Annotated in this window: 50 protein-coding genes and 1 riboswitch (2 of these 51 only partly in view); of the genes, 17 read left to right on the plus strand and 33 right to left on the minus strand. The window is 61.1% G+C overall.

The genetic code is table 11. From position 1 onward, the window contains the following. The 5 genes in view from miaA to J4D25_RS12260 are tightly spaced (each overlapping or abutting the next) and all read right to left on the minus strand, a layout consistent with a single transcriptional unit that may run on beyond the window. Positions 1 to 840 carry the 5' portion of a tRNA (adenosine(37)-N6)-dimethylallyltransferase MiaA gene (gene miaA / locus J4D25_RS12240; protein WP_057712242.1) on the minus strand. It extends 132 nt beyond the left edge of the window, so 840 of the gene's 972 nt are visible here — the first part of the coding sequence; it begins with the start codon at positions 838 to 840; the stop codon falls past the left edge of the window. Further along, on the minus strand, positions 840 to 2750 hold the full coding sequence (mutL, locus tag J4D25_RS12245) for a DNA mismatch repair endonuclease MutL (RefSeq protein WP_057712243.1): 1911 nt from the start codon (positions 2748 to 2750) through the stop codon (positions 840 to 842). Before mutL ends, miaA begins: the two co-directional genes overlap by 1 nt. Next, the gene (locus tag J4D25_RS12250; RefSeq protein ID WP_057712244.1) at positions 2747 to 4177 is read right to left on the minus strand and encodes an N-acetylmuramoyl-L-alanine amidase; all 1431 of its coding nucleotides are present in this window, start codon (positions 4175 to 4177) and stop codon (positions 2747 to 2749) included. The genes mutL and J4D25_RS12250 overlap by 4 nt, the downstream gene beginning before the upstream one ends. Further along, complete coding sequence (gene tsaE / locus J4D25_RS12255; protein ID WP_007973252.1) at positions 4178 to 4648, minus strand: tRNA (adenosine(37)-N6)-threonylcarbamoyltransferase complex ATPase subunit type 1 TsaE; 471 nt, start codon at positions 4646 to 4648, stop codon at positions 4178 to 4180. After that, a complete protein-coding gene (locus tag J4D25_RS12260) occupies positions 4636 to 6135 on the minus strand; it encodes an NAD(P)H-hydrate dehydratase (protein WP_057712245.1) in 1500 nt (499 codons plus the stop codon). Before J4D25_RS12260 ends, tsaE begins: the two co-directional genes overlap by 13 nt. A 63-nt stretch (positions 6136 to 6198) precedes the next feature. Between J4D25_RS12260 and queG the strand changes: the two genes are divergently transcribed. Next, positions 6199 to 7278: a tRNA epoxyqueuosine(34) reductase QueG gene (gene queG, locus J4D25_RS12265; RefSeq protein WP_057712246.1), complete on the plus strand. Its 1080-nt coding sequence runs from the start codon at positions 6199 to 6201 to the stop codon at positions 7276 to 7278. On the opposite strand, the gene J4D25_RS12270 is transcribed toward queG, so the two are convergent. Together J4D25_RS12270 and orn are read right to left on the minus strand one after the other, a co-directional pair. Then, positions 7260 to 7871, minus strand: a complete 612-nt coding sequence (locus tag J4D25_RS12270; RefSeq protein WP_057712247.1) for a trimeric intracellular cation channel family protein — start codon at positions 7869 to 7871, stop codon at positions 7260 to 7262. The two genes, queG and J4D25_RS12270, sit on opposite strands and share 19 nt — an antisense overlap. 194 nt (positions 7872 to 8065) lie before the next feature. After that, positions 8066 to 8608 (minus strand): oligoribonuclease, encoded by a 543-nt coding sequence (gene orn / locus J4D25_RS12275; protein WP_057712248.1) that lies wholly within the window; start codon positions 8606 to 8608, stop codon positions 8066 to 8068. A gap of 107 nt (positions 8609 to 8715) precedes the next feature. Between orn and rsgA the strand changes: the two genes are divergently transcribed. From rsgA to J4D25_RS12295, 4 genes are all read left to right on the plus strand, one after another. Next, entirely contained in the window at positions 8716 to 9747 is a 1032-nt protein-coding gene (rsgA, locus tag J4D25_RS12280; protein ID WP_007978809.1) for a small ribosomal subunit biogenesis GTPase RsgA, read from the plus strand. Between the two features lie 199 nt (positions 9748 to 9946). After that, positions 9947 to 10354 (plus strand): TIR domain-containing protein, encoded by a 408-nt coding sequence (locus tag J4D25_RS12285; protein WP_057712249.1) that lies wholly within the window; start codon positions 9947 to 9949, stop codon positions 10352 to 10354. 2 nt (positions 10355 to 10356) lie between these two features. Next, positions 10357 to 11316, plus strand: coding sequence for a caspase family protein (locus J4D25_RS12290; protein WP_057712250.1), 960 nt, complete (start codon positions 10357 to 10359; stop codon positions 11314 to 11316). Next, the gene (locus J4D25_RS12295) at positions 11316 to 11807 is read left to right on the plus strand and encodes a toll/interleukin-1 receptor domain-containing protein (protein WP_057712251.1); all 492 of its coding nucleotides are present in this window, start codon (positions 11316 to 11318) and stop codon (positions 11805 to 11807) included. Before J4D25_RS12290 ends, J4D25_RS12295 begins: the two co-directional genes overlap by 1 nt. A gap of 51 nt (positions 11808 to 11858) precedes the next feature. Here J4D25_RS12295 and motB read toward each other — a convergent pair whose 3' ends face one another. Beyond that, positions 11859 to 12905 (minus strand): flagellar motor protein MotB, encoded by a 1047-nt coding sequence (gene motB, locus J4D25_RS12300; RefSeq protein WP_057712252.1) that lies wholly within the window; start codon positions 12903 to 12905, stop codon positions 11859 to 11861. A 3-nt stretch (positions 12906 to 12908) separates the two neighbouring features. Then, a complete protein-coding gene (gene motA / locus J4D25_RS12305; RefSeq protein ID WP_015093220.1) occupies positions 12909 to 13760 on the minus strand; it encodes a flagellar motor stator protein MotA in 852 nt (283 codons plus the stop codon). A gap of 167 nt (positions 13761 to 13927) precedes the next feature. Between motA and J4D25_RS12310 the strand changes: the two genes are divergently transcribed. Genes J4D25_RS12310 through asd form a run of 3 tightly spaced genes read left to right on the plus strand, consistent with a single transcriptional unit; the run spans position 13928 to position 17202 of the window. Beyond that, positions 13928 to 15466 carry an HDOD domain-containing protein gene (locus J4D25_RS12310; RefSeq protein ID WP_057712253.1) on the plus strand — a complete coding sequence of 513 codons (1539 nt, stop codon included), beginning with the start codon at positions 13928 to 13930 and terminating at the stop codon, positions 15464 to 15466. 41 nt (positions 15467 to 15507) lie between these two features. Then, the gene (gene rhdA, locus J4D25_RS12315; RefSeq protein WP_057712254.1) at positions 15508 to 16323 is read left to right on the plus strand and encodes a thiosulfate sulfurtransferase; all 816 of its coding nucleotides are present in this window, start codon (positions 15508 to 15510) and stop codon (positions 16321 to 16323) included. An 18-nt stretch (positions 16324 to 16341) separates the two neighbouring features. Continuing rightward, complete coding sequence (gene asd / locus J4D25_RS12320; RefSeq protein WP_057712255.1) at positions 16342 to 17202, plus strand: archaetidylserine decarboxylase; 861 nt, start codon at positions 16342 to 16344, stop codon at positions 17200 to 17202. Positions 17203 to 17330: 128 nt separating this feature from the next. Here asd and serB read toward each other — a convergent pair whose 3' ends face one another. Beyond that, a complete protein-coding gene (gene serB / locus J4D25_RS12325) occupies positions 17331 to 18545 on the minus strand; it encodes a phosphoserine phosphatase SerB (RefSeq protein WP_057395688.1) in 1215 nt (404 codons plus the stop codon). A 135-nt stretch (positions 18546 to 18680) separates the two neighbouring features. Between serB and J4D25_RS12330 the strand changes: the two genes are divergently transcribed. Further along, positions 18681 to 20198 (plus strand): AhpA/YtjB family protein, encoded by a 1518-nt coding sequence (locus J4D25_RS12330; RefSeq protein ID WP_057712256.1) that lies wholly within the window; start codon positions 18681 to 18683, stop codon positions 20196 to 20198. A gap of 252 nt (positions 20199 to 20450) precedes the next feature. Here the strand turns inward: J4D25_RS12330 and J4D25_RS12335 are convergent, their stop codons facing one another. The 9 genes from J4D25_RS12335 to J4D25_RS12375 form a co-directional block, all read right to left on the minus strand. Beyond that, a complete protein-coding gene (locus J4D25_RS12335; RefSeq protein WP_057712257.1) occupies positions 20451 to 21164 on the minus strand; it encodes a membrane integrity-associated transporter subunit PqiC in 714 nt (237 codons plus the stop codon). A 175-nt stretch (positions 21165 to 21339) separates the two neighbouring features. Further along, on the minus strand, positions 21340 to 23607 hold the full coding sequence (gene parC / locus J4D25_RS12340) for a DNA topoisomerase IV subunit A (RefSeq protein ID WP_057712258.1): 2268 nt from the start codon (positions 23605 to 23607) through the stop codon (positions 21340 to 21342). 7 nt (positions 23608 to 23614) lie between these two features. Next, positions 23615 to 24139, minus strand: coding sequence for a TIGR02281 family clan AA aspartic protease (locus tag J4D25_RS12345; protein WP_057712259.1), 525 nt, complete (start codon positions 24137 to 24139; stop codon positions 23615 to 23617). Continuing rightward, positions 24136 to 25125, minus strand: a complete 990-nt coding sequence (locus tag J4D25_RS12350; RefSeq protein ID WP_057712260.1) for an esterase-like activity of phytase family protein — start codon at positions 25123 to 25125, stop codon at positions 24136 to 24138. The genes J4D25_RS12345 and J4D25_RS12350 overlap by 4 nt, the downstream gene beginning before the upstream one ends. Next, positions 25125 to 27029 (minus strand): DNA topoisomerase IV subunit B, encoded by a 1905-nt coding sequence (parE, locus tag J4D25_RS12355; protein WP_057712261.1) that lies wholly within the window; start codon positions 27027 to 27029, stop codon positions 25125 to 25127. Before parE ends, J4D25_RS12350 begins: the two co-directional genes overlap by 1 nt. A gap of 50 nt (positions 27030 to 27079) precedes the next feature. Further along, complete coding sequence (locus J4D25_RS12360; RefSeq protein WP_057712262.1) at positions 27080 to 27688, minus strand: YqiA/YcfP family alpha/beta fold hydrolase; 609 nt, start codon at positions 27686 to 27688, stop codon at positions 27080 to 27082. A gap of 274 nt (positions 27689 to 27962) precedes the next feature. Continuing rightward, positions 27963 to 28778, minus strand: a complete 816-nt coding sequence (gene cpdA, locus J4D25_RS12365; protein ID WP_057712263.1) for a 3',5'-cyclic-AMP phosphodiesterase — start codon at positions 28776 to 28778, stop codon at positions 27963 to 27965. Between the two features lie 112 nt (positions 28779 to 28890). Then, positions 28891 to 29343 (minus strand): DUF1249 domain-containing protein, encoded by a 453-nt coding sequence (locus J4D25_RS12370; protein WP_007977461.1) that lies wholly within the window; start codon positions 29341 to 29343, stop codon positions 28891 to 28893. Further along, positions 29334 to 29951: an NUDIX domain-containing protein gene (locus J4D25_RS12375; RefSeq protein ID WP_057712264.1), complete on the minus strand. Its 618-nt coding sequence runs from the start codon at positions 29949 to 29951 to the stop codon at positions 29334 to 29336. Before J4D25_RS12375 ends, J4D25_RS12370 begins: the two co-directional genes overlap by 10 nt. A gap of 224 nt (positions 29952 to 30175) precedes the next feature. On the opposite strand from J4D25_RS12375, the gene J4D25_RS12380 reads away from it, so the two are divergent. Next, on the plus strand, positions 30176 to 30922 hold the full coding sequence (locus J4D25_RS12380) for an RsiV family protein (protein WP_057712265.1): 747 nt from the start codon (positions 30176 to 30178) through the stop codon (positions 30920 to 30922). Here J4D25_RS12380 and cytX read toward each other — a convergent pair. Further along, entirely contained in the window at positions 30891 to 32183 is a 1293-nt protein-coding gene (gene cytX / locus J4D25_RS12385; protein WP_057712266.1) for a putative hydroxymethylpyrimidine transporter CytX, read from the minus strand. The two genes, J4D25_RS12380 and cytX, sit on opposite strands and share 32 nt — an antisense overlap. A 152-nt stretch (positions 32184 to 32335) precedes the next feature. After that, complete coding sequence (gene thiC / locus J4D25_RS12390; RefSeq protein ID WP_057712267.1) at positions 32336 to 34225, minus strand: phosphomethylpyrimidine synthase ThiC; 1890 nt, start codon at positions 34223 to 34225, stop codon at positions 32336 to 32338. 165 nt (positions 34226 to 34390) lie between these two features. Continuing rightward, a riboswitch (TPP riboswitch) is annotated at positions 34391 to 34496 on the minus strand. Positions 34497 to 34701: 205 nt separating this feature from the next. On the opposite strand from thiC, the gene J4D25_RS12395 reads away from it, so the two are divergent. Continuing rightward, on the plus strand, positions 34702 to 36141 hold the full coding sequence (locus J4D25_RS12395; protein WP_057712268.1) for a TolC family outer membrane protein: 1440 nt from the start codon (positions 34702 to 34704) through the stop codon (positions 36139 to 36141). Between the two features lie 121 nt (positions 36142 to 36262). Here J4D25_RS12395 and waaA read toward each other — a convergent pair whose 3' ends face one another. Both waaA and J4D25_RS12405 read right to left on the minus strand, forming a co-directional pair. Then, positions 36263 to 37555, minus strand: a complete 1293-nt coding sequence (waaA, locus tag J4D25_RS12400; RefSeq protein ID WP_057712269.1) for a lipid IV(A) 3-deoxy-D-manno-octulosonic acid transferase — start codon at positions 37553 to 37555, stop codon at positions 36263 to 36265. 11 nt (positions 37556 to 37566) lie between these two features. Beyond that, on the minus strand, positions 37567 to 38469 hold the full coding sequence (locus J4D25_RS12405) for a LysR family transcriptional regulator (RefSeq protein WP_198530224.1): 903 nt from the start codon (positions 38467 to 38469) through the stop codon (positions 37567 to 37569). A 103-nt stretch (positions 38470 to 38572) separates the two neighbouring features. On the opposite strand from J4D25_RS12405, the gene J4D25_RS12410 reads away from it, so the two are divergent. The 4 genes from J4D25_RS12410 to J4D25_RS12425 all read left to right on the plus strand — a co-directional run bounded on the left by J4D25_RS12410 (position 38573) and on the right by J4D25_RS12425 (position 42089). After that, positions 38573 to 38905 carry a multidrug efflux SMR transporter gene (locus tag J4D25_RS12410; RefSeq protein ID WP_057712271.1) on the plus strand — a complete coding sequence of 111 codons (333 nt, stop codon included), beginning with the start codon at positions 38573 to 38575 and terminating at the stop codon, positions 38903 to 38905. A 201-nt stretch (positions 38906 to 39106) separates the two neighbouring features. Further along, the gene (locus tag J4D25_RS12415) at positions 39107 to 40282 is read left to right on the plus strand and encodes an FAD-binding oxidoreductase (RefSeq protein ID WP_057712272.1); all 1176 of its coding nucleotides are present in this window, start codon (positions 39107 to 39109) and stop codon (positions 40280 to 40282) included. Further along, complete coding sequence (locus J4D25_RS12420; RefSeq protein WP_057712273.1) at positions 40279 to 41091, plus strand: aldo/keto reductase; 813 nt, start codon at positions 40279 to 40281, stop codon at positions 41089 to 41091. Before J4D25_RS12415 ends, J4D25_RS12420 begins: the two co-directional genes overlap by 4 nt. A gap of 32 nt (positions 41092 to 41123) precedes the next feature. Next, positions 41124 to 42089: a hypothetical protein gene (locus J4D25_RS12425; protein WP_057712274.1), complete on the plus strand. Its 966-nt coding sequence runs from the start codon at positions 41124 to 41126 to the stop codon at positions 42087 to 42089. 181 nt (positions 42090 to 42270) lie between these two features. Here J4D25_RS12425 and hldE read toward each other — a convergent pair whose 3' ends face one another. Together hldE and msbA are read right to left on the minus strand one after the other, a co-directional pair. Continuing rightward, positions 42271 to 43695 carry a bifunctional D-glycero-beta-D-manno-heptose-7-phosphate kinase/D-glycero-beta-D-manno-heptose 1-phosphate adenylyltransferase HldE gene (gene hldE / locus J4D25_RS12430; RefSeq protein ID WP_057712275.1) on the minus strand — a complete coding sequence of 475 codons (1425 nt, stop codon included), beginning with the start codon at positions 43693 to 43695 and terminating at the stop codon, positions 42271 to 42273. 211 nt (positions 43696 to 43906) lie between these two features. Beyond that, positions 43907 to 45709: a lipid A export permease/ATP-binding protein MsbA gene (msbA, locus tag J4D25_RS12435; RefSeq protein ID WP_057712276.1), complete on the minus strand. Its 1803-nt coding sequence runs from the start codon at positions 45707 to 45709 to the stop codon at positions 43907 to 43909. A gap of 154 nt (positions 45710 to 45863) precedes the next feature. On the opposite strand from msbA, the gene J4D25_RS12440 reads away from it, so the two are divergent. Next, on the plus strand, positions 45864 to 47726 hold the full coding sequence (locus J4D25_RS12440) for an O-antigen ligase family protein (protein ID WP_057712277.1): 1863 nt from the start codon (positions 45864 to 45866) through the stop codon (positions 47724 to 47726). Continuing rightward, on the plus strand, positions 47726 to 48949 hold the full coding sequence (locus J4D25_RS12445) for an acyltransferase (RefSeq protein ID WP_057712278.1): 1224 nt from the start codon (positions 47726 to 47728) through the stop codon (positions 48947 to 48949). Before J4D25_RS12440 ends, J4D25_RS12445 begins: the two co-directional genes overlap by 1 nt. Before the next feature lie 66 nt (positions 48950 to 49015). Here J4D25_RS12445 and J4D25_RS12450 read toward each other — a convergent pair whose 3' ends face one another. From J4D25_RS12450 to J4D25_RS12485, 8 genes are all read right to left on the minus strand, one after another. After that, entirely contained in the window at positions 49016 to 49900 is an 885-nt protein-coding gene (locus J4D25_RS12450; RefSeq protein ID WP_057712279.1) for a glycosyltransferase, read from the minus strand. Then, a complete protein-coding gene (locus J4D25_RS12455; RefSeq protein ID WP_057712280.1) occupies positions 49897 to 51051 on the minus strand; it encodes a glycosyltransferase family 4 protein in 1155 nt (384 codons plus the stop codon). Before J4D25_RS12455 ends, J4D25_RS12450 begins: the two co-directional genes overlap by 4 nt. Next, positions 51048 to 52490: a PIG-L deacetylase family protein gene (locus J4D25_RS12460; RefSeq protein ID WP_057716527.1), complete on the minus strand. Its 1443-nt coding sequence runs from the start codon at positions 52488 to 52490 to the stop codon at positions 51048 to 51050. The genes J4D25_RS12455 and J4D25_RS12460 overlap by 4 nt, the downstream gene beginning before the upstream one ends. Positions 52491 to 52498: 8 nt before the next feature. Continuing rightward, positions 52499 to 53395: an antimicrobial resistance protein Mig-14 gene (locus J4D25_RS12465; protein ID WP_057712281.1), complete on the minus strand. Its 897-nt coding sequence runs from the start codon at positions 53393 to 53395 to the stop codon at positions 52499 to 52501. After that, positions 53395 to 54525 (minus strand): glycosyltransferase, encoded by a 1131-nt coding sequence (locus J4D25_RS12470; protein WP_057712282.1) that lies wholly within the window; start codon positions 54523 to 54525, stop codon positions 53395 to 53397. The genes J4D25_RS12465 and J4D25_RS12470 overlap by 1 nt, the downstream gene beginning before the upstream one ends. Beyond that, complete coding sequence (locus tag J4D25_RS12475; RefSeq protein ID WP_057712283.1) at positions 54509 to 56266, minus strand: carbamoyltransferase; 1758 nt, start codon at positions 56264 to 56266, stop codon at positions 54509 to 54511. Before J4D25_RS12475 ends, J4D25_RS12470 begins: the two co-directional genes overlap by 17 nt. 166 nt (positions 56267 to 56432) lie before the next feature. Next, the gene (locus tag J4D25_RS12480; RefSeq protein WP_079246814.1) at positions 56433 to 56768 is read right to left on the minus strand and encodes a YceK/YidQ family lipoprotein; all 336 of its coding nucleotides are present in this window, start codon (positions 56766 to 56768) and stop codon (positions 56433 to 56435) included. 228 nt (positions 56769 to 56996) lie between these two features. Next, positions 56997 to 57671 carry the final stretch of a lipopolysaccharide kinase InaA family protein gene (locus J4D25_RS12485; protein WP_057712285.1) on the minus strand. It continues 777 nt past the right edge of the window, so only the last 675 of its 1452 coding nucleotides appear in the window; the start codon falls outside the window, past its right edge — the gene reads right to left on this strand; it ends in the stop codon at positions 56997 to 56999.

Raw genomic sequence — 57671 nt, forward strand, 5'->3', positions numbered from 1 at the left:
GGCAATGATTCCACGCTCCTGCATCTCGGCTGACGTCAGCTTGCCATCCAGGTAGTCCCAGACTTGGCGATAGCCTACTGCACGTATAGACGGCAACCCGGTATGCAGGTCTCCTCTATTACGCAGGGCTACGACCTCGTCAATGAATCCCTGTTCCAACATTAAAGTGAATCTTTGTTTAATTCGCTCGTGCAGTACCTGGCGATTTGCCGGAGCAATGGCCAAGTTCGCGACAGTATAGGGCAATTGTTGCAGTCCCGAAGCGGCTGCTTCAGTACTTTGCGCAGATTGTTGCAAACGCAGGGCGGTCATGCTTTGACCGCTGACACGATAAACTTCCAGCGCTCGACTCAATCGCTGGGGATCGTTCGGATGTATTCGAGCCGCGGACTCCGGATCGATCACCGCCAATTGTTCGTGCAAGGCTTGCCAGCCAAGGCGCGCAGCCTCTTCTTCGATTTGCGCACGGACCTCGGGATCGGCGGCCGGCATATCTGCCAGACCTTCAACCAAAGCCTTGTAATAGAGCATGGTGCCGCCCACCAGCAGCGGAATTTTTCCCCGTGCGGTGATATCGGCCATGGCTTCCAGGGCGTCACGGCGGAAATCCGCTGCCGAATAGCTCTCGGCCGGATCGAGAATATCGATCAGACGATGCGGAAATTGCGCCAGCAGTTCTTTGGAAGGCTTGGCGGTGCCAATGTCCATGCCACGGTACACTAGCGCCGAATCGACACTGATCAACTCGCAAGGCAGGACCTTGGTGAGCTCTATGGCCAGGTCGGTCTTGCCGGCGGCGGTCGGGCCCATCAGGAAAATCGCAGGTGGGAACTGGCTCATCAACGACCGCGCAAGAACAGTTTGTCCAGATCGTCCAGGCCCAGTTGGGTCCAGGTCGGTCGGCCATGGTTGCATTGACCACTGCGCTCGGTGTTTTCCATGTCACGCAGCAGACCGTTCATTTCCGGCAGGGCCAACCGCCGATTCGCACGAACCGCGCCGTGGCAGGCCATGGTCCCGAGCAATTCGTTCAGGTGCGCCTGAATGCGGTCGCTGGTGCCGAACTCCATCAGGTCAGCCAGGACGTCAGCGACCAGCCGGTTGGCTTCGGCCTGCTTGAGCAGTGCCGGAATCTGCCGTATCGCCAGGGTTTCCGGACCCAGACGCTGCAATTCAAAGCCCAGGCGCTGGAACCAGGCGACATGCTCCTCGGCGCAATCGGCTTCACGCTGGCTGACGGCCAGGGACTCCGGCACCAGCAACGGCTGGCCGCTCAGGCCCTCACTGGCCATCGCCACCTTCAGACGCTCATACATGATCCGCTCGTGGGCGGCGTGCATGTCCACCAGCACCAGGCCCTGAGCGTTTTCCGAAAGAATGTAGATGCCCTTGAGTTGTGCCAGCGCATAACCGAGCGGAGGGATGTCGTCCTGCCCGGCCGGCAGCGCGACGGCATTGGCCTCGGGCAGCGGTGCAAAAAACTCGCGATAGGCGGCCTGCGCTTCGGCGACAGGTGCACCGGACTGCGGTCGCGGCGTGTATTGATATTGATAACCCGCGCCAGCCCCCGAACCCGCCGGCGCATTGAACGACGGCTGAGCCTGAGGCTGTTCCAGCAGCGCATTGGCGGCCAGGCGCATTTCGCCCTGGGGTCCGAATTCACCGGCTTCGAGGCCGGTAGGCCGGACGATGGCCGTGGCAACCGGCGCCGCCAGTTGATCGTCGGGGCGCACATCGCCCAAGGCGCGGTGCAAGGTGCCGTAGAGGAAATCGTGGACCATGCGCCCTTCACGGAAGCGCACTTCGTGCTTGGTCGGGTGCACGTTGACATCGACGCCGGTCGGATCGACTTCGAAAAACAGCACGAAGGTCGGGTGCCGACCATTGAACAGCACGTCGCGATAGGCCTGGCGTACCGCGTGGGCCACCAGTTTGTCGCGCACGGCACGGCCATTGACGAAGAAATACTGCAAATCGGCCTGGCTGCGGTTGAAGGTCGGCAGGCCGACCCAGCCCCATAGATGCAGGCCGTTGCGCTCGATTTCGATCGGCAGCGCCTGCTCCAGGAAACCCGGCCCGCAGATCGCCGCCACGCGCCGGGCACGGGCCGCATCATCATGGGCCTCGTGCAGGCTGAGGATGGTCTTGCCGTTATGGCGCAGATGGAACGCCACATCGAAGCGCGCCAGGGCCAAGCGCCTGATCACTTCTTGCAGGTGATCGAATTCGGTTTTTTCGGTCTTGAGAAACTTGCGCCGCGCCGGCGTGTTGAAGAACAGGTCGCGCACTTCAACCGAAGTGCCCACCGGGTGGGCCGCAGGTTGCACACGGGGCGCCATGTCACGGCCCTCGGTCTCGACCTGCCACGCCTGATCGGCGTCGCGGGTGCGGGAGGTCAAGGTCAGGCGCGCGACGGAGCTGATCGATGCCAGGGCCTCGCCGCGAAACCCCAGGCTCATGACCTGCTCGAGGTCTTCCAGGTTGCGGATCTTGCTGGTGGCGTGACGGGCCAGGGCCAACGGCAGGTCATCGGCGGAAATGCCACTGCCATCGTCGCGCACCCGCAGCAGCTTGACGCCGCCCTGCTCCACATCGACGTCGATGCGTTTGGCGCCGGAGTCGAGGCTGTTTTCCAGCAGTTCCTTGATCACCGAAGCCGGGCGCTCGACCACCTCACCCGCGGCAATCTGGTTCGCCAGCCGCGGGCTGAGCAGCTCGATGCGAGCGCTGTTGTTCACAACCTGATTCATTCTTTGGCCGCCAGTTCAGTGCCCGGAATGGTCAAGTGTTGACCAACCTTGAGTTCATCGCTCGACAGGTTGTTGGCGCTGCGCAGGGTGGCCGGCGTAACCTGATAACGAACGGCGATCATCGCCAGCGTCTCGCCAGGGTTTACCCGATGGTCACGTGGACCTTGGGCGATTTTTCCGGAATCACGCAGCCAGGCAATGTAAGTGCCTGGCGGCGGGTTCTGCTGGAAGAACTGGCGCACGCCGCTGCTGATCGAACGCGCCAGCGCCTGTTGATGGCTTGACGCGGCAAGCTTCGAGGCTTCGTTGGCGTTGGAGATGAACCCGGTTTCCACCAGGATCGACGGAATATCCGGCGACTTCAGTACCATGAACCCGGCCTGCTCAACCCGCTGCTTGTGCAATGGCGTGACCCGACCGATGTTGCTCAAGACTTTCTGGCCAACGTTCAGGCTGGAGGTCAGGGATGCCGTCATCGACAAGTCGAGCAGCACGCCGGCGAGCATGCGGTCTTTGTCATCGAGGCTGACGTTGCCGGCACCACCGATCAGGTCGGAGCGGTTTTCGCTGTCGGCCAGCCAACGGGCGGTCTCGGAAGTTGCGCCGCGATCGGACAGGGCAAATACCGAGGCACCGAAAGCGGCGGCAGAAGGCGCGGCGTCGGCGTGGATCGAGACGAACAGGTCGGCGCCTTTCTTGCGGGCGATTTCGGTACGGCCGCGCAACGGAATGAAGTAGTCACCGGTACGGGTCAGTTCGGCACGGAAGCCTTTCATGCCGTTGACCTGGCGTTGGGTTTCGCGGGCAATCTGCAGCACCACGTCTTTCTCGCGCTGGCCTCGGGAGCCGGAAGCCCCCGGATCTTCGCCACCGTGACCGGCGTCGATCACCACAATGATGTCGCGTTTGCCGGCCGGAGCCGGTGGCAGCTTGATCGCCGGTTCCGCAGGCGTGACCGGCACGGCAGGCACCGTGGCGACCGACGGTGTCGGCGCAGGCGGTGGCGCGGCGTCTGCGGCGTTATCGAACAGGTCGACCACCAATCGGTTACCGTACTGAGCGTTCGGCGCCAGGGAGAAGCTTTTCGGCGTCACGGCCTTTTTCAGGTCGATGACCACCCGCAAGTCCGTCGGCGTGCGCTGGGCCGAGCGCATGGCGGTAATCGGGGTGTTCGAGGTGTTGACGTTGAGTGGCGCACCGAGGGTCGCGCCATTGATGTCGATGACCAGGCGGTCCGGAGCCGTCAGGGTAAAGACGCTGTGTTGCACCGGGCCGGTCAGGTCAAACACCAGTCGCGTGTTGTCCGGTGCCCGCCACAGACGAACACTGTTGACCTTCGAATCGGCCACAGCGTCGACGGTCACCGCCAAGAACAACACCCCTACGGCAGCCACCAACGCGCGAAAGCGCATACCTAACCCCATCATCTATTTGGATTCCAATGCCAAAGCGGCACACCAGGCCTCGCCACGCGAGCCCTGGGATAAAATTTTCAGCGAACGCCCGCTGTCTTGCGGGCTAATGGTAATGGTCAGGTCAGGCTTTGGCAAAAAGCCTGCACCTTTATCGGGCCATTCGATCAGACACAGGGCATCGTCTTCGAAGTAGTCGCGGATACCGAGGAACTCTAGCTCTTCCGGATCGACCAGACGGTACAAATCAAAATGGAAGGCGCGAATGTCGCCGATCTCGTAGGGTTCGACCAGGGTGAAGGTCGGGCTTTTGACTGCCCCGACATGCCCCAGACCGCGAATGATGCCTCGGGACAACGTGGTTTTGCCCATCCCCAGGTTGCCCTCAAGGAAGATCAGGCCATGGCCTTGGGTGATTCGGGCAATGCGTGCGCCAAAGTCGCTCATGGCCTGTTCATCGGCCAGGTACAGGGTTACTTCAGACACGGTGCTTGCTCCTCCAACAACTGACGAATGGCTGGGATCAGATCACTGGCCGCCAGCCCACGGCCCAATTTTCCTTGTTGCTCGCCGGCATTGGCGTGCAGCCAGACCGCCAGGCAGGCCGCGTCGAACGGCTCCATGCCCTGGGCCAGCAATGCGCCGAGCAAACCGGCCAGCACGTCGCCCAAACCGGCGGTGGCCATGGCCGGGTGCCCCTGATGACACAGCGCCAGACGTCCATCGGGATGGGCGATCAGGCTGCCGGCACCTTTCAGAACGACGACAGCTGTATATTTTTTACTCAATGCATGGGCTGCGGCGGGACGGTCAAACTGAACGTCGGCAGTGCTCACCCCAAGCAAACGTGCCGCCTCCCCCGGATGCGGGGTAATCACGCAACCCTTGGGCAGATCGACCTGTCCACCCGCCAACAGATTCAAGGCATCGGCATCCCAGACTTGCGGCAAAGGCGCATTGGCCGCAGCCGACAGCAGGCTGCGCCCCCACCCTGCCTGACCCAGGCCCGGCCCGACCACCAGCACCGATACCTTCTCAAGCAACTCCATCAGTTGATTGGCCGACGACGTGCCCAGCACCATGGCTTCCGGAATTCGAGAAAGCGCTGGCGAAACATGTTCCGGACGGGTGGATAGCGAAACCATGCCCGCACCGCTGCGCAGAGCACTTTGTGCACTCAGCAAAATTGCCCCACCGTAACCGCGATCACCGCCAATGAGCAGCACATGGCCGAACTTGCCTTTGTGGGATGCCGGTGCCCGGGACACCAGACGCGGCAGGTTAGCGATACACAAGCGCCGAGCCGTGAACGCAGTACCGTTCAGCAACTGCGGATCAGCCTGCAGATCGTTGAACACCAACTCACCCGTCACATCCGCGGCATCACCGGTGAACAACCCCACCTTCAAGCCAATGAACGTGACCGTCAGGTCGGCATGCACTGCATGACCAAGGATACGGCCCGTATCCGCGCACAACCCTGACGGAATATCCACCGCCGCAACCGGCAGTCCGCTGGCATTGATCGCGGCGATGGCGCTGACATAGGGGTCACGCACGTCACCGCTCAGACCGGTGCCAAGCAAAGCATCCACTACAATGCCGCGCAATCCGGATTGTGCCGTCCAGGGCTCGATGAGCACCTGTTCAGACACCGCCTCGGCATGGGCCGACGCCGCATCACCCTGTAAGCGCTGCGGATCGCCCACCGCCAGCACCCGCACCGACCAACCGGCACGCTGGGCCAGTACGGCCACCAGGTACCCGTCGCCTGCGTTGTTGCCATGTCCGGCCAGCACGCTCAGCTCGTTTGCTGTCGGCCACTGCCGCACCAGCGCCCGCCATGTCGCCCGCGCCGCGCGCTGCATCAATTCGAAGCCCGCCGTGCCGGCGGCGATCAGGCTCGCGTCGAGTGCTCGCACCTGGGCGGTGCTATACAGCACGTCGGGTAATTCATCTTTAGTGTGCGGCATGCGTCTTCGGGCTCCGATGTCTGGCAGAATTATACGCATCTCAGCCCCGGTTTCTCTCGTCTCATGCCCGCTATTACCACAGATCTGCCCGCCCTCGCCCAATCCATCAAGGACTGGGGCCGCGAGCTGGGCTTTCAGCAAGTCGGCATCAGCGGCCTCGACCTGGCCGAGCATGAGCAGCACCTGGAGCGCTGGCTCGAAGCCGGCTACCACGGCGAAATGGATTACATGGGCGCCCACGGCAGCAAACGCTCGCACCCCGAAGAGCTGGTGCCGGGCACTTTGCGCGTGGTGTCCCTGCGCATGGACTACCTGTCCGGCGACACGCAGATGGCAAAAATGCTCGCCCAACCGGAAAAAGCCTACGTCTCGCGTTATGCCCTGGGCCGCGATTACCACAAGCTGATCCGCAAACGCGTGCAACAACTGGCGGAAAAAATTCAGGCGCAGATCGGCCCGTTTGGCTACCGCGCCTTCGTCGACAGTGCCCCGGTGCTGGAAAAAGCCATCGCCGAACAGGCGGGGCTTGGATGGATCGGCAAAAATACCCTGGTCTTGAACCGCAAGGCCGGCAGTTACTTTTTTCTCGCCGAACTGTTCGTCGACCTGCCGCTGCCGGTCGACCCGCCCCATGCCACCGAACACTGCGGGCGCTGCAGTGCCTGCCTCGACATCTGCCCGACCAACGCCTTCGTCGGCCCCTATGTGCTGGATGCCCGACGCTGCATTTCCTACCTGACCATCGAACTCAAAGGCGCGATCCCTGAAGACCTGCGGCCACTGATCGGCAACCGGGTGTTCGGTTGCGATGACTGCCAGATTGTCTGCCCGTGGAACCGCTTCGCCCGCCCTTCCGGTGAAAGCGACTTCAAGCCGCGGCACAATCTGGACAATGCCGGGCTGGCGGAACTGTTCATGTGGGATGAAGAGAAATTCCTGAGCAGCACCGAAGGCTCGCCGCTGCGCCGGACGGGCTATGAAAACTGGTTGCGCAACCTGGCGGTGGGCTTGGGCAATGCGCCTTCAACGATCCCGGTGCTGGAGGCGCTGAAGGCGCGACGGGAACATCCTTCGGAACTGGTACGTGAACATGTCGCGTGGGCGTTGCGGCAACACGCCGAACGTCAGGCTTCGTCGTTATAGACGAACTTGGGCATTTCCCAATGAAAACGGATCGCCAGCAAGCGCAGCAGAAAACCGCCGAACAAAGTGATCAGAATCGATTGTTCGTCGGGTAATTGCAGATAGATGCAGAGCATGTAGCACCACGCCGCGGCGAACGAAACGCTGGCATAAAGCTCACGCCGGAAGATCAGCGGAATATCGTTGCAGAAAATGTCCCGCAGGATGCCGCCGAAGACGCCGGTGATCACACCGCTAACGGAGGCGACCAACATGCCATGGCCCATTTCCAGGGCGGTGATGCAGCCGATCAGGGTGAACGCCACCAGGCCCATGGCGTCGAGCACCAGGAACAGTGAGCGCAAATGCCGCATCCAGCGGGCCGTAAACACTGTGATCATCGCGGCTGCCGTGGTCAGCACCAGATACTCCGGGTGTTTGACCCACGTCAGAGGGTAATGCCCGAGCAGCACATCGCGCACCGACCCGCCACCCAGCGCCGTGACGCAAGCGATCAGCACCACACCAAACCAGTCCATGCCTCGTCGGCCGGCAGAGAGGGCGCCAGTCATGGCTTCGGTGGTGATGGCGATCAGGTAGAGCATCAGCAGCATAGGGGCGATCCTTGCAGAAAGGCGCGCAGTCTACTCAGTTCACCCAGGCACCAAAAGAGGGCGCCTGAGATTCGCTCCAACCATCTAAGGTGACTGAACTGACGCCATCGCGAGCAAGCTCGCTCCCACAGGGGCGGCGTTGCACCTGTGGGAGCGAGCTTGCTCGCGATGGGGCCGGAACGGACGACCGTGAATCAGAACTTGATGAAATGCTTGCGGTAGTGCTGCAGCTCAGCGATCGATTCGCGGATGTCGTCCAGGGCCAGGTGCGTGCTGCCCTTCTTGAAGCTGTCACGCACATCCGGTGCCCAGCGCGCAGCCAGCTCTTTGAGGGTCGACACGTCGAGGTTGCGGTAGTGGAAGAAGCTTTCCAGGGATTTCATGTGGGTATAAAGGAAGCGACGATCCTGGCAGATGCTGTTGCCGCAGATCGGCGACTTGCCCCTCGGCACCCACTTCTCCAGGAAGGCGATGGTTTCGGCTTCGGCTTCGGCCATGCTGATGCGGCTGTCGCGAACCCGCTGGGTCAGCCCGGAACCGCCATGCTGACGGGTGTTCCACTCGTCCATGCCGGCAAGGATTTCGTCGCTGTGGTGAATGGCGATCACCGGGCCTTCGGCCAGGGTGTTCAGGTCACTGTCGGTGACGATGGTGGCCATTTCGATGATGACGTCGGTGTCCGGGTTCAGACCGGTCATTTCCAGGTCGATCCAGATCAGGTTCTGTGGGTTTTGCATGTGTCGGCTCCTAGGCAATGCTGCGCAGTTTAGCCTAGGCCGGTGGCCGGGCGTGCTAAACTCGCGGCCGTTTTACCTAATCGCTGCATTCTTGATACGGAACACCCATGGCCAAACGCCAACTCAATCGTCGTCAAAACTGGCGCATCGAAAAGATTCAGGGCGAACGCGCTGCCCGCGCCGCCAAACGCGAGTCCTCGGCCGTCGAGGCACTTGAGGGCGGCGATCTGGGCCCGGAACAGCACGGCCTGGTGATCGCGCACTTCGGTGTGCAGGTCGAGGTCGAGGCCCGCGACGGCGAACTGGCCGGCCAGGTATTCCGTTGCCACCTGCGCGCCAACCTGCCGGCGCTGGTGACCGGCGATCAGGTGGTCTGGCGTGCCGGCAACCAGGGTATCGGCGTGATCGTGGCGCAACTGCCGCGCAACACCGAGCTGTGTCGCCCGGACAGCCGTGGTCAGCTCAAGCCGGTTGCGGCCAACGTCGACATGATCGTCATCGTGTTTGCACCGCTGCCCGAGCCCCATGCCAACCTGATCGACCGCTACCTGGTGGCGGCCGAGCATGCAGGCATCAAGCCACTGTTGCTGCTGAACAAATTCGACCTGATCGACGAAAACAACGCTCCTGCACTGAATGCCTTGCTCGCCGTATACCGCACCCTGGGCTATCCGGTGCTGGAAGTGTCGGCGCACCACGGCAACGGCATGGAGCAATTGCAGACACAGCTGGACGGACGCATCAGCGTATTCGTCGGCCAGTCCGGCGTCGGCAAGTCGTCGCTGGTCAACAGCCTGCTGCCGGATGTCGAAACCCGCGTCGGCCCGTTGTCCGAACTGTCCGGCCAGGGCACCCACACCACCACTACCGCGCGGTTGTTCCACTTCCCCGGTGGCGGTGAGTTGATCGACTCCCCGGGTATCCGCGAATTCGGCCTGGGCCACGTCAGCCGTGCCGACGTCGAAGCCGGCTTCATCGAGTTCAACGACCTGCTTGGCACCTGCCGTTTCCGTGATTGCAAGCATGACCGCGAACCCGGTTGCGCCCTGCTCAAGGCCCTTGAAGACGGCCGCGTGCAGCAACAGCGGATGAACAGCTACCGCTCGATCATCGCCAGTCTGCCGGAAAACGGCTACTAAACAGACGTGTCGACCACCCTGCCTTCAGCGGGGTGGCCGGCGGCTGGATCTTCCCCCCGCTTAAACATCAGACCTTTCTGTAAGACCTGTGCACGCTCGCTTGTAGGGCATTTCTCTTTCCGCACCACCCCCTTGTAGCCGCCCTGTATTCGCCTAAGTTCTAGCCCTCTTCGCACTCCAGCGACTCCGAGGGACACCTATGCAAACCTACCACCTGTTCATCAGCCACTCGTGGAACTACTCCGACGCCCACGACAATCTCGTGCGCCTGCTCAACGCCAAGCCTGGTTTCACGTACAAGAATTTTTCGGTTCCACCGGACAACCCGATTGTCGGCGCGAAAACCGACAAACAACTTGAGGAGGCCATCGAAAACAAGATTCGCCCGTGTTCGGCGGTATTGATCATGGCCGGGATGTACTCCACCTACAGCAAGTGGATCAACAAGGAAATCGAAATCGCCAAGCGCATGGGCAAGGTGATCATTGCGATCAAGCCGTTCGGTGCCGAGCGCATTTCCACGGTGGTACGTGACGCGGCACATGCCGAATGTGCGTGGAACACCAACAGCATCATCAGCGCGATTCGCCAGCATACGGCGGTGTAACCATGCGCAAGGGACTGTTTATCGGCATCAACGACTACACCCATGTGTCGCGCCTGAGCGGTTGCAGCAATGACGCCATGGCCATGGCATCCGTGCTGAAAACCGACGCCAATGGCGATCCGAACTTCAAGAACATCGTGCTGACTTCCGCCGAGGACTTCCTGAGCAGGGAAAAACTCGAAGACCAGATCCGCGAGCTGTTTTCCGGTGACTGCAACGTCGCGCTGCTGTATTTCGCCGGCCACGGCAGCTTCGACACCGACACCGACGAAGGCATGTTGATCCCGCAGGATTACAAGAGCGCCAAGGACGGGATTCGCCTCAGCGACATCCTCAACTGGGCGAGCAAGGCCACCAAGATCAAAAACAAAGTGATCATTCTCGATTGTTGCCAGAGCGGCTCGGCCGGCGAACTGCGCGCCTTGCGCAGCGAAGGCAGCGTGGTCGGCGAAGGCATGACCATTCTGACCGCCTGTAAAAAGGAAGAGCCGGCAATGGAGGGCATGCAGCACGGCGTGTTCACCGGATTGCTGCTCCAGGCCCTGCACGGCGGAGCCGCGAACATCCTGGGCAAGATCACCCCCGGCAGCCTCTATTCGTTTGTCGACAATGCCCTTGATGCCTGGGAACAGCGTCCGGTGTTCAAGACCAATGTCTCGCAGTTCATTTCCCTGCGCGAAGTGTCACCACTGATCCCCAAGGAAATCCTGCGCAAACTCCCCGAATGGTTTGCCGAAGCCGAGTCGGTGTACCCCCTCGCCCCCAGCTTTGAGCCCACCGAGCCCGAGTTCAACCCGGAACAGGGCGAGGTCTTCGCCCAGTTGCAAAAGTGCAACCGCCACAGCCTGGTCGAACCGGTGGACGCCGAACACATGTACTACGCCGCCATCCACTCCACCGGCTGCCGCCTCACCGCCCTCGGCGCCTATTACCGCGAACTCGCGATCAAGGGACATTTCTGATGCCAGTGTTTATCAGCTACCGCCACATGGACCGCGCCCACGCGATCAACATCAACACGCGCCTGATGCAGGCCAACATCAAGACCTACCTCGACGTACTGGATGCCGAATCCCAGACCACCGACGACATCACCGGAGTGATCACCCGCAATATCAGCGAATGCACACACCTGCTGGCGGTAGTGTCGGAGAAAACCGCACTGTCCTGGTGGGTGCCGTTCGAAATAGGCGAAGCGACCATCACCAACCGGCGCATCTGCTCGTTCAAGACCGGCCCGACAGAGCTGCCGCTGTACCTCGACAAATGGCCGAAGCTGACCAGCGACCGGGACATCGAGTTCTTCATCGATGCCTATCGCAACGAGTCGATGCTCAAGCGCTCGATGTCACTGGATTCGGTGACCGGTAGCGAGTCGGTGCGCAGAGTTAACAAATCCAATGCGGATCGCTTTCACGCAGACCTCAAGTCCCGAATCATCCGCGGCTTTTAACGTAGGAAACACCCACAAAAAAGCCGACATCGCTGTCGGCTTTTTTGTGGGTCACTGCTTGGGCGGTTCAGCCGGTTTGGCTGGCTCACCCGGCTTCGGTGCCGGATCATCGAACAGGTTCAGACGCTCGCGCAGTTCGTGCGCCGGCAGCGGTTCCTTGTCCGCCGGCAACGCGTTCGGGTCGACCGGTGCAGCCGGTGCGGCTCCCGGCGCAGGCGAACCTTGCGGTGCATCGGGAGCAGGTTCAGCACCTTGCGAACCTTCGATGGCACGCTGGGCTTTCTTGGTCAGCACCACGATGTCGATACGGCGGTTCACCGGGTTGAACGGATGCTCGCGATCGAACAGGGCCGACGAGGCATAACCGACCACGCGCGCCACCTGCGCATCCGGATAGCTGCCCGCCACCAGCGCACGCCGTGCGGCGTTGGCACGGTTGGCCGACAGTTCCCAGTTACCGAAATCACCGGTGCCGGTGTATGGCTTGGCATCGGTGTGGCCGCTGATACTGATCTTGTTCGGCACTGCCTTGATGGTGTCGGCCATGGCCAGCAGGATGTCTTCGAAATACGGCTTCAAGCGCGCTGAACCTGAATCGAACATCGGGCGGTTTTCCGCGTCCATGATCTGGATTCGCAGGCCGTCCGGCGTGATTTCGAACAGGATCTGATCCTTGAACTTCTGCATCTGCGGGTTTTCTTCGACCTTGTTCTGCAGTTCTTGCAGCAACAGCTCGAGGCGCTCTTTTTCGACCTGCTCGGCCATGCCTTCGACCTGATCGGTATCGATGGTGACCTTGTCCGGCTGCGGCTGGGACTTCACCTCGGGGTTGAGAGTGTTTTCCGGCGCCAGGGTCGGCGTGCCACCCAGATCGATGATGTAGGGCGTGCCACTTTCGGAAAAGCCGATCGGGTCCTTGAAGTAACCGGCGATGGCAATTTTCTGCTCCGGCGTGGCGGTGGACAACAGCCACAACACCAGGAAGAACGCCATCATCGCCGTGGCGAAGTCGGCGAAGGCGATTTTCCACGCGCCCCCGTGATGTCCGCCGGCGATGCGCTTGACGCGCTTGATGATTATCGGCTGGTTATTTTCCATGGTTTAACGACCGCGAACCGCTTGTTCCAGCTCGGCGAAGCTTGGACGATGCGCCGGGTACAGGACCTTGCGCCCGAACTCCACGGCCAGCGATGGCGGCATGCCGGAAGCCGAAGCCACCAGCGAGGCCTTGATGGCTTCGTAGACGTTCAGCTCTTCCTTGGCATCATGGGCCAGGGAATGGGCCAGCGGGCCGAAGAAGCCGTAGGCGGCGAGAATACCGAAGAAGGTACCCACCAGTGCCGCACCTACGTGCAGGCCGATGGACTTCTGGTCGCCTTCACCCAGCGAAGCCATGGTCACCACGATACCCAGTACCGCCGCGACGATACCGAAACCGGGCATGGCGTCGGCGATGCCGTTGACCGCGTGGGATGGGTGTTCGAGGTCTTCCTTGAGGCTGAACAGCTCCATGTCGAACAGGCCTTCCAGCTCGTGGGGAGCCATGTTGCCAGAAGACATGATGCGCAGGTAATCGCAGATGAACGCGGTCATGCGCTCGTCCTTGAGTACCGTCGGGTACTTCGCGAAGATCGGACTCGCAGCGGCATCTTCGATGTCGCCTTCGATGGCCATCATGCCTTCGCGGCGGCTCTTGTTGAGGATCTCGTAGATCAGGCCCAGCACTTCAAGGTAGAAGGCGTGGTTGAAACGTGAACTGAACATGCTCAGGGACTTCTTGAGCACGTGCATCGTCATGTAGCCGGGGTTGGCCTGCAAGAATGCGCCGAGGGCAGCACCGCCAATGATCATGACCTCGAAAGGTTGTATCAGGGCGGCAATCTTGCCGTGGGAAAGCACGTATCCGCCGAGCACGCTCGCGAATACGACGATGATGCCGATAATTTTAGCCATAGGTTAGGAGAGCACTTACTGAGTCGGGTTCAAGGTCATATTCGGAAGTTAAAAAATCTCTTCTTCTACTTATCGGCAAAACTGCGCCAGACTATAGCCCGTTCAGGCGAAAAGCTAATTTGACCCCATCCGGGCACAGGTAATGTTGACGATGATCGCCTCCCACCATGGTTAACGAAACGAACGTTCCAACGCCAAAACCAACGACCCTCGAAGGCTGGGTCAAGCTGCTCGATGGCGTACGTCTTCCCGTCCCGCAAGCCAGCCATGACCGTGTCTGCAAGGCCATCCGAGATAATCGCAGCTCGCTGCGCGACATCGCCGACCTCATGCAAGGCAGCCCGGCCCTGGCCTTGAGCGTGATTCGCGAAGCCAACCGGCATACCCATGGCAGCATGACCGAGCCTGCGGAAAACCTTGAAATTGCAATCAACCGCCTCGGTTTGAAGCGCACCGACGAGCTGCTCGCGCGGCTACCCGCCGAACCCGAGCTCGAGATTCCCAAAGCCCTGCGTCAGTTGCAGATGATCAGCCAGCACGCCACGCAACAGGCCAACGGTTTTTTTGCCAGCCGCCTGGCGCGCCTGTGGCAGGACATCCACTGGGGCAGCCTGCTGTTTCTTTCGCCCCTGTGGCCGCTGGCACTGACCCATCCGAAACTGCTCGAAGACTGGGAGCTGCGGGTCATCCATAAAGGCGAGTCGGCACGCAAAGTCGAGCAGCAACTGTTTGGCGTACGCCTGCTGGATATCGGCCAGGCGCTGGTGGAGGTCTGGCGCTTGCCGATCTGGGTGCAGCAAGGCTATCGATTGCTGCTCACCGAGCAGCGGGAACTGGTGAAAGTCCTGCGCATCGCCCGTGACAGCGACCATCCACTGCGCCAGCAGAATCGCCTTGATGACGATCCGACCCTGCGCCGCTGGCTCAATCAACCGGCCAATACAGTGCTGCTGGCCAATGGGCTGGCGCTGTCGGCGCAGCACGCCTGGGACAGCCCCCACAGCGAGCGCTGGCAGTACCTGACCAGCCTTTACCTGCAAATGCCGATGGACGAACTGCAGCAGCAATTGCACCAGCAAGCCGCCAACAGCGCACGCCAACACGCCATGCCCGACCTCTGGCACCCTGCCGAGTCGCTGATCTGGCCGTGGGGCATGAACCGTGTCCACGCAGGCTTGCTGCCGGCAGCGGCACCTACCGCCGAAGACCTGGCGAAGTGGCGCAAGCAATGCGCCGAGTTGCTGGTCGAGCCGAGCCGTTTCACCAACGCCATGCACCTGACCATCGCCGCCCGGGACGCCCTCGTGGCCTGCGGCATGCGCCGGGTGATGATCCTGATGGCCGACCGCACCCACGCCAACCTGCGCGTGCACCAGACGGCCGGCCTGTCGAAGGAAGTGGCCGGGTTGAATTTCGTGGTCAGCCAGAGCAACGTGTTGCAACGCCTGCTCGCGCAGCAGGCCCAGGTGCGCCTGACGCCTGCCAACAACGCGCAATTCTCGGCCATGTTGCCCAACAGCCTGCGCTCGCAGTTCAGCGGTGAACACTTGCTGCTGCGTTCGCTGATCAACAATGGCCGGGTGATCATGATCGTCGTGGCGGATCAAGGCGGCGGGCCGTTTTCGGAAATTTCCGTACAGGCCTTCGGCAAAACCGCACAGTGCATCGAGAAAGCCCTGCACAGCTTTAGCCACCGTGGCCAATAAGCTGCGTTACAATCCTCCCTTTTGTGCTCTGGAGACCTCACATGTCTGACTTCTCTGGCTTGCCGCTGGTGATCGAGCCGAGCGACTTGCTCCCTCGCCTCGACGCCCGCGAACTGATTCTGGTGGACTTGACCAGTGCCGCCCGCTACACCGAAGGGCACATTCCCGGCGCGCGCTTTGTCGATCCAAAGCGTACGCAGCTCGGCCAGGCCCCCGCCCCGGGGCTGATGCCCCCCCAGGCAGCACTCGAAACGCTGTTTGGTGAGCTGGGGCACAACCCCGATGCGGTCTACGTCGTGTATGACGACGAAGGCGGCGGTTGGGCCGGACGCTTCATCTGGCTGCTGGATGTCATCGGCCACAGCAAGTACCACTATATAGATGGCGGCCTGCCGGCCTGGCTGGCGGAAGGTTCGCCCATGTCGATCCAGGTCCCGCCACCGGTGGGCGGCCCGGTTCCACTGACCTTGCACGATGAACCCACCGCCACCCGCGAATACCTGCAAAGCCGTCTCGGCGCCGCCGACCTGGCAATCTGGGATGCGCGCGGGCCGCTGGAGTACTCCGGCGAGAAAGTCCTGGCAGCCAAGGGCGGACACATTCCCGGCGCGATCAATTTCGAATGGACCGCTGGCATGGATCGGGCACGCCAGCTGCGCATCCGCACCGACATGCCGCAGATCCTCGAACAACTCGGGATCAGCAAAGACAAAGAAGTGATTACCCACTGCCAGACACATCATCGTTCTGGTTTCACCTATCTGGTGGCCAAGGCTCTCGGTTATCCGCGGGTCAAAGGCTACGCCGGCTCCTGGGGCGAATGGGGCAATCATCCCGATACCCCGGTAGAAATTTAAGATTTTTAAGGACCGTTAATGAACAAGCGTCTGTTTCTCCTCGGCCAGTACCTGCTGCCCCACAACTTGCTCTCGCGTCTGGCCGGCTGCATCGCCGAATGCCGCGTGCGCTGGTTCAAGAATGCCTTTACCGCCTGGTTCGCCAAGCGTTATCAGGTGGACATGTCCCAGGCGCTGGTCGAAGACCTGACCGCCTACGAGCACTTCAACGCGTTCTTCACCCGCGCACTGAAAGACGGTGCCCGTCCGCTGGACGAAACCCCGGACGCGATCCTCAGCCCCGCCGACGGCGCGATCAGCCAGCTCGGCCCGATCGAGCACGGCCGCGTGTTCCAGGCCAAGGGCCACAGCTTCAGCGTGCTGGAACTGTTGGGGGGCGATGCGGCAAACGCTGCGCCGTTCATGGGTGGCGACTTCGCGACCATCTACCTGTCGCCGAAGGACTACCACCGCGTGCACATGCCACTGGCCGGCACCCTGCGCGAGATGGTCTACATCCCGGGCCGTCTGTTCTCGGTCAACCAGACCACTGCTGAAAACGTTCCGGAATTGTTTGCCCGCAACGAGCGCGTGGCGTGCATTTTCGACACCGAGCGCGGCCCGATGGCCGTGGTGCTGGTGGGCGCGATGATCGTGGCCTCGATCGAAACCGTCTGGGCGGGCCTGGTGACGCCGCCGAAACGCGAGCTGAAAACCTTCCGTTACGACGAAGCCGCACGCGCGCCGGTCCACCTGGAAAAAGGTGCGGAACTGGGTCGGTTCAAACTGGGTTCGACCGCCGTCGTGCTGTTCGGGCCGGATCAGGTGAAGTGGGCTGAAGAAATGACCGCTGGTACAGCGGTGCAGATGGGCCAGGGCATGGGCTCACCAAAAGCCTGATCAACGCACATACCTGTAGGAGCGAGCCTGCTCGCGATGAGCGTTAACGATGACGCGGGCAATCTGAATGCCCGCGTCGCCTCGCCGCTCATCGCGAGCGAGCTCGCTCCTACAGTTGTTTTGCGGTGTTACAGCTGGCCGTCGCGATCGCGGAAACCCAGCAGGTAGAGCACACCATCCAGCCCCAATGTGGAAATCGCCTGCTTGGCCGACTGCTTGACCAGCGGCTTGGCCCGGAACGCCACGCCCAACCCGGCAATCGCCAGCATCGGCAAGTCATTCGCACCATCGCCGACCGCAATGGTCTGCTCCAGGCGCAAGCCTTCCTTGTGTGCCAGTTCCTTCAGCAAATCCGCCTTGCGCTGTGCATCGACAATCGGCTCGACCGCCACGCCGGTGACTTTGCCGTCGACCACTTCAAGTTCGTTGGCGAACACGTAGTCGATACCCAGTTTGGCCTGCAACTGCTTGGCGAAGTAGGTGAAGCCGCCCGACAGGATCGCGGTCTTGTAGCCCAGGCGCTTGAGTTCGGCGAACAGGGTTTCTGCGCCTTCGGTCAGGCGCAGCGAGGCACCGATGGAGTCCAGCACATTGACGTCCAGACCTTTGAGCAAGGCCAGGCGCTCCTTGAAGCTGGCGCGGAAATCCAGCTCACCGGCCATTGCCCGCTCGGTGATTTCCGACACTTTGTCGCCGACGCCGGCCGCCTTGGCCAGCTCATCGATCACTTCGGCTTCGATCAGCGTTGAATCCATGTCGAACACCGCCAGGCGACGGTTGCGACGGAACAGCGAATCTTCCTGGAAGGCGATGTCGACGTTCAGTTCCTGGGCGACGCTGAGGAATTCGGCACGCAGCGCCTGCGGATCAGCCGCCTCGCCACGCACGGAAAACTCGATGCAGCCCTTGCCCTTGTCGGCTGGTGTGTCCAGCGGCATGCGCCCGGACAGGCGATCGATGTGATCGATGTTCAGGCCATATTTGGCGGTGATCGAGCTCACGGCCTGCAACTGCCCGGCTGTCACCTTGCGGGTCAACAGGGTCACAATGTGGCGCTTTTTGCCCTGATTGCCGACCCACTGCTGGTAATCCTGTTCGGACACCGGCGTGAAACGCACTTGTTGATCGAGTTCATAGCCCTTGAACAAGATGTCCTTGAGCACGGACTTGCCTTGCTCGGTGTCGGGAATTTCAACCAGGATGCCGAACGACAAGGTGTCGTGGATCACCGCCTGACCGATGTCGAGAATGTTCACACCACCCTGGGCCAGAACGCCGGTAATGGCTGCAGTCAGACCCGGACGGTCGACTCCCGTGATGTTTATCAGGACGATTTCGCGCAAGGCGCACCCCCGCAAGTGGAAAAAAACCGCATTCTACCCACTTTCAGTGACCATCGGGCACCGTGAGCGCTTTGACGGTCTAGGGCCTGTCGCTATACTGCGCGTCAACTTCACGGACAAAAGAGCCGAGCTCAAGTGAACCGGCCCACGCCAGTAAAAACCGACAACTTCTTCCTGCTGATCTTCCGGGCACTGCGCCACCGCCGTGTACCGATTGCATTGCGCATCGCCAGCCATAACGTGATCCTGGTCGCCCTGGCTCTGGTCATCTATGCCGGTGTGATGGGCCTGCAGTTCAAGCAGGCCATGCACGAGCAGGCGGATGCGCTGGGCGAAAGCCTGACCACGCAGACGGCCACCTCGGCCACCGAGCTGTTGGTGTCCAACGACATCCTCAGCCTCAACGTGCTGCTCAACAACCTGACCAAGAACAAGCTGGTGGCCCACGCCGCCATCTACAGCCCGGACAACCGCATCCTCGCCGAATCCGGCCAACGCCCCAAGCATGGCCTGCTGGGCGAAGCCGAGGGCATGTACCAAAGCAAGATCACCTTCCAGGACGTGACTGCCGGGCAATTGCGCATCAGCCTGGACATGGACCAGTTCCAGCAACCGATGACCATCAGCCTGCAAAGCATGGGCATTCTGAGTGCAATCCTGCTGGCCCTGTCCCTGGCCCTGAGCCTGCGCATGGGGCGTTATCTCTCCACGCCGCTGCTGCAATTGCGGGTGTGGCTGCGCAATATCGATGAATTCACCCCGGCCACTGACCGCCAGGACGAAATCGGCGACCTGGCGCGCCAGCTGCACGCCAACTTCGCCCCGGAACCGGCCCCTGTGCCAGAACCGGAACCGGAGTTCGACGACATGGATGACGAGGCCGACCCGGCCTTCGAAGTCCGTAACCTGCGCGATCCGAGTTTCGACGAGAGCCGCCCGGTAGCGGCGCTCAAACCAGCGCCACGACAGATCGTCAGCACCGTTGAAGACGACGATGACGAAGACCCGTTCGCCGATCTGCGCGACGAGTCGCTGGACAGCCCCCCTCAACCGGTGATTCGCAAAGCCACGCCGAGCGTACCGCAACACAGCGCGGTGCTGGCGGTGCAACTGGGCTCCCAGGAGCAACTGCGACGCCTGCCGCGGGCGCGTCTTGAAGAACTGCTCGAGCGCTATCGCGATTGCCTCGACCAGGCAGCTTCCCTGTATCAGGGCGAAGTAGAGACCTTGAACGATGGCAGCACGCTGATGCTGTTCCACACCGAAGACAGCGGCGACGATTACCTGACCAACGCCATTTGCTGTGGCGAGCTGCTGCGGGCCCTGGGCCACCAATTGCAGATCGAAGTCGCGGACAGTGGCATCACCCTGCAATTGCAGCTGGGGCTGACCCTGGGCGACGAACTGTTTGGCCTGAGCCAGATCGACTTGCTGCTGACCGACCCTGCCCAGGACGCGCTGGCCCTGTCGCAACACAGCCGCAACCTGCTGCTGGTGGAGCGCAAGATCAGTGACGACGCGTTGGTCCGCCAACGTGCACGGATCCGCCCGATCGCCAGCCCTGAAGGCGCGTGCTGCGTAGAGCGGTTGATGGAGCCGTATCCGTCGATGCTGGAACGGCAACTGGCGCGGATGCATGAGCGTCGAGCTTAAGCCTTAACCTCGATATGAAGAAGCCCGCAGATGAGTGATCGTCTGCGGGCTTTTTTGTTGCCTGTTCTGGCCTCATCGCGAGCAAGCTCGCTCCCACACTTGATCCGGGTTAGCCCAAGGGTGTGCTCACTGAAGATCCCCTGTGGGAGCGAGCTTGCTCGCGAAGAGGCCAGAACAGGCGCTAGATATCTCCAACCTGTAAAAACAACAAAGCCCGCATCAATGCGGGCTTTGTATGGATTCAGTCCAGACTTAGAAGCGGAACACTTCCATATCCGTACGAATAGGCGCGGCCATCGGGATCTTCGGCTGCTTTTCCTGTTCTACCGCAGGTGCTGCCGCCTTGGCTGCCGGCTTGCGTGGGGCTTCGGCGATCGGAGGCTGATTGGCCAAGGGCTTGAGCGCCACCGACAGTTGTTCGGCCAGGCGCTGCAACAACACACCCTGTGCCTGGACCTGAGCCGCCGTGGTACCGGCATGCTGTTCCTGCAAATGGATGATGCGGTTGTCGCGGACCTGCCCGCGACGGTCGATCAGGCGCCATTGCGCGTCGAGGATCGCCGGTTGTTTTTCACCCGAATCCAGGCGCGTGATGGTCAGCAGCACCTGAACGTCCGGGGTGAAGCCCACTGTCGCCGGGGCCAGCACTACGCGCTGACTGTCCAGGCGACCTGCGACCTGGCGCAGCAGCAGCTGATCGATATCCGACGAAAGGCTGCCAGCCCAACGACCATCGGTCGAGGCTTGCAGGCTGCCATCGGGCTGACGCTGCAACAGGGTTTCGCGTTGCAGGTAGTCGGCCACGGTGACCGGCCCCAACAATACCGCCATGCCCGCGTTCTGTGCGGGCTGAACCGGACTACCAGCGTCCAGTTGATACAACGACACCGGCTGGTGAACGCTGCAACCCGCCAGGCCAAGAACGCCGGCGAGCAAAAGAATAAAAGGAAGGCGCAGAGCAGTCATCGTCCCATCCAGGTGGTCGCTAAAAGGCTGACCACAGTGAAAATACTCAATAAATATGAAGAACGCGCGGCAATGCCGGCGCTTGAAAGGCCATATCATCCGTGAATATGCGTTCCGACTCCAGCGTAAAGCGCCGAACTACGGGTTAATTCGTAGTTCGGCGCTTCTAAGTCGCCTAATTGAGGTTTTCGACGAGCAGCGCATCGACCCTCTGGAAGCCACGCGGCAACTTGTTGCCACGACGACCACGTTCACCCTTGTAGTGTTCAAGATCGTCCGCTTTCAGTGACAAGGTACGTTTCCCGGCCTGCAACACCAGTGTTGCACCGTCCGGCAATACGGCGATGTCCGTCACATACTCTTCGCGACTGGCCACTCGCTCACCGGGAATCCCGATGATCTTGTTGCCTTTGCCTTTACCTAATTGTGGCAGGTCGCTGATTTTGAAGATCAGCAGGCGACCTTCGGTCGTCACCGACGCCAGCCAGTTCTGTTCACGATCGGCCACAGGGCGCGGCAGCATGACCTTGGCGTTGTTCGGCAGGCTCAACAGGGCCTTGCCCGCCTTGTTCTTGGCCTGCAGGTCTTCACCCTTGACCACGAAGCCGTAGCCGGCGTCGGAGGCGATCACGTACAGCGCATCGTCTTCCGGCATCAGCACGCACTCGAAACTCGCCCCTGGCGGCGGCGTCAGGCGACCCGTCAGCGGCTCGCCCTGGCCACGGGCCGACGGCAAGGTGTGGGCGGCCACCGAATAACTGCGGCCCGTGGAGTCGATAAACACGGCAAACTGGTTGGAGCGCCCGGCTGCCAGTGCCTTGAAGCCGTCCCCGGCCTTGTAGGAAAGCCCGGTGGCGTCGATTTCGTGGCCTTTGGCGGAGCGAATCCAGCCTTTTTCCGACAGCACGACCGTCACTTTCTCGTTCGGCAGCAGATCGTGCTCGGTCAGGGCCTTGGCTTCGGCGCGCTCGACAATAGGCGACCGGCGGTCATCACCGTAGGTTTCAGCGTCCTTGATCAGTTCGCTGCGCACCAGTTTTTTCAACTTGGCTTCGCTGCTCAGCAGGGCTTGCAGCTTGGCTTGTTCCTTGAGCAGTTCATCCTGCTCGGCACGCAGCTTCATCTCTTCCAGTCGCGCCAACTGACGCAGACGGGTGTCGAGGATGTAGTCGGCCTGGATTTCGCTCAGGGCGAAGCGCTCGATCAGCGCGGCTTTCGGCTGCTCCTCGGTGCGGATGATGTGGATCACTTCATCCAGGTTGAGGTAGGCAATCAGCAAACCGTCCAACAGATGCAGGCGACGCTCGACCTTGTCGAGGCGGAATTGCAGGCGACGACGCACGGTCTGCACCCGGAACTCCAGCCATTCGACCAGCAGCGCCCGCAGGTTTTTCAGCTGCGGCTTGCCGTCCAGGCCGATGATGTTGATGTTGACCCGGTAGCTCGACTCCAGCTCGGTGCTGGCGAACAGGTGCTGCATCAGCGCATCGTGGTCGAAGTTTTTCCGTGCGCCCGGAATGATCACGATCCGGCACGGGTTTTCGTGGTCGGATTCGTCACGCAGGTCGGCAATTTGCGGCGCCTTGGACGGCTTGGCCTGCATCATCGCGGCGATCTGCTCCAGCACCTTGGCGCCCGAGACCTGATGCGGCAGCGCGGTGACGATGATGTCGCCGTCTTCGATGTGATACACGGCGCGCATGCGCACAGAACCGCGACCGGTTTCGTAGATTTTCAGCAGGTCGGCGCGCGGGGTGATGATTTCCGCTTCGGTCGGGTAGTCCGGGCCCTGGATGTGTTCACAGAGCTGCTCGACCGTGGCCTTGGGCTCATCGAGCAAACGCACGCACGCCGTGGCGACTTCCCGCAGGTTGTGCGGCGGCACGTCGGTGGCCATGCCCACGGCGATACCGGTGGTGCCGTTGAGCAGGATGTTCGGCAGGCGGGCCGGCAACACCAGCGGCTCGTCCAGCGTACCGTCGAAGTTCGGGCCCCAATCCGCCGTGCCCTGGCCCAGTTCGCTGAGCAGCACTTCGGAATAACGCGACAGCCGCGCTTCGGTGTAACGCATGGCGGCGAAGGACTTGGGATCATCCGGCGCACCCCAGTTGCCCTGGCCGTCGACCAGCGTATAGCGATAGCTGAACGGCTGGGCCATCAGCACCATGGCTTCGTAGCAGGCCGAGTCGCCGTGGGGGTGGAATTTACCGAGCACGTCACCGACGGTACGTGCCGACTTCTTGTGCTTGGAATCAGCGTCCAGCCCCAGCTCGCTCATGGCGTAGACGATACGCCGCTGTACCGGTTTCAGGCCGTCGCCGATATGCGGCAGGGCACGGTCCATGATCACGTACATGGAGTAGTTGAGGTAGGCATTTTCGGTGAAGTCAGCCAGTGACCGGCGTTCTACACCGTCCAGGCTGAGATCAAGGGAGTCGCTCATGCGGGCCTCATCGGTTCGTTGTCTGGCGCAGCAGCATGGTGCCACCGCGCTGGGTAAATTCAAGTTTGTTCAGTGCGCTCATGCCGAGCAACACTTGATCGCCATGCAGCCCCGGGGCCACCAGTGCGCGTACATCCCGCAGCACGATGTCGCCCAGTTGCAGGCGCTCGATACGGGTGCGATAGCCCTGGCTCAGGCCATTGGCCGTGCTCAGGGTCACGCCGAATCCTTCTTCCAGCTTCAAACGCTTGGCCAGGTCCGCCGGAATCGACACATCGGTCGCCCCGGTATCGAGCATGAAGTCCACCGGATGGCCGTTGATCTGACCGCTGGCGACAAAATGCCCCTGCGCATTGCTCACCAGTTTCACCTCAATGAAACCCTCGCCCTGCTCCGAGCTGACCACCACGTTCGGATTTTGCTGACGCGCTTCCCACTGGCCGAAAAAACGCGTGGCCAGAAACAACGCGGCACACCAGGCCAGTACCATAAACACCCGGCCGATGCGCTGCCCCGGGCTTCGTTGTCTCATGACTTGGCACTCCAGCCACCTTCCGGTGCAGCAAAACGCCAGACCACCGGACGGACTTCGCCATCGGCGCGAGCACCGTTGTTGTTGTCGATACCGATCCAGGCACCGTCAGCGTCCACTACCAGCGCTTCCGCGAGGCCATAATCCTGTGGATAACGCCGATTTTCCTGCAATGCCTCTTCGGCAAACGACCAGCAACGCTCGACCTTGGCGGTCAGCGCATCTCGGCGGCAGACCTCGAACGCATTGCGCTCCAGGGTAAACAGCTTGCCGTTGAACAATGACAGATCGGCAAAATCCCGAGGCATCGCTCTGGCGTGGGGAAACTGTGCGGGTTGCATTTCTTTCCCGGCCTCACTCAGCAGCACGCATCCACCATCGCAGTCCCACACCGATTGCTTACGCTTGATCAGCAGCAACCCGCGGCTCTCGCGCTCGGCAGCCAACCACAACTGGTCACCTTCAGGATTGATTGCCAGGCCTTCGAACAGTGCATTGAAGCGCAACAACATGCCTCTGGCCCGGGCTTCACGCGCCATGAGCGGCGAAATCTTCAGCCAGGAAGTCGGCCCGGTTGGTGGTATTTGCAACACCGCTGCATGGGATTCGCTGACCACGTAACGACTGCCGGCGCGGTCACAGGTGATGCCTTCGAAATCCAGATTGCCGTCACGCACGAACGAGGCGGCCCAGGTCCGCGAACGCAATCCCCAGGGCAACCCGCTGTCAGGTACTTCAGGTACGCCGATGCCCACGGCCTCTGCGCGCCAGACGTTGGCCCGGGTATCGAGACGATAGATCTGATCATCGTCACGGTCGGAGACCGTCCACAGCTCCTTGCCGCACTGGGCCAGCCCGGACAGGTTGCCGCCGCGCATGCCATCGACGGCATGCTCGGACAACAGACGCAGTTGCGGTGTCGGTTCGCCAGACACCGTCATTGAGGTCAGCAGCAACGCACATGCCAGGGCAAAGCCCAAGCGCATCAGCCCAGCACCTCGGCCAGGTTGCCCTTGGACTCCAGCCAGGTCTTGCGGTCACCGGCACGCTTCTTCGCCAGCAGCATGTCCATCATCTCCGAGGTAGCCTCGAAATCTTCCAGGGTCAACTGCACCAGACGCCGGGTGTTCGGGTCCATGGTGGTCTCGCGTAACTGCGGCGGGTTCATTTCACCCAGACCCTTGAATCGGGTGACCTGCGGCTTGCCGCGCTTCTTCTCGGCCACCAGGCGATCGAGAATCCCGTCGCGCTCGGCTTCATCGAGGGCGTAGTAGATCTCTTTGCCCAGGTCGATGCGGTACAACGGCGGCATCGCGACGTAGACGTGACCGGCATCGACCAACGGGCGGAAATGCTGGACGAACAAGGCGCACAGCAAGGTCGCGATGTGCAGACCGTCGGAGTCGGCGTCGGCGAGGATGCAGATCTTGCCGTAGCGCAGCTGGCTCATGTCCGCCGCGCCCGGATCGACACCGATGGCCACGGCGATGTTGTGCACTTCCTGGCTGGCCAGCACTTCGCTGCCGTCGACTTCCCAGGTATTGAGGATCTTGCCGCGCAACGGCAGGATCGCCTGGAACTCCTTGTCCCGCGCCTGCTTGGCCGAACCGCCGGCGGAATCACCTTCGACCAGGAACAGCTCGGAACGCATCGGGTCCTGTCCGGCACAGTCGGCCAGTTTGCCCGGCAGCGCCGGGCCTTGGGTAATGCGTTTGCGCTCGACCTTCTTGCTGGCCTTGAGGCGACGGCCGGCGTTGTTGATCGCCAGTTCCGCCAGCAACATGCCGGTTTCCGGGTTGGCATTGAGCCACAGGCTGAACGCATCCTTGACCACACCGGAGACGAACGCCGCCGCTTCACGGGACGACAGGCGCTCCTTGGTCTGCCCGGAGAATTGCGGTTCCTGCATCTTCATCGACAGAACGAAGGCGATGCGCTCCCAGACGTCTTCCGGTGCCAGCTTCACGCCGCGCGGCAGCAGGCTGCGGAATTCGCAGAACTCGCGCATGGCGTCGAGCAGGCCCTGACGCAGACCGTTGACATGGGTACCGCCCTGGGCCGTCGGGATCAGGTTGACGTAGCTTTCCTGCACCGCATCGCCGCCTTCCGGCAGCCACAGCAGCGCCCAATCCACGGCTTCCTTGTTACCGGCAAAAGCGCCGCAGAACGGTTCGCTCGGCAGGCGCTCGAATTCGCTGACCGCATCCACCAGATAGGAACGCAGGCCGTCTTCATAATGCCATTCGACCTTCTCGCCGGTGGCCTTGTCTTCAAAACTGACCAGCAGGCCCGGGCACAGAACGGCCTTGGCCTTGAGCACGTGCTTGAGGCGGCTGATGGAGAATTTTGGTGAGTCGAAGTATTTCGGGTCCGGCGCAAAGAACACGCTGGTCCCGGTATTGCGCTTGCCGACAGTACCGACGACTTCAAGCTCGGTGGCCTTGTAGCCATCCTTGAAGGTCATCTGGTATTCGTTGCCGTCACGTTTTACACGCACCCGCACTTCGGTGGACAAGGCGTTGACCACGGAAATACCCACCCCGTGCAAGCCGCCGGAGAACTGGTAGTTCTTGTTGGAAAACTTGCCACCGGCATGCAGCTTGGTGAGGATCAACTCGACGCCCGAAACACCTTCCTCGGGGTGAATGTCCACCGGCATGCCTCGGCCGTCATCGCTGACCTCCAGGGAATGGTCGGCATGCAGGATCACCTGCACCGATGTGGCATGCCCGGCCAAGGCTTCGTCGACACTATTGTCGATGACTTCCTGGGCAAGGTGGTTCGGCCGACTGGTGTCGGTGTACATGCCGGGGCGCTTGCGCACCGGGTCGAGGCCCGAGAGGACTTCGATGGCGTCTGCGTTATAAGAGCTAGCGCTGGGAGTGGCCATGGGGTCTCGTCGTCAGTGTTCGGTGAAAAAAGAATTCATGGGGCTATCGCTCACAGTGCGGTGAAATCGATTGCCTGATACAAATCGGCGCCAATGCCGGCAAAACTCAACATGGCCGGCAATTGCCCGGCAAAACCCTGGAAACTGTGGTCGCCGCCGGCCTGGATACGCAAGGCGCATGCCCGGTAATACTGCTGGGCGAGGCGATAGTCCAGCGTTTCGTCAGCCGTCTGCAACCATACCTGATAACGCTGTGGATCCCGGGGCGCCGGCACTTCCAGTTCGGCCAGGGCCACCACGTGGTCGTGGGTCATTTCCCAGGTCTCTTCGGTATACAGGTTTTTCTGCGTCCCCAGATAGCCGTCGAACATCCGGTGCGGGCTGACGGCAGGGTTGATCAACAGGGCTTTCAAGCCATGGCGCTCGGCAAGGTGAGTGGCATAGTAGCCGCCGAGCGAGCTGCCGACCAGCAGTGGCCGACCCAGTTCGGCAATCGCCTGCTCCAGCTGCTCGATAGCCTGGCGCGGGTGATGGTGCAATGCCGGAACGCGCAAGTGTTCGCTCAGGCCCAGACGCTCCATCACCTCGACCAACTGACAGGCCTTCTTCGACAACGGCGAGCTGTTGAAGCCGTGGATATAAAGGATCGAACCGGACATTTGAGCTCCCTGTGCGTCGGCTAAAGAGGCGGAGTTTACTGTAGGAGCGCGCTTGCTCGCGATGGTCGTCAACGATAACGGTGCAAACCTGGCGCCCCGCGGCGCTCTCAGGCTAATCGCGAGCGAGCTCGCTCCTGCAAGGGATTTATGAACAACACAGATCCAATGTGGGAGCGAGCTTGCTCGCGATGGTCGTCAACGATAACGGTGCAAACCTGACGCCCCGCGGCGCTCTCAGGCTAATCGCGAGCGAGCTCGCTCCTACAGGGGGGGGTCAGTAGCCGTTGGAACCGTAATCCACGGTGAAATCAAACCCGGTGACCCGCTCGACACCCGTTTCCAGCCGCCCATCGGGCAGCAACCGCAGCCAGCGATATCCGGGGGCCTGTTCCCCGACCTTGAAATCCTCACTGCCGGGCTCGAACTGGATGCAGGTCGAGGGCGAGGCGATCAAACGTACGCCGTTGCGCATCCGGTCGATTTCCTGGTGCACATGCCCCCACAACACCGCACGTACCTGCTCGAAGCGATCCAGCACGGCGAACAGCGCCTCGGGATTGCGCAAGCCGATCGGTTCCATCCATGCACAACCGATGGACACCGGGTGATGGTGGAAGCACACCAGATGATGGCGTTCCGGCGCTTCGCTCAACGAGCGGGCGAGCAACTGCAGCTGTTCATCCTGCAAATAACCCGGCACCGAGCCTGGCACCGCCGAATCGAGCAACGTGACCCGCCAGTTGCCGATATCCACCACCGGTTCGAGCAAAGCGCTCTGCACCGCCGCCTCGGCCATGATCTGCGGCTCATCGTGATTGCCGGGAATCCAGCGCGCCGGCGCATCAAGCTGACGCGTCATGTCGCGAAATTGTTGGTAGGACTCCAGCGTCCCGTCCTGGGACAGATCACCCGTGGCCAGGATCAAGTCAATCCGCGGCTGTTGCGCGCGCACCAGCTCGATGACCTTTTGCAGGCTGTCGCGGGTGTTCATGCCCAGCAACGCGCGGTCCGCTTCGGCAAACAGGTGACTGTCGGAGAGTTGCACCAGCAACGCCGGATCGGCGGTGGTCAATGTGGATACGCTCGGCAAGGCGTTCTCCCAGGGCGTGATCACGGGGATGGGTAAGTGCCGCAATTATGCTGGGGGACGATCGAAAGGGGAAATCTGTGAACCTGACGCAGTTCACAACTGCTGATCACAATTAACGTACCACTTCGTACTCATGCCCCAGCGCCAGGCAATGGCTCAGCCACTCGCCCAGAAACATGTTCAGCTGGGCCTTTTCGTCCGGCTGGTGCATCGAGGCGTTCGGGTAAGGATAGATGCCGCGAAAGCGTCGTGCATGTTCGGCGCTGACCACTTCGGCCATGCGCGCGTCGTGATAGACCTGCACTTCCAGTTGCGGCACCGGCAGCCAGGGCAGGCTGTGTTCCTGACGCACTTGCAGGGTCGTGGTGTAGGGGCAGGTCAGCAGGACTTCCAGGGCCAGCACACCGAGCATCTGGTCGCCATGGGTCACGGCGATGCGCCGCGCGGCGGGCTCGCTGCGCATGTCCGGCAGCAGTCGCATCAAGCGCGCGTAGTTCGCCTCGCAGGACGCTTGCAGCCCCACCAGGTCCACCCGATAGCGATCGCGCAGCTTGTTTACGACCATAACCCCCTCACTTCAACGCGGTTCAAAGCCAGCCATTGCAAGGCAATGATGCTCGCCGCGTTGGCAATACGCCCGTCGCGCACGGCTTGCAGGGCATCTTCGAAAGCCCAGACCGTGACGCGGATGTCTTCTGCCTCTTCCTCCAGCCCATGCAGGCCGCCAACCCCGGTAGTGTCGCAACGCCCCAGGTACAGATGCACGAATTCGTTGCTGCCGCCCGGCGATGGAAAGTATTTGGTCATCGGCCAGAGCGCCCCGATTTCAAGCCCAGCTTCCTCCTGCGCTTCGCGGTGAGCAACTGCTTCCGGCACTTCATCCTTGTCGATCAGACCAGCGACCAGTTCGATCAGCCACGGGTTGTCGGTCTTGCCCATGGCGCCGACGCGAAACTGCTCGATCAGCACCACTTCATCGCGTTGTGGATCGTAAGGCAGCATGCATACCGCGTCATGGCGAACGAACACTTCACGATTGATCTCGCGACTCATGCCCCCGGCGAACAATTCGTGGCGCAAGTGCACGCGTTCGAGTTTGTAGAAGCCCTCGTAGCACTTTTCGCGCCGCACGATATCAACGGCGGTCGGAATGGCGTTGGCAAAATCCGTCATGAGTATCCTCTTTTACTGCAAATCCTGTTCGAGGTTGCTTTTTTCCTGGGCCTCGACTTCGCGCCATCCTAACGCGCCCGTGACGTTTGATGCAGCCCCTTTCCCGTCAGCGGGATGGACGGTGAGGGCGAAACCCACTCTAATTAGCTTAGTGGCGAACTGACTGCTTTGTTGAGAGTCGAAGCCGGTAACTTTTTGCCTTCCCTGTTTCAGAAAGGACGCTCATGTCGCTTTTCAAAATCGCCTCCGTGGCCGCTATCGCCCTGACCCTGGGCGCTTGCGCGAGCCTGTTCCAGCCCAACTACCGGACGCCGCTGGAAACCACCCGCGACGCCTCCGAGCAACTCAAGCCCGGTTGCAGCAACCCGGATTGCCCGCTGGTCAACATCGACACCCTGCACTTCCCGGACGAGCCTGCACTGGACGGCATCATCGAAAAGCGCCTGCTGCAAATGACCCGCACCTCGCCCGACGCGCCGGTCGCCCCGACCCTGGCGGCCTATCGCGAAGAGTTTTTGCGCACCGCCGGCCCGCGCTTCAGCAGCTATCTGCAGGCAAAGGTACGTGAGCAGCATGACGGCTTGGTGATCGTCGAATTGTCCAGCTACCTGGACACCGGCGGTGCCCATGGCACCCCAGGTCGAGGGTTCATCAACTATTCACGCCAACAGCATAAAGTGCTGACGCTGTCGGACATGCTGGTGCCAGGGCAGGAAGACGCGTTCTGGAAAGCCGCGCAAGTGGCGCACAACAGCTGGCTGATCAGCACCAAGCTCGATCAGGAACCGGAGTTCGTGAAGAGCTGGCCGTTCCAGACAACCCAGAACGTGGCGCTGACCTACGGCGGGGTAATCCTCAAATACGAAACCAGCACCATCGCGCCTTACGCGCTGGGCCATGTCGAACTGAAGATCCCCTACCCTCGCCTGAACGGCATCATCAAGCCCGAGCTGTTTCCCGGCCGTAACTGAAGGCCCGACCCAGCACTAGCTGGAGCAACCCTGCCACTATCAGTGCCGGCAGGGTTGCGCCGACATCCGGATACAGGTTGGCCAACAAGTGATAGGTGCTGACCCCGCCCAGCCAGGCGAGCAGCGCCGGCCAGCGCAACGCGGCTGACGCCACCAGGCCACTGCGTTTGCGCAGGATGAAGTGATCCACCAGCACCACGCCGAACAACGGCGCAAACACCGAACCGATCAGCAGCAGGAAGTTCTGGTACTGGGCCAACGGCGCCAGCAGGGCAATCAGCGTGCAGATAACGCCGATGGCCAACGCCAGGTGCTCGACTTTGGCGCGCAACAGAATCCCGCTGGACACTGCCGCCGAGTGAATATCGGCAAAGGCGTTTTCCGATTCATCCAAAAGAATCAGCAGCAGCGGAATCCCCAGGCCGGCGCCGGCCAGCGCCAGCAGCAAGGCATTGACTTCGCCGCTCGGCGCGAACGCCAGAGTGTAGGCCACGCCCAGGCTCATCAGCCAGAAATTGCCGATGAAGAAGCCGATGGCGGTGCCGCCGAAGACGTTTTTCGCCCGCTTGCCGAAGCGCGAGTAGTCGGCGATCAGCGGCAACCACGAGAGCGGCATGGCAATGGCGATGTCGAAACCCACGGCGAACGGCATCGAACCGTCACCGGCCTGGGCCCACAATGCGGCCAGGTCAGCCTTGGCGAACAGGTTCCAGGTCAGCCAGACACACGCGGCCAGCAGCAGCCAGATACCCCATTTGCGCAGGATCTGGCGCACGAAAGTCAGCGGACCGCTGACCGCGAGCAAGGTCGCAAGGGCACCGAAAAACAGCGTCCACAGCACGGGATTGGACAGCAGGCTACCTTCGTTGAAGGCCTTCGCGCCCAGCAGGCTGGCAGCATCGCGCATGACGATGATTTCGAACGAACCCCAGCCGATCAATTGCAGCAGGTTCAGTACCGCCGGCAGGCTTGCGCCTTTGGCGCCGAGGCTGAGTTTGAGCGCGGCCATCGACGACAGGCCGGTGTCGCTACCGATCACGCCGACGGCGGCCAGCAGCAAAACGCCGACCAGGGTGCCGAGAAAAATCGCCAGCAACGAACCGGACAGGCCCAGGCCTGGGGCAAGCAAGGCACCGGTCTGCAACACCATCAGGCCGATGCCGAGGGAGAACCACAGGGAAAACAGATCGCGGCCGCCGAATACACGTTTGTCGGTTGGCACCGCGATATCGGGGGAGTAAGTGCTGGGTTGAATGCTCAAGGGTGTTATCTCAGAGGGACATTTGTTGTTTGTATGATCGTCATCGCGAGCAAGCTCGCTCCCACAGGGGACTTGCGGCGCTCACAAATCCCTTGTGGGAGCGAGCTTGCTCGCGATGGCGGCGGTGAAAACACCGCCGACCTCAGCTCAGATCAAACTTTCTGATACAGCTGACTGCCTTCCTGCTTGAAGCGCTCGGCCTGTTCGGCCATGCCTTGGGCGACGTCCACGTCGACCGCGTCGATCCGCTGGTTGGCCGCATACTCGCGGACTTCCTGGGTGATCTTCATCGAGCAGAATTTTGGCCCGCACATGGAGCAGAAGTGCGCCACCTTGGCCGAATCCTTCGGCAGGGTTTCATCGTGATACGAACGCGCGGTGTCCGGATCGAGCCCCAGGTTGAACTGGTCTTCCCAACGGAATTCAAAACGCGCCTTGCTCAAGGCATTGTCGCGGATCTGTGCGCCCGGATGCCCCTTCGCCAGATCGGCGGCATGCGCGGCGATCTTATAGGTGATGATCCCGGTCTTCACGTCATCCTTGTTCGGCAGGCCCAGGTGCTCCTTCGGCGTCACGTAGCAGAGCATCGCGCAACCAAACCAGCCGATCATCGCCGCACCGATACCGGAGGTGATGTGGTCGTAGCCCGGCGCAATGTCGGTGGTCAGCGGGCCAAGGGTGTAGAACGGCGCCTCGTCGCAGCATTCGAGCTGCTTGTCCATGTTCTCTTTGATCAACTGCATCGGCACGTGGCCCGGGCCTTCGATCATGCACTGCACGTCGTGTTTCCAGGCAATCTTGGTCAGCTCGCCGAGGGTCTCCAGTTCGCCGAACTGCGCTTCGTCGTTAGCGTCGGCAATCGAGCCCGGACGCAGGCCATCGCCCAGCGAGAAGCTGACGTCGTAGGCCTTCATGATTTCGCAGATGTCTTCGAAATGGGTGTAGAGGAAGTTCTCTTTGTGGTGCGCCAGGCACCACTTGGCCATGATCGAACCGCCACGGGAAACGATACCGGTCACACGCTTGGCGGTCATCGGCACGTAGCGCAACAGCACGCCAGCGTGGATGGTGAAGTAGTCGACACCCTGCTCGGCCTGCTCGATCAGCGTGTCGCGGAACAGCTCCCAGGTCAGGTCTTCGGCCACGCCGCCGACTTTTTCCAGGGCCTGGTAGATTGGCACCGTACCGATCGGCACCGGCGAGTTACGGATGATCCACTCGCGGGTTTCGTGGATGTGCTTGCCCGTGGACAGGTCCATGACCGTGTCCGAGCCCCAGCGAATGCCCCAGGTCAGTTTCGCCACTTCTTCTTCGATGGACGAACCCAGTGCACTGTTGCCGATGTTGCCGTTGATCTTCACCAGGAAGTTACGGCCGATGATCATCGGTTCCAGTTCGGTGTGGTTGATGTTGGCCGGAATGATCGCGCGGCCACGGGCGATTTCGTCACGGACGAATTCCGGGGTGATGATTTTCGGCACACTGGCACCGAAGCTGTGGCCGGCGTGTTGCTGGTCCAGCAGGCCGGCGGCGCGGGCCACTTCCAGCTTCATGTTTTCGCGGATGGCGACGTATTCCATCTCGGCGGTGATGATGCCTTTGCGCGCGTAGTGCATCTGGCTGACGTTGGCGCCCGGCTTGGCGCGGCGCGGGTTGTTGACGTGGGCGAAGCGCAGCTTGGTCAGCTCCGGATCGGCAAGTCGCTCCTGGCCAAAATTCGAACTCAGGCCGCTCAGGCGTTCGGTGTCGCCACGGGATTCGATCCACGGCGAACGCACATCGGCCAGGCCTTTGCGCACATCGATGATGACATTGGGGTCGGTGTACGGGCCCGAGGTGTCATACACCACCACCGGTGCGTTGACCTCGCCACCGAAGTCGGTCGGCGTCACGTCCAGGCTGATTTCGCGCATCGGCACGAGGATGTCCGGGCGAGTGCCCTGAACATAGATTTTTTGCGAGCGGGTAAACGGCTGAACCGATTGCTGATCGACCTTGGCCGAATCACTCAGGTTGGTGGCGATTTTTGCTTTTGTAGTCATCACGGGCTCTCCAGACACACATCCAGGCAGTGGATTTTTGTCGGAGCGAACCTGTAAACGAATGGACGCACGGGCGCTGGGAAAACCAGCTGTGCTGTGCTCAGTGCTCGAGGGGTGTTCGATTGTCGAACAACATCCCGGACGAAGCACAAGAGGACTCGCCGGGTGACGAGAAATCTTGTTCCCTACGCAGGCGCTAACCTGATCAGGTTCAACGGGATCCGAAATTATTCGATCTCAGCCTCAAAGCAAGGCACCCCGACAAGAACCCGGCCAGTCTAGACACAACTGGCAAAGAACGCCAACCCCACGGCAAACACCATGATGAATGGCGTAATTACACGCAGTATCAGGATTGTTGCCGTCCGAATGCACAACTACACTCGCTACGCTGAGCCGCGCATTGACGCTGTCAAAGCAGGGCCTTAGCCTTGGCGCTCAAATTACCTCTGTAATATCAATTCTAGGGATCGTCTATGCTGCGCAAACTCTCACTGGCCCTCGCCGTGTCTTGTGCGTCCAACGGAATGGCCTGGGCAGCAGATGTGCCCTTATCGGCCAAGACGGACCTGGTCAGCGTGTATCAAGAAGCCGTCAACAACAACGCCGACCTGGCGGCTGCCATCGCCCAATATGGCGCGCAGAAAGAAGTCGTGCCCCAGGCTCGCGCCGGGCTGCTGCCGAACCTCTCGGGCGGCGCCAATGTTTCCGAGGTGCGTACGTCGCTCGATCAACCTTCGGGCACGACCAACCGCGACGCTCATTCCTACCAGGCCACTTTGGCGCAGCCGTTGTTCCGCGCCGATCGCTGGTTCCAGTTCCAGGCCGCCAAGGAAGTCAACGAACAGGCCGCCCTGCAACTCTCGGCGACCGAGCAAAACCTGATCCTGCAAACCGCTGACAGCTATTTCAACGTGCTGCGCAGCCAGGACAACCTGGCCTCGACCAAGGCCGAAGAAGCGGCGTTCAAACGCCAGCTCGATCAATCCAACGAGCGTTTTGATGTCGGCCTCTCGGACAAGACCGACGTATTGAACTCACAAGCCAGCTACGACACCGCTCGCGCCAACCGCATCGTTGCGCAGCGCCAGGTGGACGACGCCTTTGAAGCATTGATTACCCTGACCAACCGTCAGTACAACTCGATCTGGGGCATCAGGCATGACTTGCCGATCCTGCCGCCAGTACCGAACGACGCCAAGGCCTGGGTCGAAACCGCGGGCAGGCAGAACCTCAATCTGTTGGCCAGCAACTATGCCGTCAGCGCCGCCGAGCAAACCCTCAAGCAACGCAGGTCCGGGCACTTGCCAACGGTTGACGCGATCGCCAAGTACGAGAAAGGCGACAACGACGCACTGGGCTTCAGCAACCCGAACAACCTGCCCCAGGCCCAGGCGTATGGCGGCAACGTCGAGCAAACGACCGTGGGCCTGCAACTGAACATCCCGATCTACAGCGGTGGCCTGATCAACTCCCAGGTGCGTCAGTCCTATGCACAACTGGACCAGACCGAACAGCAACGCGAATCCCTGCGCCGCAGCATCGTGGAAAACACCCGCGACCTGCACCGCGCGGTGAACACCGATGTCGAGCAGGTACAGGCGCGCAAGCAATCGATCATCTCCAACCAGAGCGCGGTGGAAGCGACTGAAATCGGCTATCAGGTGGGTACGCGAAACATCGTCGACGTGCTGGATGCGCAGCGCTCGCTCTACACCTCGGTGCGCGACTACAACAACACCCGCTACGACTACATCCTCGACAACCTGCGCTTGAAGCAACAGGCCGGTACGTTGAATCCGGGGGACCTGCAAACCCTGGCTCGCTGGCTCAACCCGAACTACAACCCGGACAAGGACTTCCTGCCTCCGGATCTGGCCAAGGCGGCAGAGGAGCAGTTGAAAGCGCGACCTTGACCATCAGAGTTCAAGGCAGCACAAACCTTGTGGGAGCGAGCTTGCTCGCGATAGCTGACTGACAGGCAACTTAGGTGTTGGATGTACAGCCGCCATCGCGAGCAAGCTCGCTCCCACAGGATCAGCGGCGAATTGAAGACTTGTCGATCAACCGCCCCAACCCATCCAGCAACCGCTGCAACGCCCCCTGATTGGTGCGCATCACCGTCAACCCGGCCTCTGCCATGCACTGCGCATCTCGCGGCAGTTCGAACAGTCGCTGCACCGCCACCGCCAACCCTTCGGCATCTTCCACTTCCTGCAACGCCCCGGCACTGCGCAACTGCGCGGCGATTTCGAGGAAGTTGAAAAGATGCGGACCGCTCAACACCGGTTTAGCCAGGGCCGCCGGCTCCAGCAGGTTATGCCCGCCATTCGGCACCAGGCTGCCACCGACAAATGCGCTGTCCGCCAGAGCGTAGAGAAACAGCAACTCGCCCATGGTGTCGCCCAACAGCACTGAAGTATTCGCACTGACCGCATCGCCGCTGGAGCGCCGAACCGTGGCAAACCCTTGTTGCTGACACAACCCGAACACCGAATTGAAGCGCTCAGGATGACGCGGCACCAAAATCAGCAGGGCATCGGGGTGACTGGCCAACAACTGACGGTGGGCCGCCAGCACCACCTCGTCTTCGCCGTCATGGGTACTGGCCGCGATCCACACCGGTCGTTCCAGCGCCTGCCATTGCCCGCGCAACTCAACGGCGCGCTCCAGCAGTTGCGGGTCGATGGTCAGGTCGAACTTGATCGACCCGGTCACTTCGACGGTTTCCGTCCGCGCGCCCAGGTCGCGCAAGCGCTGGGCCTCGGCTTCGGTCTGCACCGCGAACAGACTCATCTCGGCCAGCATCGGCTGGGTCAGCCTGGGGAACCGGCCGTAACCTCTGGCCGAACGCTCGGACAGCCGCGCATTGGCCAACGCCACGGGGATCCCGCGCTTGGCACATTGATGGATGTGGTTGGGCCACAGTTCGGTTTCCATGATCACCGCCAATTTCGGCTGGACCCGATCAAGGAAGCGCCGGGCAGCGCAAGGCAGGTCATAGGGCAGATAGCAGTGCTGGATGCGCGGCTCATTGACGAACAGTGCATGGATGCGTTCCGAACCGGTCGGGGTCATGCAGGTCACGGTGATCGGCAGATCCGGATAACGCGCCAGCAAGGCGCGAATCATCGGTGCGGCCGCAATGCTTTCGCCCACCGACACGGCGTGCACCCAGATGCCGCCCGGTTTCATCGTCGGCATCCCGTAGGAAAAGCGCTCGCCGATGCGCCTGGCATACGCCGGCGCCTTGCGCGCGCGCAGCCAAAGCCGAATCGCTACCAATGGCAGCCCCAGATAAAACAGCGCGGTGTAGAGAGTTCTATTCATGGCGGCGGAGTTTATCGGCTTTTTTCGCCAATCGTCTGCAAGTGCACGGCAAAACGTTCGGCGAGCCAGCGCGCGGCCGGACCGAGCGGTTCATCCCGGCGCCATACCAGTTCCACCACCAGGGCCGGCGGGGTCCATTCGCTGACCAGTTCGACCATCTGGTTCTGATAGGTCGGGTACTGCACCACGTGGCGCGGCAACCAGGCCCAGCCAAGGCCGCGCACCAGCCATTCGGCCATCACATAGAAGCTGTCGGCGCGCCAGACCTGCGGGCTGGCCGGATCACTGCCGGGATAAATGCTCGACTCTGTGGACATCAGCAACTGCCGATGTTGCGCCAGTTGCTGGCCGTCCACTGCGCCCTTGCGCGCCAACGGATGATCCTTGCCGCACACCGTGACCATTTCCACGCTGCCCAGCACCCGCCGCTCAAGAGCCTCGGGAATCTGATCGTGAAAGAACAGCAGCCCCAGATCGGCGCGCCGCTCCACCAGCTTGCGCGCGACATCGCCTTGGGCAGCGCTGGTCAGTTGCACTTCAAGGCTGGGGAATTTTTCCGCCAGGGCTTCGAAGCTTTCGATGATCGGCTGATAAGGCATCGCCTCATCCTGCGCCACACGCAGTCGAGCTTCCTGCCCGCGCATCATCGCCAGCGCCCGGCCATTGAGCCGTTCGCACTGGCGCAACACTTCCCGCGCTTCGTCCAGCAAAGCCGTGCCGGCTTCAGTGAGTTTCGGCTGACGGCCGCTGCTGCGGTCGAACAGGCTGACGCCCAGGTCTTCTTCCAGCAACGCTATCGAACTGCTGACCGCCGACTGCGCCTTGCGCTGATCGCGCGCCACAGCAGAAAACGAACGCTGCTCCGCTACGCTCACAAACAACCGCAGCTGCTCCAGACTCCATTGCATGCTCATGGCTCAACCCATCTCTCAAACAGATAGGTAATGACTTTACCGCATCTGGCGAATCTCTAGAATGCCGACCTCAGAGAGCAACACTTCACACGAGGATTGACCCATGACCGCTTACTACTACCTGGCCATTGCCATCTGCGCCGAAGTGATTGCCACTGTTTCGATGAAAGCGGTCAAAGGCTTCAGCACCCCGCTGCCACTGGTGCTGGTCATCGTCGGGTACGGGATCGCCTTCTGGATGCTGACCCTGGTGGTGCGCAGCGTTCCGGTGGGCGTGGCGTACGCCGTGTGGGCCGGCATGGGGATCGTGATGGTCAGCATCGCAGCGCTGTTTATCTATGGGCAGAAGCTGGACGTGCCGGCGATGATGGGGATGGCGCTGATTGTGCTGGGTGTCGTGGTCATCCAGCTCTTCTCCAAGACTGCCGGGCACTAGAGTTCGAAACACGACCCCCTGTGGGAGCGAGCTTGCTCGCGATGACGGCATGGCATTCAGCATCAATGTTGACTGACCCACCGCTATCGCGAGCAAGCTCGCTCCCACAGGGTTACTCGTTGGCTCGAGAGTACTGGCGTCAGCCCCTCCAATCTTCGAGTCTGTATACTGCGCCCTCGTCTTGAACACAGAGGTCGCCGAATGCCATCCGTTATTTCCACCGACGTGCTGATTGTCGGCGCTGGTGTCGCCGGCCTCTGGCTGAATGCGCGCCTGCGTCGCCAGGGTTTTTCGACCGTGCTGGTGGAAAGCGCCAGCCTCGGCGGCGGGCAGAGTGTCAAGTCCCAGGGCATCATCCACGGGGGCGCCAAATACGCGCTGCATGGCGCCCTGACCGGTGCCTCGGAAGCCATCGCCGACATGCCGCGCCGCTGGCGTGAAGCCTTGGCTGGCGACGGCGAACTGGACCTGTCCGGGGTGCGCCTGTTGTCCGAAGCCCATTACCTCTGGTCCCCTGGCACCCTCGCCGGCAACCTCACCAGTTTCTTCGCCAGCAAAGCCGTGCGCGGCCGCGTCGATCAGGTCAAGGGCGAGCAATTGCCGCCAGCCCTGCAAGACAAACGTTTCAAGGGCAAGGTCTATCGCCTGGCGGAACTGGTGGTCGACGTGCCAAGCCTGATCCAGCGCCTGGCCGATCTGGCCGGAGATGGCTTGCTCGCCGGGCAGAAGATCGAGCCGCTGCTCGAAGGCGGCGTGCTGGTCGGCCTGAAGGTGGACGAGCGCGAGATCCGTGCCCAACGCATCGTCCTGAGCGCCGGCGCCGGAACCGCGGCATTGCTTGAAACGCTGGGCCTGAGCCAGCCCGCCATGCAGCGCCGCCCGTTGCACATGATCATCGCCAAGGGGCCAAGCCTCAAACCGCTGTACGCCCACTGCCTGGGTGGTGGCACCAAACCGCGCATCACCGTGACCACGCACCCGGCGGCGGATGGCCAATGGGTCTGGTACCTGGGCGGCGATATCGCGGAATCCGAAGGCGTGACCCGTGAGCCCGCCGAGCAGATCGCCACCGCACAGAAAGAACTAGGTCAATTGCTGCCATGGATCGACCTGAGCACAGTGCAATGGGCCACCTTGCGCGTGGATCGCGCCGAACCGCTGCAATCAGGCCTGACCCGTCCCGACAACGCCTTTGTGGCCGAGGAAGGCCGACTGCTGGTGGGCTGGCCGACAAAACTCGCCCTGGCCCCGGACTTCGCCGACCGCGTGATCGCCAGCCTGACCCGCGACGGTATCCAGCCAAGCCACCCGGCAGCACTGCCTGAACTGCCAAAGCCGCCGATGGGCGTACCGGCCTGGGAGCAACTGCTGCCATGAGCCAACCGACCCTGCACGACCTGCATCGCCCGTTGGGCAGCACCGGCCTGCTGGTTTCACCCCTGGGCCTGGGCACCGTGAAACTGGGCCGCGACCAAGGGGTGAAGTACCCCAACGGCTTCCAGATTCCCGATGACGATGAGGCGCGCAGGCTGCTCAAACTCGCCCGCGACCTGGGCATCAACCTGATCGACACCGCCCCGGCCTATGGTCGCAGCGAAGAACGCCTCGGTCCGTTGCTGCGCGGTCAGCGTCAGGATTGGGTGATTGTCAGCAAGGTCGGCGAGGAGTTTGCCGACGGCCAGTCCCGTCACGATTTCAGCGCCGCACACACTCGAATGTCGGTGGAACGCAGCCTGCACCGCCTGGAAACGGACTTCATCGACCTGGTGCTGGTGCACTCCGATGGTAATGACCTGGCAATCCTCAATGACTGCGAAGTCTACGACACCCTCGCCGCGCTCAAGGCCGAAGGCAAGATTCGCGGTTTCGGGTTTTCCGGCAAAACCGTCGACGGTGGCCTCAAGGCACTGGAGCAAGGCGATTGCGCGATGGTCACCTACAATCTGAACGAACAAAACGAGAAGGCCGTCATTGACTATGCTGCTGCACACGGCAAAGCCATTCTGGTCAAGAAAGCCCTCGCCAGTGGTCATGTCTGCCTGAGTCCGGGCGTGGATCCGGTGCGCGCCAGTTTCGAGTTGTTGTTTGAACATCCGGGTGTTGCCAGTGCTATTGTCGGGACCATCAATCCGCTGCACCTCGCCCACAATGTCGCGACCGTTGCCCAGGTCCTACGTAGCCACTGACGCCGCCCACGCGGCCTTAAGCAGGAGCCGACATGTCGCGTACGCTCATCAGAAAGAACCCGAGCAACTTCAAGACCCTGCCGTTATTCGTCGAAGCGACCCCCGAAGGCCTGGCTTACCAGAGCGTCGGCAGGCCGCTGAATTTCTCCCAGACTCTGCAACGTCGTCGGCCGGTGACGGTTGGCGACAGCGAACGGTTTGCCCTGGAGTTGGCCAACCTCGGGGTTTCGGTGCGCCTGACCCTGCATTGGCAGAATCGCGACTATTGGGTGCTGGTGCGCCAACGCCGGCAGGACCGTGGCGATGTGGTGCTCAAGCTGATCTCCGGTTACGTGCCCGCCCATGAACTGAATCTGCCCTTGCACACGGCGATCCAGGAGATAGCCGAAGAATGCCTGCTGGAAACCCCGGAAGGCTGGCTCGGTGGGCGGTTCAACGACACCTGGCTGCCAGCGCCCTACTCGGCCGCCCTGCATTACCGTGAAGCCCTGCCGTTTCGCTTGTCGCCACTGTCTGGCTCGGCGCGACCGGTACGTTGCGCCAACCTGATGCTGATGGAGCGTCCGCGGGCTTACGTGCATTTGCCAACGGCGTCACTGCAACTGATCTACGACTTGCGCCTGGACGTTCCCAAGGAAGCCAAATCCCTGAGCCTGTTCCATGTCGATGAACGACTGGAAGGCGATCAACTCGTCGCCCGCCTCGATCGCAAGCGCCCCGATCTGTACTTGATGCCCTTGCAGGACGGCCACCCGATGGCTGAGCTCTACACCTTGAAAAAGGATCAGCTGTGTCCCGCCAGCACGCGCGGACTGTACCTGGCCGAGAGTTTTGCCCGACAGGAAGGCTGGCTGGTTCGTGACGAGCGAATTCGCTGGAAGGACTGGGTGAGGCAGCAGGGCCTGACCCCGCCGGGGAAGGATTCGGGCCTGGCGCGGTTACGCGGGAAGGCCAAGCTGTTGCTGAAGAAAATAGTGCCGCGTAAAGCGGCACGATAGGAAGATCACGTGGATTCTTGTGGCGAGGGGGCTTGCCCCCGTTCGGCTGCGAAGCAGTCGGAGAACCCGTGCATGCGGTGTACCTGATACCCTGCAGTTGAAGGTTTTAGGGTCGCTTCGCAACCCAACGGGGGCAAGCCCCCTCGCCACAACAAGCCCCCTCGCCACAGGTGGCCGCAGATTATTCGGACTTGCGGATCTTCTCGACAATCGCGGTGGTCGAGCTGTTTTCCACCAGCCCCAGCACTTTCACGGTACCGCCATAGGCCGTCACGATGTCCGCGCCGACCACCTGGTCGATGCCGTAGTCGCCGCCCTTGACCAGCACGTCCGGCTTGACCGCGCTCAGCAGGTTTTCCGGGGTGCCTTCCGAGAAGCTGATCACCCAGTCCACCGCACCCAGGCCGGCCAGTACGGCCATGCGCCGGTCGACACTGTTGATCGGACGGCCTGGCCCTTTCAGGCGGCTGACCGATGCATCGTCGTTGATCGCCACGATCAGGCGATCGCCCTGGGCCCGCGCCTGCTCCAGATAGGTCACGTGACCGGCGTGCAGGATGTCGAAGCAACCGTTGGTGAACACGATCCGCTCGTTGTGCGCACGGGCATCATCGACCGCCAGCAACAGTTGCTCAAGGCCCAGCACTCCACGCTCGGAACCTTCCTCGCGCTGAATCGCACGACGCAGTTCAGGCGCACTGATGGCCGCCGTACCGAGCTTGCCGACCACAATACCGGCCGCCAGGTTGGCCAGGGCCACCGCGTGGGGCAACTCCTCACCCGCAGCAATCGCGGCCGCCAGGGTGGAAATTACTGTGTCGCCGGCACCGGTCACGTCAAACACTTCACGGGCCCGGGCCGGCAAGTGCAGCGCTGGATGATCCGGGCGCAGCAAGGTCATGCCGTGCTCGCCACGGGTCACCAGCAAGGCACCGAGGTCCAGGTCGTGCATCAGTTGCGCGCCCTTGCTCACCAATTCGTGCTCATCGGCGCAACCACCGACGATGGTTTCGAATTCGTTGAGGTTTGGCGTGATCAGGCTCGCACCACGGTAGATCGAGAAATCCTTGCCCTTGGGATCGGCCAGCACCGGAATGCCTCGGGCACGGGCAGCCTGGATCAGCGTCTGATGGTTTTTCAGCGCGCCTTTGCCGTAGTCGGACAGCACCAGCACCTTGATGCCTTCGAGCAACTCATCGACCTGCGCGGCCAGCGCCAGTGCGTCGGTGGCGAAGGGTTCTTCGAAGTCGATGCGCAGCAATTGCTGGTGACGGCTCATGACCCGCAGCTTGACGATGGTCGGCTGGTGCGCAATGCGCTGGAAGATGGCCCGCACGCCGGCGCCCTTGAGGCTGTTGACCAGGCTGTTGGCGGCTTCATCGTCGCCGGTGACACCGACCAGCGAAGCCGGAGCCCCCAGGGCGGCAATGTTCAAGGCAACGTTGGCAGCACCGCCCGGGCGGTCTTCGATGTGATCGACCTTGACCACCGGCACCGGTGCCTCAGGAGAAATCCGTGAGGTACCACCATGCCAGTAACGGTCGAGCATGACATCGCCGACCACCAAGACAGGGGCTTGATCGAATCGCGGCATGGACAACTTCATGGTGCAACCCACATACAGAATGAACAGGGGCGCGATATTAACACAGGGTTGGTGTCGGCTAGTGCGGTGGCTGCAACGGGATGATTCGCCAGCATTTTTTGCTCATTTTTTGAGCAATAAACCCGCTAGGCGAAATCATCAAAGTCACGGTAGTGGCTGACCGGTTTCGACGGGAGTGCGAAAAGGGCGAGCCAGGCTCGCCCTTTCGGGGTCAGGCGATGTCTTCGGCCGGGGCGTCCAGGCCCATCGCGTTGAGGCGCGAGTAGTAGCCGTTTTGCGCCAGCAGTTGTTCATGGGTGCCGCGCTCGACGATTTTCCCCTGATCCATGACCAGGATCAGGTCGGCCTTCTCGATGGTCGACAGGCGGTGAGCGATCACCAGCGTGGTGCGACCTTTCATGACCTGGTCCAGGGCTGCCTGAATATGCCGCTCGGACTCGGTATCGAGCGCCGAAGTCGCCTCATCGAGGATCAGCAGCGGAGCATTCTTCAACAGTGCCCGGGCAATCGCCAGGCGCTGGCGCTGGCCACCGGACAGCAGCACGCCGTTTTCCCCGACCTGGGTGTCCAGGCCTTCAGGCAATTGAGCGATGAAGTCCATCGCGTAGGCATCCTTGGCCGCCTTTTCAATGTCTTCACGGGGTGCGCCAGCCAGATCGCCATAGGCGATGTTGTTGGCCACGGTATCGCTAAACAGGGTCACGTGCTGAGTCACCTGGGCGATATGCCGACGCAGATTCAACAGCTTGTACTGCTCCACTTCGACGCCATCGATCAGGATTTCGCCCTTGTCGTGGTGATAGAAACGCGGAATCAGGTTGGCCAGGGTCGACTTGCCGCTGCCCGAACGTCCCACCAACGCCACCATTTGCCCGGGCTCGACCGAGAAACTGATGTCATTGAGCACCTGACGCTCGGTGTCAGGGTAGGTAAAGCTGAGGTTGCGCACATCCAGGCGACCGCTGACCACATCACGCTCGACGGTGCCGGTATCGACTTCAGGCTGGACATCCAGTTGCTCGAAGATACTTTCAGCGCCGGCCACACCCTTCTGGATGGTCGAGCTGACTTCGGACAGCTGGCGAATCGGCTTGGGCAGCAGGCCAGCCAGGGTGATGTAGGCCACCATGTCGCCGGCCGACGCATCGCCCCGCAGGAACAGCACCAGGAACATCAGCACGGCCATGGCGGTGTAGATCACCAGTTGCAGCAACGGCGTGTAGATGGCGCCGGTGCGGGTCATGCGCAATTGCTTGTCGGTGTTGCCCTGGCTGGCATCGAAGAAGCGTTTCTCTTCGTACTTTTCACCGCCGAAGCTGCGCACCACGCGATAGCCCTGGATTGTTTCGGACGCCACATGCGTCACGTCCCCCATGGCCAGCTGGATTTTCTTGCTCTGCTTGCGGAATTTCTTGCTGGCCGTGCGCACCATCAGGGCGATCAACGGCAGGATGGCGACCATGACCAGCGTCAGGCGCCAGTTCATGTACAACAGCGAGGCAAACAGGAAGATCACCGTCATGCCTTCACGGATTACGACCTTGATCGCATCTGTTGCCGCCCCCGTGACCATGGTCACGTTGAAGGTAATACGTGAAATCAGGTGCCCCGAGTTATGCTTGTCGAAATACCGGTTTGGCAACACCAGCAGGTTGTTGAACAACTGGACCCGCAAGTCATGGACCAGGCCCAGGGAAACCTTGGCCAGGAAGTAGTTGCCCAGGTACGACCCCAACCCCTGCCACGCGGCGATCAGGATGATCAACAATGGCACCGCCTGCAGCAGTTGCAGATCCCGCAGGTAGGGCACTGTTGGAAACAGCACCGCTTCAGGATTGGATAGACCGTCGACGAAGTACTTGAGAATGTAGCCCAGCATTGGCTGTGTCGAAGCGAAAATCAGAAAACCGACGATGCTGATCAGAAACAGGCTGATATACGGCCGGACATAGCCGAGCAGGCGGAAGTAGATTTTCAAGCTCGATGGGCTTGCGCAGAGACTGGAGTCGGTCATATCACGCGAATGTCGATGAAAAGGACGCTGACTTTACCACAGCTTCCCCAGGGTTCTGGCAATCGCATACAGTCTGTGTATTGTGGCGCGTCAAACAGCCACCAGATGTCCCTGCCTTGGTATGATCGCTCAATTCAGGAATAAGTTACCCAGCATGCAATTAAACGTTTTGAACAGCACGTCCAACAGAATCTTCGATTTCATTTGTTTGTGGATCCTTCCGCTCGGTTATTTGTTCCTGCTTTGTGCGCTGTTTTTCCTGCCGGGGCGCAGTGTGCATCACAAGCTTTATTATGGCCTGTTCAGCATTCCGGCACTCTTTGCACTGTGCCTGCGGCCGCGGCTCGGCAAAGAGTTGCTGCGCGAGCCGATCGTCATTGCAGCCCTGCTATTTATGGCGTGGGCACTGCTCAGCCTGTGCTGGAGGCCAGACGACGACATCGACTTTGGCCAGTTCAAACCGCCATTGCACACCTTGTTGCTGTTCGTAGGCTGCTACCTGCTGGTGCGCTTTCGCAGCGAAATCATCCAGCCCCTGCTGTTCTGCGCCGCAACGGTGGCACTGGTCATCTCTGCCTACAACCTGTACAGGTTCGACCAGATCTACCAACCGGAAATGCGCTTGATCGGTGTAGGCGCATTCGACAATCCACTGCTCAGCTCCCACGTTTTCGGCTTTTTTTGTACCTATTGGCTGAGCCTGAGCATGACCTGCAGCCGACGCCAGGTACTTTGGCTGAGCGTACCGGCGATGGCGATCATGTTTGCCGCAGTGCTGGCCACCGGCTCCAGGACCCCACTGGTTGCACTGACGCTGGCGGCGCTATGGCTGTGTTTCATCTGCTGGAATCGACGCTCGGTCTTCATGCTTGGCGCCATGTTCTTCGCCGGTACGGCGACTTTCGCGTTGTTTGCGGACAAAATCTTCGAAAGAGGCAGTTCCTTCCGCATCGAGCTCTGGCAATTGACCCTGAACCGGATCGCTGAACACCCATGGATCGGGCACGGTTACAACGCCGCACTGAGACTGGACCCCGGCGTAGGCTACAACCTTCAGGAACCCCATAGCTTTGCCCTGGGCGTGCTCTACTACGTCGGCATTATCGGCCTGCTGCCATGGCTGTTCTTTGTTGTATGGAGCTTCATCAGCAGCCGGCGCCATCGTGTGCAACCGCTGTTTATCATCGCCTCAGCCTGGCTGGCCTTCGGTATCGGTGCAGGCCTGACTGAAGGTGGCGGGATCATCTCTCGCCCCAAGGAGCACTGGTTCCTGCTATGGATCCCCTTGGCGCTGATTGCCGCATTGAGCATCAATCAACGTGCCCGGCGCCTGCTGGACACGCCGATCAAGACGGCGACACCAAGCGCCCTGCAACAGCTGACTGCCGATGCCAGGGTCATCGAAGAGGATGGTCTGGGCCCAAAGGTCCTGCGCCTGACCGATGGCAGTTTTCTCAAGCTGTTCCGTCGCCGTCGCTGGTATACCTCGGGCAGTTTCACGCCCTACTCCGATCGGTTTGCCGTCAATAGCGTGCAACTGCGCGGCATGGGCATCCCGACACCGCACATCCTCGACCTTTACCGGTTCGAAGACGGCAGCACCGCCGTGCATTACTCCCCGTTGCCAGGCAACACGCTGCGCCAGATCCTGCAAGGCATCACCGCCCCGGCGGTGCGCCAGGCACTGGTGGAGCGCTTCGGTAAATTCATGGCTCAACTGCACCAGCAAGGGGTCTACTTCCGCTCCCTGCACCTGGGCAATGTGCTGGTGCTGGAGGACGGCGAGTTCGGCCTGATCGACCTGGCCGACCTGCGAATTTACCCCTCGGCATTGAGCCCTTCCCTGCGTCGGCGTAATCTGCGCCACATGCAGCGCTATGCATCGGATCGGCATTGGTTGTTCGAGGATCACTTCGAAGCACTGCTGCTGGGATACGCCGCGACGGCCTCGAAAGCCGACGTGGATAATTTGCACAGGCACGTGCTGGCCGGTAGTCCTCCGGCCCAGGCTCACTGATGACAGAAACCAACCCGCTTATCGCGATGGCGGCCTACCTGCTCGCCATCGCGACCGCTGCGCTACTGTTGCGCAGCGTGCCGAAAATCCCCCGAGAGCTGGAGCATTGGGGCGAAAGCCGCTTTGCCGGCATCGACGGCTTACGCGGGTATCTGGCCTTCGGCGTGTTCGTGCACCACTCGATCATTACCTGGATCTTTCTGAAAACCGGCGTGATCGACTTTCCACCGAGCAACTTCTACTCGCAGCTCGGCCAGGGTAGCGTCGCCCTCTTTTTCATGATCACCGGCTTTCTGTTCTGGAACCGCTTGCTCACCCACGGACGGCAGCACGACTGGCTGGCATTTGCGGTATCCAGGCTGTTTCGCCTCTACCCGCTCTACCTGCCGCTGATGTTGACCGTGTTTGTCTGTGTGTTCTATTTGCAGGACTGGGAACTCAAGGACTCCGGCACCCAACTCATTGGCCAGACCCTGGCCTGGCTGATCTTCGACCGGCCAGACGTCAACCAGTACCACCAGACCGGCATGCTGATCTCCAACGTCACCTGGACGCTGGGGTACGAGTTGTTTTTCTACCTGGCCCTGCCACTGGCCGCCATGGTGTTCATTTATCGCGGCGGCTGGATGCAGACGGTGCTGTGCCTGATCGGCATCTATACCCTGTACCAGGTTGTCGGCTGGGAACACTCGCTGAAGAAGCACTTCCTGGCCAGCTTCCTCGGCGGCATCGCTGCGGCGTACTGGATTCGCCGTCCACAATGCGTCGCCTGGAGCCTGTCTCCACTGGCGGGCATCGTCGCCCTGCTCGCGCTGGCGATCGCCTTTACGGCGTTCAACCGGGCATTCAACCTGGGGGCGCTGCTGCTGCTTTCACTGTTCTTTGTGATCGTGGCGTCCGGCAATACCTTGTTCGGCGCCCTGAGACCACGCAGCATCCGCTGGCTGGGGGAAATCAGCTACAGCACGTATCTGCTGCACGGTTTCGTGCTCTGGGTACTGGTGCAGCGACTACCGCCGATATTGCACCTTGATGTCCGGCAAGCCTGGGTCTTCCTGCCGTTGCTGGCCGTGTGCAGTTGCCTGCTGATCATCATCAGCAGCCTGGCTTACCTGTACATCGAAAAGCCCGGTATCAATGCCGGCAAGAAAACCCTGCACTGGTTGCGCCAGAACAGGAAGCCGAGGAAAGAACTTCCGGAGGAAACAGCTCAACAACGTTGAGCCGTTTCCGGGGCATGCCTCCGAGGACAATGCCCCGCCTTCCCCCCCTTGAATCCAGCCTCCGGCTCAGTCTTTCTCCAGCCGTGAGAAATACATCCGGCCCAGTCCACGCCAGGTTTTCTTGTTCCAGGCCTTGAACGGAATCTGCGCCAGCAACTCCCGCGCCAGCTTGCGATCACGGTTGGCGGTCTTGAGGAACATGGAATTGAGGAACTTGTAGCGCACCTCGTCATACAGCGGGTGATCGCTGAAGAGCGCGTAGGTGCGCAGGATGCTATCGATCATGAAGCGGTGATTCTTGTAGGAGTTGGTGGCGTGCTTGCGATAGCGCGCCATCAACACATTCAGACCGTCGATGAAGTAACCGGCATGGGTCACCTTCAGCTCGATCAGCAAGTCTTCCAGGCGAATGGTCGGGTCGAAACCGCCCACCTTGTCCAGCGCTTCGCGGCGGATCATCAGGGTAGGCGCCGGAGGATAGGGCTTGCGCTCGAGGAACATGTCGTCGAAATCCAGGCGACGGAACGGCACATCCCGACGCTGGCGCTTCTCGGGGTAGAGATTGCCGTCGGCATCGATCAGTTCGATGTTACCGGCGCAAATGCCGACCTCGGGCTTGCCCTCCATATGCGCGACCTGAGTGGCGATTCGCTCCGGCAGCATGATGTCATCCGAACCGAACGGCACGATCAGGCTGCCCTTGGCCCGGGCAATTGCACCGTTGAGGGTGTTGGTCAGCCCCTGGTTTTCCTGAACCCGGAAGTCGAAGCCATGGATGGCCTGCAATGCCTTGATCCGCGCGACGCTGTCATCCTTCGATCCGTCGTCGATCACCAGCAACTCGATGTTCCGATAGGTCTGGTTGAGGACGCTGAGAATGCTTTCCTCGATGTAAGGAGCGTGGTTGTACGACGCGATGATGACCGTGACGATGGGTTGCGCGTCGTTCATGGCTGCTCCTTGCGGGCCTGTTCCAGGCCGGAATCGATCAGATTGAGGTATTCGCGACGGAACTCCTCAATGTCATGGTGTTGCTGCAGATAACGGAAGGACTGCTCGCCCTTGGCCTTGAGCTCGTCATCCGAAAGGCCAAGATAAGTGTCCAGCGCCGCCTGCAGCGTCGGCACATCCTTCGGCGTAATCGCCAGGCCACCGGCCCCCTCGATGAGCGGCAACATGGCCGGCACGTTCGAGGCGATCACCGGCAAATGCCCGCTCATGCCTTCGAGCAGCGCCAGCCCGAGGCCTTCGGCCAAAGAAGGCATGGTCCAAATGTCGAAAGCCCGAATGTACTGCAGGGCAATTTCCTTGAACCCCAGCAAATGGGCGCGACCGCTGAGGCCGAGGCGGTCGATTTCCGCGGCCAGGCGCGACTCTTCGCGGCCGGCACCAATGATCGCCAATTGGGTATTGGGGTATTTGTCCTTGAGTGCCGCGAAGGCCTGCAGCAAATAGATATGGCCCTTGACCGGCACCAGTCGCCCCAACGCACCGATCAGCCGCACCGACGGATCGATGCCCAGCATTTCACGTGCCTTTTCACGACTGTGTTGCAGACCTTCGGCCTGCTCGATGTCGATGGCATTGGTGATGGCATAGGTATTCTGATCGGTGAAGCCACAGTCACAGTCCAGCAGATACTGTTTCACCGCTGGCGACACGCCGACGAAGCGCCAGTGACGATCGATCAGGCGCTGGGTCTGGCGGCGCCGGTAAAAACGGTCGTACTCGCCAAAGCCGTGGGAAATGCCGATGCACAGCGGCACTTTCAACCAGCGGTTGAGCGCCAGCATCATGTTCACCGGCTTGAAGCGGTTGCAGATCACTACATCGAATTTTTCCCGACGGCAGAACTTGTACAGCTGCCACATGGCCCGCAGGCGCATGCCCTTGAGGGACTTGTCGGAAAATTCGAAGTACACCGAACGGTCGGCTCGGCTCACTGCTTCGCCCGGCCCGGGTTTGCCGCGCAGAAACGCGGCGGTCACTTCATAGCGATCACCGGGTAGGGCCTTGACGATTTGCTCCGCGAGGTCGGCGAAATCATGGGCTTTGACGTTGTAGTCAGGCTGCAGCTGCAGGACCTTTGACCGCTGACTCATAACTCTCCCCGCTGAGAAACATTGCCTGGTGTGTGCTTGATGGACCACAAAAGCTCGTGGCGCCGGACGGCCTTGCGAAAGAATTCGTTCTGGCCATAGGTGGACGGCAACCGGCCGGCCAACAAACGTTGTATCAACCGACGCAAGCGACGCTTGAACGGCATCGCCGATTGCAGGTCGTGCATCATGCCCAACGCCATGGCCTTGTCTCGCTGCTGCTCCAGCGGCAAGGACAGGCAATAAGGCTGCATCGGCTGGGTCGGATCGAAGGCCGGCGGCAAGGCGATGCCATCACCGGTATCACCCATCGGCCAGCGGTCGTTGTCGTGCAGGTGGTTGGCATAGCCCAATAGCGTGGTCGGCTGCCAGTCCAGGCCTTGCAAGGCTTCGAGAACTGCCGCCTGGGCGCAGACATGGTCGGGATGCGGATCGAGGGTCGGATGCGGCAGGACGATGACCTCGGGGCGGGCCCGCAGCAGCAACTCACGCAGATCCGCCAGCAGATTGTTCCAGGTCGGCGCGCCATCGGCATCGCCCGGCAGCGTGAAAGGATTCAACTGACGGAACAGCCGGGTATCGTCCAGGTCCGCTTCCCGCGATCCCGCGGCCACCGCAGGCGCGGCCTGCATGCTCGCCAGTTGCAGACAGAAATAACCCAGTTGTACGCAGCGGGCCTCGGGTACACCGGCCCAACGTGGCACGGTGATGCTGTCCCAGGTGCGCAGGCGGCCTTTCAAGCGGGCCGCATCGACCTTGTTCAGTCCCATCTGCCGGTAGTGTTCGGCTTCGATTTCGCCCGCTGTCAGCGTGACGATCCAGGTTTCGTCGGCCTGGCTGTACAAACCGTAGGCTGCCAGCTCGGCATCATCGGCGTGGGGCGCGATGACCATCACCCGTTGACGCCGATAATCCGGATGTTCCAGTGCCCACAGCACAGGCTCACCGAACACACGACAGAAACGCCCGCGCAAGCGCAGCTCGCCACGCGACAGCGCCTGAGCCTGACCACTGAGATTGAGATAACGCAGGCCGTTTACGCCTCGTTCGAAGGTTTGTCGGTCAGGGTTTTCGCCCCCCACCAACTCGACCACTGGATCGATAAAACGTCCCAGCCATGTGCTTTTCACCCGCAGGGCCAGCACCAGCGTCGCATCGTCGACCAGCATCACGCCCTCGTCCAGCCGCAAATGTTCACCGTTCAGGTGCACTTTGGGCTGGGGCGTGTAGGGCGGAAAGCTGTACTGGTAATCGTCTTTCGGTGAGTAGAACAGGTGGTCGGCAAACCAGGCTTCGTGGGCAACCCAACCCAGAACCGCCAGCACCAGCGGCAACCACCAGGCCACCAGCACACCCATGACGATCAACAGCACCAGCGCAATCAGCAGGCCGATACGTTTATTGCGCCGATGGCGCTTGAGCAGTTGCTGTTTGCGGCTCATGGTTTGGCTCATACGGTGAAGACCGGCACGGGGTTGCACCAACGATCCTTGTATTCACGGTCGGCGCGACCGAAGGAAAAGCGCAACGGTTTGTCCTGCGCCCGGGCATGCTCCCAGGCACTTTGCGTATTGAGGAAGCTCAATACGCTACCGGGGCTGAATTCGCGGGTTTCGGGATCAACGCCGCCGTTGATGTACTCGACGCTGATCCATTCCGGCGCTTCGACGCGGTACACCAGTTGAATCGCAATCGGCGCATCGTTGAGGAAGATCACCGAACCGATCAGCAACTCGCGCAGCAGTTCGAGGACTTCAGCCATGCGCGCAGCGCCGGTGGCCGGGAACCCCCAACGACGCTGGAACAGATCACAGTAGATCGCCGCCAATTCAGCGCTGGAAAATTCGCCGACCGGACGCACCACACCGCCCGCCTCTTCCAGCAGACGCAATTCGCGGCGCTGGTTGTAGCGAAACTTCTTCGACAGCTCTTCCGGGGTACGGGCCATGGCCAGTTGTTCTGTCTGCAACTTCATGCCGCTGAAGCGGGTTTCGTTGAGTGCCGACAAGTAGCGTGCACGATGGCGCAGAGGAGCCTGAACATCAGCGGCGGCCGGCAAAATCAGCTCGGCATTGCCGAGATCGAACAGGCCTTTTTTGCCGTTGCGCTTGAGCACATCCTTGGACAGCGCCACATCGCGGCCCCAGGTCGGGATCGCGGCCTTGACTTCGCCCTGTTGCTCCCAGGCCAGGTATCGCACCGGGATGCCGGCAAGATCCGCCAGACGTTCGACCACCAGAGGGTGAGTCGCGACGCTTCCGCCAAATTGCTGCCAGGCTTTTGCGTAGGTAGAGGCGTCAACGGGCGACCAGCCACGTTCGCGCCAGCCTTGGAATCGGTTGAGCATCAGCCCCTCGGTGCCAGATCGGTAACTTGCGGCAGACGCCAGAAGGTGTCGCGCACCGCACGGTCGGAGAAACGCTCACGCAAGCGATCGAGCATCATCTCGGCGCATTGACGGCGCTGTTGATCATCCATACCCGCCAAATGTTGCAGGCCTTGTGCAAGGTGTTCAGCATCGCCGAGCGGGAACAGAATGCCCACGCCTTCGACCACTTCCTTCGCCCCGCCACACGCTGTGGCGAGCAAGGGTACGCCAGCGGCCATTGCCTCCAGCAGCACCATGCCGAACGGTTCGTGATCGGAACTCAGGGCAAATACATCAAAGGCGCGGAAGTAATTACGCGCGTCCGGCACCTGACCGAGGAACAGCACCCGATCACCGATACCCAGCTCCCGAGCCAGCTCCTTGAGATCCTGCTCCAGACGCCCCTTGCCGAGAATCACCAGTTGGCTGTTACCCGGAAGCCCCGGCAACGCCGCAGCAAAACCGTGCAGCAGAGTAGCCTGATCCTTGTCCGGGTGCAGTCGGCCAACGTTGCCGACAATCCACGCATCAGCCGAGAGACCGAGGGTTTCCCGAGCTTCGCGAGCGGAAACCTGACTGGCTTGCAGCGCAGGCACGTCAATGCGGTTGTAAAGGGTTTGAATACGCGTCGCCGGCCATTTCGGCAGGCATTGGCGCATGTCGTCGCGCACCGCATCGGACACACCGAGCAGGCTCAGACGCTTGCGGAAAATATGCGCGAACAGCTTGCGCGTGCCGCGTTTGTAATCGTCAAACGCGTGGTGCACGCCAATCACCGGCAACGAAGTGCCGAGCAAGGCGATGTAGATCGGCTTGAAGCGATGGGCGATGCAGAAACTGAAGTTGCGCGACGCGGCGATCTTGCGCAGATCGCCGATGGCACCCAGCTTCAGGCCACGAATGGCCTTGGAGCTGTATTCCATGAACAACACTTCATCGGAAGCACACGCTGCGGCCACCTCGCTATCGGCAGCCCCGGTCAGAAAGACCGTGGTCACCCGATAACCAGTGCCCGCGAACAGGCTGGCGTACTGCCGTGCGCAGTCCAGGAACGGCCCGTCATAGCCGTGGCAGAACTGCAGCACATGGCGTTCAGCCGAGCGAGTCATAAGCGTTTGCGCCCTCTTTGACCACCAGGATGTCTTCCATGATCAGGTACTGCAGATCGGAGCCGAAGAACATATTCAGCGCATCGGTCGGCGAGCAGATCATCGGCTCGCCACGACGGTTGAGCGAGGTGTTGAGCGACACGCCGTTGCCGGTGAGCACTTCCAGCGCTTTCATCATGTCGTAGTAGCGCGGGTTATATTCACGCTTGAGCACCTGGGCGCGGGAGGTGCCGTCTTCGTGGACGACTTCCGGCACGCGGGTTTTCCACTCTTCAGCCACTTCGAAGGTGAAGGTCATGAACGGAGCCGGGTGATCGATCTTGATCATCTGCGGCGCCACGGTGTCGAGCATCGACGGGCAGAAAGGCCTCCAGCGCTCGCGGAACTTGATCTGGTGGTTGATGCGGTCGGCCACGCCCGGCACGCTTGGGCAACCGATGATCGAACGCCCGCCCAGTGCACGCGGACCGAACTCCATGCGGCCCTGGAACCAGGCCACCGGGTTGCCATCGACCATGATTTTGGCGATCTGCTCCGGCATGTTGTCGAGCTTGCGCCACGTCGGCTTGTTGGCGTGACGGGCGCAGGCTGCGATCACGTCTTCGTTGCTGTACGACGGGCCGAGGTAGACGTGCTCCATCTTCTCGACCGGCACGCCGCGGGCGTGGGACACATAGGCTGCCGCGCCGACTGCGGTACCGGCATCACCGGACGCCGGCTGTACGAACAGCTCTTTGACGTCGTCGCGGGCGATGATTTTCTGGTTCAGCTTGACGTTCAACGCACAGCCACCGGCATAGGCCAGCTTGCCGGTTTCCTTGAGCACGTCGCCCAGGTAGTGGTCGATCATCTGCAGCGCAATCTTTTCGAACAGCGCTTGAATGCTGGCGGCGTAGTGGATGTAAGGCTCGTCGGCGATGTCGCCTTCGCGCTTGGGACCCAGCCACTCGATCAGCTTCGGCGAGAAGTAGTAACCCTTGCCCTTTTCTTTGTAGCGACGCAGGCCGATGACGTTGGCGTAGTCGGTGTTGATCACCAGTTCGCCATTTTCGAACGAAGCCAGGCGCGAGAAATCATATTTGCTGGCGTCGCCGTACGGCGCCATGCCCATGACCTTGAACTCACCGTCGAGCATATCGAAACCGAGGAACTCGGTGATCGCGCCATACAGGCCGCCGAGGGAGTCCGGATCGAAGAATTCCTTGATCTTGTGGATCTTGCCGTTTTCGCCGTAACCGAAGAAGGTCGTGGCGTACTCGCCCTTGCCGTCGATGCCCAGGATCGCGGTTTTCTCTTTGAAACCGGAACAGTGATAAGCGCTGGAGGCGTGGGCAAGGTGGTGCTCGACCGGCTCGATCTTGATCTTCTTCGGATCAAAACCCAGTTGCTCCAGGCACCAGACGATCTTGTTGCGATAGCGCTTGTAGCGACGGTTGCCCATCAGGATCGCGTCGAGTGCACGGTCCGGGGCGTACCAGTAACGCTTGGCGTACTGCCAGCGGGCCTTGCCGAACAGACTGATCGGTGCGAATGGGATCGCGACCACGTCAACGTCGGACGGCTTGATACCGGCCTGTTCCAGGCAGAATTTCGCCGATTCGTAGGGCATGCGGTTCTTTGCATGTTTATCGCGTACGAAGCGCTCCTCTTCAGCCGCCGCGACCAGCTTGCCGTCGATATACAGGGCTGCGGAAGGATCATGGCTAAGGGCGCCGGACAGGCCAAGAATCGTCAATGCCACAGGGGTCTAGCCTCTTTAGTCTGCATGCAGGCGCAAGCGCCTCAAAAATTAATGTGCCCTCGCAATGAGCGAGAGACAGCTAAAGGGCGGGATTATAGCGTAAAAGCGGCGGCAAACCTCTAGCAGCAAGCGGCATGCAACCACGGCCGGGACCTCACGGCATTTTTTATCCGCGCGCAGGCCGCCAATAGATGGAGATACTGCCGTCCACGCTTTGCCGGTAAATCGTGTACGGCAAGACAACGGTATCCAGCGCGCCAGACACGGCCAGATCCACCAATACGAGCGGCACAAGGATACCCGTAGGGTCTGGCGGTGCATTCAAGACACAGAAGTCGTAGGCGAGGCCGCTGTAGACCCGTGGAATGGATTGGCAATAGGTCTTTTGCCGACGCAGCCCCTGCGCGGCTTGGGCTTCATCCTGCAGGACGGTGGCGGCGGTCCCGCAACCCGTTAGCGACACTGATAAAACACCCGCTGAAACTGCCATTTTGATCGTCAAAATCTGCCCTCCGAGAACGTCAGGCAAACTAGCATCGGAGCGATTTTGGCCACAGTTCATGACTTCCCAAGATCGCGTAGGACGGTTCACAAGAACTTGTCTGCTTTCTCGGTTGGCAGTACCGGCCTCATCGCGAGCAAGCTCGCTCCCACAGTGGTTCTCGGTCGCACACAAAATATGTGCCCGACAAAGATTCAGTGTGGGAGCGAGCTTGCTCGCGATAGCGGTTTAAGCAGCGCTGGAGATGTCCTTGGGCAACCGCTGATCAATGACCTGATAAAGGGCACTGCCTTCAGGCCAATTGCGCATGAACCGCGCGCGATCCCTTGCATACGCTGGGGAGAAACTACCGAGGGAGCCGTGCTGGCACATCGAATCGAGGTCGATCAACGCCCAGCGATCCTGCTGCCAGAACAGGTTATGCCCCTTGAAGTCGCCATGGCTGATGCGTAGACGAATCAACTCGGCGAACAGATGATCCAGTGCCGCCAGTTCGGCTTCCGGTGCATCACCACGCTCCACATACGGCGCAAAACGCTCGATGATGTCCGGCCCCGGCAGGTACTCGGTGATCAGGTAAGCCCGGCTACGCAGCCACAGGAAACGCTTTTCCAGCAACGCCAGCGGCTTGGGCGTGGCAATCCCGAGGAACGCCAGGCGGTTGCCTTCGCGCCATGAATGCCAGGCCCGGCTCGGGCGCCAGAAGCGCTTGAGCCAGTGGGCAAAACCCTTGATGTTGTAGCGCTTGATCACCAGCGTGCGGCCATCCACCTCGACCTTGCCGACGCTCGCCGCACCGCCGGTCTTGTACAGGTGCCCCTGATCGAGCAAGGCATCGGCCTGCTCCAGCACAGGCACCATCGACGGCACTTCCTCGCGGCGAATCGCCCGTAACCCGAAGGC

Source organism: Pseudomonas sp. GW456-L13 (genome assembly GCF_017350115.1).
Lineage (GTDB): Bacteria > Pseudomonadota > Gammaproteobacteria > Pseudomonadales > Pseudomonadaceae > Aquipseudomonas > Aquipseudomonas jessenii.

Excerpts from the sequence above, each read along its gene's own strand:
- mutL (WP_057712243.1), bottom strand. The coding sequence starts at position 2,750 with ATGAATCAGGTTGTGAACAACAGCGCTCGCATCGAGCTGCTCAGCCCG.
- J4D25_RS12250 (WP_057712244.1), bottom strand. The coding sequence starts at position 4,177 with ATGATGGGGTTAGGTATGCGCTTTCGCGCGTTGGTGGCTGCCGTAGGG.
- J4D25_RS12260 (WP_057712245.1), bottom strand. The coding sequence starts at position 6,135 with ATGCCGCACACTAAAGATGAATTACCCGACGTGCTGTATAGCACCGCC.
- queG (WP_057712246.1), top strand. The coding sequence starts at position 6,199 with ATGCCCGCTATTACCACAGATCTGCCCGCCCTCGCCCAATCCATCAAG.
- J4D25_RS12270 (WP_057712247.1), bottom strand. The coding sequence starts at position 7,871 with ATGCTGCTGATGCTCTACCTGATCGCCATCACCACCGAAGCCATGACT.
- orn (WP_057712248.1), bottom strand. The coding sequence starts at position 8,608 with ATGCAAAACCCACAGAACCTGATCTGGATCGACCTGGAAATGACCGGT.
- rsgA (WP_007978809.1), top strand. The coding sequence starts at position 8,716 with ATGGCCAAACGCCAACTCAATCGTCGTCAAAACTGGCGCATCGAAAAG.
- J4D25_RS12285 (WP_057712249.1), top strand. The coding sequence starts at position 9,947 with ATGCAAACCTACCACCTGTTCATCAGCCACTCGTGGAACTACTCCGAC.
- J4D25_RS12290 (WP_057712250.1), top strand. The coding sequence starts at position 10,357 with ATGCGCAAGGGACTGTTTATCGGCATCAACGACTACACCCATGTGTCG.
- J4D25_RS12295 (WP_057712251.1), top strand. The coding sequence starts at position 11,316 with ATGCCAGTGTTTATCAGCTACCGCCACATGGACCGCGCCCACGCGATC.
- motB (WP_057712252.1), bottom strand. The coding sequence starts at position 12,905 with ATGGAAAATAACCAGCCGATAATCATCAAGCGCGTCAAGCGCATCGCC.
- motA (WP_015093220.1), bottom strand. The coding sequence starts at position 13,760 with ATGGCTAAAATTATCGGCATCATCGTCGTATTCGCGAGCGTGCTCGGC.
- J4D25_RS12310 (WP_057712253.1), top strand. The coding sequence starts at position 13,928 with ATGGTTAACGAAACGAACGTTCCAACGCCAAAACCAACGACCCTCGAA.
- rhdA (WP_057712254.1), top strand. The coding sequence starts at position 15,508 with ATGTCTGACTTCTCTGGCTTGCCGCTGGTGATCGAGCCGAGCGACTTG.
- asd (WP_057712255.1), top strand. The coding sequence starts at position 16,342 with ATGAACAAGCGTCTGTTTCTCCTCGGCCAGTACCTGCTGCCCCACAAC.
- J4D25_RS12335 (WP_057712257.1), bottom strand. The coding sequence starts at position 21,164 with ATGACTGCTCTGCGCCTTCCTTTTATTCTTTTGCTCGCCGGCGTTCTT.
- parC (WP_057712258.1), bottom strand. The coding sequence starts at position 23,607 with ATGAGCGACTCCCTTGATCTCAGCCTGGACGGTGTAGAACGCCGGTCA.
- J4D25_RS12345 (WP_057712259.1), bottom strand. The coding sequence starts at position 24,139 with ATGAGACAACGAAGCCCGGGGCAGCGCATCGGCCGGGTGTTTATGGTA.
- J4D25_RS12350 (WP_057712260.1), bottom strand. The coding sequence starts at position 25,125 with ATGCGCTTGGGCTTTGCCCTGGCATGTGCGTTGCTGCTGACCTCAATG.
- parE (WP_057712261.1), bottom strand. The coding sequence starts at position 27,029 with ATGGCCACTCCCAGCGCTAGCTCTTATAACGCAGACGCCATCGAAGTC.
- J4D25_RS12360 (WP_057712262.1), bottom strand. The coding sequence starts at position 27,688 with ATGTCCGGTTCGATCCTTTATATCCACGGCTTCAACAGCTCGCCGTTG.
- J4D25_RS12370 (WP_007977461.1), bottom strand. The coding sequence starts at position 29,343 with ATGGTCGTAAACAAGCTGCGCGATCGCTATCGGGTGGACCTGGTGGGG.
- J4D25_RS12375 (WP_057712264.1), bottom strand. The coding sequence starts at position 29,951 with ATGACGGATTTTGCCAACGCCATTCCGACCGCCGTTGATATCGTGCGG.
- J4D25_RS12380 (WP_057712265.1), top strand. The coding sequence starts at position 30,176 with ATGTCGCTTTTCAAAATCGCCTCCGTGGCCGCTATCGCCCTGACCCTG.
- thiC (WP_057712267.1), bottom strand. The coding sequence starts at position 34,225 with ATGACTACAAAAGCAAAAATCGCCACCAACCTGAGTGATTCGGCCAAG.
- J4D25_RS12395 (WP_057712268.1), top strand. The coding sequence starts at position 34,702 with ATGCTGCGCAAACTCTCACTGGCCCTCGCCGTGTCTTGTGCGTCCAAC.
- waaA (WP_057712269.1), bottom strand. The coding sequence starts at position 37,555 with ATGAATAGAACTCTCTACACCGCGCTGTTTTATCTGGGGCTGCCATTG.
- J4D25_RS12405 (WP_198530224.1), bottom strand. The coding sequence starts at position 38,469 with ATGAGCATGCAATGGAGTCTGGAGCAGCTGCGGTTGTTTGTGAGCGTA.
- J4D25_RS12410 (WP_057712271.1), top strand. The coding sequence starts at position 38,573 with ATGACCGCTTACTACTACCTGGCCATTGCCATCTGCGCCGAAGTGATT.
- J4D25_RS12415 (WP_057712272.1), top strand. The coding sequence starts at position 39,107 with ATGCCATCCGTTATTTCCACCGACGTGCTGATTGTCGGCGCTGGTGTC.
- J4D25_RS12420 (WP_057712273.1), top strand. The coding sequence starts at position 40,279 with ATGAGCCAACCGACCCTGCACGACCTGCATCGCCCGTTGGGCAGCACC.
- J4D25_RS12425 (WP_057712274.1), top strand. The coding sequence starts at position 41,124 with ATGTCGCGTACGCTCATCAGAAAGAACCCGAGCAACTTCAAGACCCTG.
- hldE (WP_057712275.1), bottom strand. The coding sequence starts at position 43,695 with ATGAAGTTGTCCATGCCGCGATTCGATCAAGCCCCTGTCTTGGTGGTC.
- msbA (WP_057712276.1), bottom strand. The coding sequence starts at position 45,709 with ATGACCGACTCCAGTCTCTGCGCAAGCCCATCGAGCTTGAAAATCTAC.
- J4D25_RS12440 (WP_057712277.1), top strand. The coding sequence starts at position 45,864 with ATGCAATTAAACGTTTTGAACAGCACGTCCAACAGAATCTTCGATTTC.
- J4D25_RS12445 (WP_057712278.1), top strand. The coding sequence starts at position 47,726 with ATGACAGAAACCAACCCGCTTATCGCGATGGCGGCCTACCTGCTCGCC.
- J4D25_RS12450 (WP_057712279.1), bottom strand. The coding sequence starts at position 49,900 with ATGAACGACGCGCAACCCATCGTCACGGTCATCATCGCGTCGTACAAC.
- J4D25_RS12455 (WP_057712280.1), bottom strand. The coding sequence starts at position 51,051 with ATGAGTCAGCGGTCAAAGGTCCTGCAGCTGCAGCCTGACTACAACGTC.
- J4D25_RS12460 (WP_057716527.1), bottom strand. The coding sequence starts at position 52,490 with ATGAGCCGCAAACAGCAACTGCTCAAGCGCCATCGGCGCAATAAACGT.
- J4D25_RS12465 (WP_057712281.1), bottom strand. The coding sequence starts at position 53,395 with ATGCTCAACCGATTCCAAGGCTGGCGCGAACGTGGCTGGTCGCCCGTT.
- J4D25_RS12470 (WP_057712282.1), bottom strand. The coding sequence starts at position 54,525 with ATGACTCGCTCGGCTGAACGCCATGTGCTGCAGTTCTGCCACGGCTAT.